General features: G+C 53.0%; 40 protein-coding genes, 1 tRNA gene and 1 pseudogene (2 of these 42 only partly in view). 20 read left to right on the top strand and 22 right to left on the bottom strand.

Annotated features, from left to right (window positions below; all coding sequences use genetic code 11):
- From JOD55_RS03095 to JOD55_RS03080, 4 genes are all read right to left on the bottom strand, one after another.
- Positions 1 to 821: the 5' portion of an MFS transporter gene (locus JOD55_RS03095; protein WP_204398565.1), read on the bottom strand. 496 nt of this gene lie to the left of the window's left edge; only the first 821 of its 1,317 coding nucleotides appear in the window; its start codon is at positions 819 to 821; its stop codon lies beyond the left edge, outside the window.
- 827 nt (positions 822 to 1,648) lie between these two features.
- Positions 1,649 to 2,629 carry a ribose-phosphate diphosphokinase gene (locus tag JOD55_RS03090; RefSeq protein ID WP_204398564.1) on the bottom strand — a complete coding sequence of 327 codons (981 nt, stop codon included), beginning with the start codon at positions 2,627 to 2,629 and terminating at the stop codon, positions 1,649 to 1,651.
- 87 nt (positions 2,630 to 2,716) lie between these two features.
- The gene (locus JOD55_RS03085; protein ID WP_338022185.1) at positions 2,717 to 3,787 is read right to left on the bottom strand and encodes an NTP transferase domain-containing protein; all 1,071 of its coding nucleotides are present in this window, start codon (positions 3,785 to 3,787) and stop codon (positions 2,717 to 2,719) included.
- Between the two features lie 84 nt (positions 3,788 to 3,871).
- A tRNA-Gln gene (locus tag JOD55_RS03080) sits at positions 3,872 to 3,942 on the bottom strand.
- A 183-nt stretch (positions 3,943 to 4,125) separates the two neighbouring features.
- Here JOD55_RS03080 and JOD55_RS03075 point away from each other — a divergent pair.
- Together JOD55_RS03075 and JOD55_RS03070 are read left to right on the top strand one after the other, a co-directional pair.
- Positions 4,126 to 5,097, top strand: a complete 972-nt coding sequence (locus JOD55_RS03075; RefSeq protein ID WP_239538949.1) for an ABC transporter ATP-binding protein — start codon at positions 4,126 to 4,128, stop codon at positions 5,095 to 5,097.
- Positions 5,094 to 6,317, top strand: coding sequence for an ABC transporter permease (locus JOD55_RS03070; RefSeq protein ID WP_204398560.1), 1,224 nt, complete (start codon positions 5,094 to 5,096; stop codon positions 6,315 to 6,317). Before JOD55_RS03075 ends, JOD55_RS03070 begins: the two co-directional genes overlap by 4 nt.
- A gap of 236 nt (positions 6,318 to 6,553) precedes the next feature.
- On the opposite strand, the gene JOD55_RS09055 is transcribed toward JOD55_RS03070, so the two are convergent.
- From JOD55_RS09055 to metG, 8 genes are all read right to left on the bottom strand, one after another.
- On the bottom strand, positions 6,554 to 7,078 hold the full coding sequence (locus JOD55_RS09055; RefSeq protein ID WP_204398559.1) for a MarR family transcriptional regulator: 525 nt from the start codon (positions 7,076 to 7,078) through the stop codon (positions 6,554 to 6,556).
- A 20-nt stretch (positions 7,079 to 7,098) separates the two neighbouring features.
- Complete coding sequence (locus JOD55_RS03060; protein WP_204398552.1) at positions 7,099 to 9,057, bottom strand: ATP-binding cassette domain-containing protein; 1,959 nt, start codon at positions 9,055 to 9,057, stop codon at positions 7,099 to 7,101.
- 14 nt (positions 9,058 to 9,071) lie between these two features.
- Entirely contained in the window at positions 9,072 to 9,986 is a 915-nt protein-coding gene (locus JOD55_RS03055) for a 4-(cytidine 5'-diphospho)-2-C-methyl-D-erythritol kinase (protein ID WP_204398550.1), read from the bottom strand.
- 11 nt (positions 9,987 to 9,997) lie between these two features.
- Entirely contained in the window at positions 9,998 to 10,972 is a 975-nt protein-coding gene (gene rsmA / locus JOD55_RS03050) for a 16S rRNA (adenine(1518)-N(6)/adenine(1519)-N(6))-dimethyltransferase RsmA (RefSeq protein WP_204398548.1), read from the bottom strand.
- Between the two features lie 71 nt (positions 10,973 to 11,043).
- Positions 11,044 to 12,225, bottom strand: coding sequence for an aggregation-promoting factor C-terminal-like domain-containing protein (locus JOD55_RS03045; protein ID WP_204398547.1), 1,182 nt, complete (start codon positions 12,223 to 12,225; stop codon positions 11,044 to 11,046).
- A gap of 263 nt (positions 12,226 to 12,488) precedes the next feature.
- Entirely contained in the window at positions 12,489 to 13,853 is a 1,365-nt protein-coding gene (locus JOD55_RS03040) for a hypothetical protein (RefSeq protein WP_204398543.1), read from the bottom strand.
- Between the two features lie 73 nt (positions 13,854 to 13,926).
- Positions 13,927 to 14,886 (bottom strand): TatD family hydrolase, encoded by a 960-nt coding sequence (locus JOD55_RS03035; protein WP_204398541.1) that lies wholly within the window; start codon positions 14,884 to 14,886, stop codon positions 13,927 to 13,929.
- A 7-nt stretch (positions 14,887 to 14,893) separates the two neighbouring features.
- Complete coding sequence (metG, locus tag JOD55_RS03030) at positions 14,894 to 16,699, bottom strand: methionine--tRNA ligase (protein ID WP_204398539.1); 1,806 nt, start codon at positions 16,697 to 16,699, stop codon at positions 14,894 to 14,896.
- Positions 16,700 to 16,966: 267 nt separating this feature from the next.
- On the opposite strand from metG, the pseudogene JOD55_RS09315 reads away from it, so the two are divergent.
- Positions 16,967 to 17,548 (top strand): annotated as a pseudogene (locus JOD55_RS09315) (isochorismatase family protein); the annotation flags it as partial.
- Positions 17,549 to 18,094: 546 nt separating this feature from the next.
- On the opposite strand, the gene JOD55_RS03020 reads toward JOD55_RS09315, so the two are convergent.
- The 8 genes from JOD55_RS03020 to JOD55_RS02985 all read right to left on the bottom strand — a co-directional run bounded on the left by JOD55_RS03020 (position 18,095) and on the right by JOD55_RS02985 (position 32,122).
- Complete coding sequence (locus tag JOD55_RS03020; protein ID WP_204398524.1) at positions 18,095 to 19,060, bottom strand: class C sortase; 966 nt, start codon at positions 19,058 to 19,060, stop codon at positions 18,095 to 18,097.
- Between the two features lie 77 nt (positions 19,061 to 19,137).
- On the bottom strand, positions 19,138 to 20,721 hold the full coding sequence (locus JOD55_RS03015) for a SpaH/EbpB family LPXTG-anchored major pilin (protein WP_204398523.1): 1,584 nt from the start codon (positions 20,719 to 20,721) through the stop codon (positions 19,138 to 19,140).
- A gap of 109 nt (positions 20,722 to 20,830) precedes the next feature.
- Positions 20,831 to 23,182 (bottom strand): LPXTG cell wall anchor domain-containing protein, encoded by a 2,352-nt coding sequence (locus tag JOD55_RS03010; protein WP_204398522.1) that lies wholly within the window; start codon positions 23,180 to 23,182, stop codon positions 20,831 to 20,833.
- Between the two features lie 166 nt (positions 23,183 to 23,348).
- Complete coding sequence (locus tag JOD55_RS03005) at positions 23,349 to 26,213, bottom strand: LPXTG cell wall anchor domain-containing protein (protein WP_204398521.1); 2,865 nt, start codon at positions 26,211 to 26,213, stop codon at positions 23,349 to 23,351.
- A gap of 265 nt (positions 26,214 to 26,478) precedes the next feature.
- The gene (locus tag JOD55_RS03000) at positions 26,479 to 28,710 is read right to left on the bottom strand and encodes an MMPL family transporter (RefSeq protein WP_204398520.1); all 2,232 of its coding nucleotides are present in this window, start codon (positions 28,708 to 28,710) and stop codon (positions 26,479 to 26,481) included.
- Complete coding sequence (rsmI, locus tag JOD55_RS02995) at positions 28,703 to 29,533, bottom strand: 16S rRNA (cytidine(1402)-2'-O)-methyltransferase (RefSeq protein WP_204398518.1); 831 nt, start codon at positions 29,531 to 29,533, stop codon at positions 28,703 to 28,705. The genes JOD55_RS03000 and rsmI overlap by 8 nt, the downstream gene beginning before the upstream one ends.
- A 119-nt stretch (positions 29,534 to 29,652) precedes the next feature.
- The gene (locus JOD55_RS02990; RefSeq protein ID WP_204398516.1) at positions 29,653 to 30,501 is read right to left on the bottom strand and encodes an SDR family oxidoreductase; all 849 of its coding nucleotides are present in this window, start codon (positions 30,499 to 30,501) and stop codon (positions 29,653 to 29,655) included.
- 10 nt (positions 30,502 to 30,511) lie between these two features.
- The gene (locus tag JOD55_RS02985; protein ID WP_204398514.1) at positions 30,512 to 32,122 is read right to left on the bottom strand and encodes a succinic semialdehyde dehydrogenase; all 1,611 of its coding nucleotides are present in this window, start codon (positions 32,120 to 32,122) and stop codon (positions 30,512 to 30,514) included.
- Positions 32,123 to 32,348: 226 nt separating this feature from the next.
- Between JOD55_RS02985 and JOD55_RS02980 the strand changes: the two genes are divergently transcribed.
- The 8 genes from JOD55_RS02980 (at position 32,349) to JOD55_RS02945 (ending at position 43,042) form a co-directional block, all read left to right on the top strand.
- Positions 32,349 to 32,693 (top strand): DsrE family protein, encoded by a 345-nt coding sequence (locus tag JOD55_RS02980; RefSeq protein ID WP_204398512.1) that lies wholly within the window; start codon positions 32,349 to 32,351, stop codon positions 32,691 to 32,693.
- Between the two features lie 70 nt (positions 32,694 to 32,763).
- Positions 32,764 to 35,433 carry a DEAD/DEAH box helicase gene (locus JOD55_RS02975; protein ID WP_204398510.1) on the top strand — a complete coding sequence of 890 codons (2,670 nt, stop codon included), beginning with the start codon at positions 32,764 to 32,766 and terminating at the stop codon, positions 35,431 to 35,433.
- 190 nt (positions 35,434 to 35,623) lie between these two features.
- Positions 35,624 to 37,033: a L,D-transpeptidase gene (locus JOD55_RS02970; RefSeq protein WP_204398508.1), complete on the top strand. Its 1,410-nt coding sequence runs from the start codon at positions 35,624 to 35,626 to the stop codon at positions 37,031 to 37,033.
- Between the two features lie 10 nt (positions 37,034 to 37,043).
- Positions 37,044 to 37,940, top strand: a complete 897-nt coding sequence (locus JOD55_RS02965; protein ID WP_204398506.1) for an alpha/beta fold hydrolase — start codon at positions 37,044 to 37,046, stop codon at positions 37,938 to 37,940.
- Positions 37,941 to 37,985: 45 nt separating this feature from the next.
- Positions 37,986 to 39,032, top strand: coding sequence for an EamA family transporter RarD (gene rarD, locus JOD55_RS02960; RefSeq protein ID WP_338022184.1), 1,047 nt, complete (start codon positions 37,986 to 37,988; stop codon positions 39,030 to 39,032).
- A gap of 98 nt (positions 39,033 to 39,130) precedes the next feature.
- Positions 39,131 to 40,048 carry a Gfo/Idh/MocA family protein gene (locus JOD55_RS02955; RefSeq protein ID WP_204398504.1) on the top strand — a complete coding sequence of 306 codons (918 nt, stop codon included), beginning with the start codon at positions 39,131 to 39,133 and terminating at the stop codon, positions 40,046 to 40,048.
- A 159-nt stretch (positions 40,049 to 40,207) separates the two neighbouring features.
- Positions 40,208 to 41,476: an AGE family epimerase/isomerase gene (locus tag JOD55_RS02950; protein WP_204398502.1), complete on the top strand. Its 1,269-nt coding sequence runs from the start codon at positions 40,208 to 40,210 to the stop codon at positions 41,474 to 41,476.
- Between the two features lie 75 nt (positions 41,477 to 41,551).
- Positions 41,552 to 43,042: a DUF1846 domain-containing protein gene (locus JOD55_RS02945; RefSeq protein WP_239539070.1), complete on the top strand. Its 1,491-nt coding sequence runs from the start codon at positions 41,552 to 41,554 to the stop codon at positions 43,040 to 43,042.
- 98 nt (positions 43,043 to 43,140) lie between these two features.
- Here the strand turns inward: JOD55_RS02945 and JOD55_RS02940 are convergent, their stop codons facing one another.
- The gene (locus JOD55_RS02940; RefSeq protein WP_204398498.1) at positions 43,141 to 44,331 is read right to left on the bottom strand and encodes a class I SAM-dependent methyltransferase; all 1,191 of its coding nucleotides are present in this window, start codon (positions 44,329 to 44,331) and stop codon (positions 43,141 to 43,143) included.
- A gap of 10 nt (positions 44,332 to 44,341) precedes the next feature.
- Positions 44,342 to 45,418, bottom strand: a complete 1,077-nt coding sequence (locus JOD55_RS02935) for an aldo/keto reductase (RefSeq protein WP_204398496.1) — start codon at positions 45,416 to 45,418, stop codon at positions 44,342 to 44,344.
- 74 nt (positions 45,419 to 45,492) lie between these two features.
- On the opposite strand from JOD55_RS02935, the gene JOD55_RS02930 reads away from it, so the two are divergent.
- From JOD55_RS02930 to JOD55_RS02890, 9 genes are all read left to right on the top strand, one after another.
- Positions 45,493 to 46,938: a Na+/H+ antiporter family protein gene (locus JOD55_RS02930; RefSeq protein ID WP_204398491.1), complete on the top strand. Its 1,446-nt coding sequence runs from the start codon at positions 45,493 to 45,495 to the stop codon at positions 46,936 to 46,938.
- A 235-nt stretch (positions 46,939 to 47,173) separates the two neighbouring features.
- Positions 47,174 to 49,186, top strand: coding sequence for an OPT family oligopeptide transporter (locus tag JOD55_RS02925; protein WP_204398490.1), 2,013 nt, complete (start codon positions 47,174 to 47,176; stop codon positions 49,184 to 49,186).
- Between the two features lie 269 nt (positions 49,187 to 49,455).
- A complete protein-coding gene (locus JOD55_RS02920) occupies positions 49,456 to 51,819 on the top strand; it encodes a carbon starvation CstA family protein (protein WP_204398489.1) in 2,364 nt (787 codons plus the stop codon).
- An 81-nt stretch (positions 51,820 to 51,900) separates the two neighbouring features.
- Positions 51,901 to 52,113: a YbdD/YjiX family protein gene (locus JOD55_RS02915; RefSeq protein ID WP_239538946.1), complete on the top strand. Its 213-nt coding sequence runs from the start codon at positions 51,901 to 51,903 to the stop codon at positions 52,111 to 52,113.
- A 93-nt stretch (positions 52,114 to 52,206) separates the two neighbouring features.
- Complete coding sequence (locus JOD55_RS02910; RefSeq protein ID WP_338022183.1) at positions 52,207 to 52,563, top strand: SemiSWEET family sugar transporter; 357 nt, start codon at positions 52,207 to 52,209, stop codon at positions 52,561 to 52,563.
- The gene (locus tag JOD55_RS02905; RefSeq protein ID WP_204398486.1) at positions 52,560 to 53,507 is read left to right on the top strand and encodes an ABC transporter ATP-binding protein; all 948 of its coding nucleotides are present in this window, start codon (positions 52,560 to 52,562) and stop codon (positions 53,505 to 53,507) included. The genes JOD55_RS02910 and JOD55_RS02905 overlap by 4 nt, the downstream gene beginning before the upstream one ends.
- Entirely contained in the window at positions 53,507 to 55,090 is a 1,584-nt protein-coding gene (locus JOD55_RS02900) for an ABC transporter permease (protein ID WP_204398484.1), read from the top strand. Before JOD55_RS02905 ends, JOD55_RS02900 begins: the two co-directional genes overlap by 1 nt.
- Positions 55,091 to 55,525: 435 nt before the next feature.
- Complete coding sequence (locus tag JOD55_RS02895; RefSeq protein WP_204398482.1) at positions 55,526 to 55,990, top strand: type III secretion system chaperone family protein; 465 nt, start codon at positions 55,526 to 55,528, stop codon at positions 55,988 to 55,990.
- Positions 55,987 to 57,671, top strand: the 5' portion of a protein-coding gene (locus tag JOD55_RS02890; RefSeq protein WP_204398480.1) for an HSP90 family protein. 250 nt of this gene lie beyond the right edge of the window; 1,685 of the gene's 1,935 nt are visible here — the first part of the coding sequence; its start codon is at positions 55,987 to 55,989; its stop codon lies beyond the right edge, outside the window. The genes JOD55_RS02895 and JOD55_RS02890 overlap by 4 nt, the downstream gene beginning before the upstream one ends.

Raw genomic sequence — 57,671 nt, 5'->3', positions numbered from 1 at the left:
TAGGTACGCAGCACGGATACGAAAGTTACCACGCCAAGAGATGCGCCCATAACGTCTGAGAGGTAAGGGGTGGTGTAGTTGACGCCGGTGTAGTAGAAGTAGACGAAGAACATGCAGCCTGCTGACAGCCAAACAACTGGGTTACGCAGGGCGAGCAGTGCCGATTTGAGGTTGAATGCCGATTCTCCCGTCGATATTTCTCCCTCGAACTTAGGAATGAAGAGGTAAGAAAGCACGCCGAGAATCAAAATCAAGGTGGCGAGCACGCCGATCATGAACTGAACGCCGAAGCCGATGTTATCTACCCAAATTTTTACGACGGCGATCTGAAGGAATCCGATTGCAAGGCCAGCTGCGCCGTAGATTCCGTAGGAAATGCCGATATTGCGCGAATAGGATTCCTCTTCCGAAATAAGACGAACGAGCTTAAAACGAATACCCCACCAGATCAGAATGGTTGTGATGCCCATGCCGACGAATACGAACATAAGCGTGGTAATGCTGGGGAGCATCGCATAAATGTAGGTCAAAATTGCGGTAGTAGTGAAACCAACCCATGCCAGTGTGCGCACTCGCACCTTGTCTGCCACGACGCCGGAAGGCAAGTAACAGATTGTTGCAGTGAGCGCATACGCAGAGAGCATCATGCCCAAATCAGCGTTGGTCGCATCGAGCGAACGCATGAGCGGATCATAAAACACATTCTTGAGGTATGCAGGAGAGTAGATGATTGAGCTTCCCATCGACACGAGGATCAAAAGGAAGATCCGGTGCCCATTGCTCAGATCGCTAGGTTTAACCTCACGACGCATAGAAATCATACTGGTGCCTTTCTCGGCAGGTGGAACAGATGCATGTGCGCCAATTTTGCAAAGGAAAGTACAGCTGCGCCTGCAGTCGTGCACCGAAAATCTTTGGAAAATAGACAGCACAAATAACCACTCAAATTTGATGTGGAGATTGCGAATAACATCGGACGGTTTCCGTCCGTTTTCAACTTCGGAGCCTGTGTTTCCCCGCTCAATCGGCGGTGAAAACCACCCGAAACATAATTCCGTCTTTGGACGTCGTTCGGTGGCATAAGAGTATGCCAGCTCACATCGCTACCGTAACATAGACAAAATAGTGCAGGTAGGACCTTTGGGACAGATTGGCTTAATATTCAATAAAACTGCACCTAATCTTCGCTAAGTTTTAAGATTTGAGCACTTGACAAGCACACCGCGAACACTTGACCAACACACCCAAACACTTCATGTGCGCACCGCGAGCACCTGATGTGCGCGGTGTGCATTTGATGAGCGCGCGGCGAACATTTGATGAGCGCGTTACATTTGGCGTGTGCTGATCCTTGATATACGCGCAGCATGCATACGTAAGGGGTTTGCTACCTTGCTGCAAAGCATCGTAGCAAACCCCCTTATGAGCAAGCCTTTAGGGAGCCGCATCGAGATTTTTAGCCGCGCTTAGTTTCCTCGCACTAGCGCAAATTCCTCACACTAGCGCAGATTCTCCACGTTAGCGCATTTCTTCGCACACGCAGATTCGCCGCGCAAACGTAAATTCTCCACGCCAGCCTGAATTTTCGTCTTAGCACGCATTTTCCACGCTCCCAAAAAAACTGCGAGAGCAGGAGAAAATCACGAAATCAGAATGCGCCGTCGAAAAGTGACGTCACCGAGCCGTCGTTAAACACTTCTTCGATAGCATTCGCCAGCACTGGCGCAATCGGCAGTACGGTAAGCTGCGGGAAGCGCTTTTCCGGACCAATCGGGAGCGTGTCGGTTACGATGAGTTCGCGCAAACCGCACTCAGCCAGACGCTGAGCAGCCGGATCTGAAAGCACGCCGTGAGTGGCCGCCACAATCACATCCTTGGCACCGGCGTCGAGAACCACACGCACCGCACCGGCAATAGTACCTGCGGTATCGATCAAGTCATCGACGATCACCGCCGTCTTACCTGCCACATCACCCACGACACGGTTGGCCACAGCCTTATTCGGCTGCGAGATATCGCGCGTCTTGTGAACGAACGCAAGTGGCACGCCACCGAGGCGCTCGCCCCACTGCTCAGCGACCTTAATACGCCCAGCATCAGGGGAAACAAGCACCGTATTATTCACATCAATACGAGTACGCACATATTCAACGAGAGTTGGCATCGCCCACAGGTGGTCAACCGGACCGTCAAAGAAACCCTGCGTCTGCGAAGCGTGCAAGTCAACCGACATGATTCGATCCGCACCCGCCGTCTTAAACAAATCAGACATCAAACGTGCGGAAATCGGCTCACGCCCCTTATGCTTCTTGTCCTGGCGCGCATATGGATAGGACGGCAACACAACCGTGATACGCTTTGCCGATGCACGCTTGGCAGCGTCACACATAATGAGAGCTTCCATGATCCACTTATTCACCGGGTGAGTGATGGACTGCATGATGAAAACGTCCGTGCCACGCACCGATTCGTCAAATCGCACGTAGGTTTCCGAATTGGCGAACTCATACGCCGTCACCGGCACAAGCTCAATTCCCAGTTCATCAGCAACCGCTTTCGCAAGTTCTGGATGTGCCCGCCCAGAGGCTAAAACAAGGTGCTTTTCACCGCTGGTGTGAATTCCCGTCATCGTGCGTCCCATTCCTTTTGCTTGGTGATTCAACGTGGTGGTTTAAAAGTTGCTCACTCGAATGCCGCACGAAGCGGCGTTTCAAGCCTACTCCGTTTTATTAACCGTGACTGTAAAAGCCGCCAGTTGTTTATCCGCTGGAACTGTTGTTCCAACAAGTACTGAGTGTGGAACAACTGCCCGCTGCCCCACCTGCACATCGCGCAGTTCCGTATTTGGTCCGACGACGGCGAATGCACCGATATGCGTATTGCCCCGCAGTATTGTGCCTGGTTGAATCACCGCATCCGGTTCAAGCGTCACGTCCACATCAATCACTGTGGTGAGCGGATCGATAATGGCGACGCCGCTGCGCATCCAAGCTTCTATCGTGCGCCTATTCTTTTCCGCGCGGAGCGTTGCGAGTTGGACGAGGTCATTTACGCCCTCCGCCTGGATCGAGTCAGCTAACACATACGAACCCACGCCCGCATCCAGCGCCGCTGCCCGAGCAATGACGTCGGTAAGATACATTTCGCCTTGGGCATTATCTGTGCCTAAGGTTTCGAGCGATTCGCGCAAGAACTGTGCGTCAAAAATGTAGGTAGATGTGCCGATTTCGTCGATTTGCCGCTCTAAATCGGAGGCGTCCTTTTCCTCAACGATGCCGATAATATTCCCCGTTGCACTGGGAGTTGCCGCAACTTCGGTAGAACCGGGAATTGCCGCACGCAAGATTCGACCATAGCCATGTGGATCAGCGACTTTCGTTGAAAGCACCGTTACCGCATTGCCATCGTGTGCGCTGAGCAGATCAGCGAGAGCTTGTGAGGTGAACATTGGCGAATCACCTGCAAGCACGAGCACCGGACCGTGCAGATCCGGTGGAAGCACCTGCATTCCACACCATGCAGCACGCCCAGTACCTTTAATATCGTCTTGGTCTGCGATCAAGGCCTGCGGGTTGATCTTTTCAAGATGGCGCACAACTTGATCTCGTTCGTGACGCACAACGAAAACGGTGTATTGAGGATCGAGTGAGCTAACGGCGTCGTTCGCATGTCCCACAAGGGAACGACCGCACATTTCGAGCAAAACTTTTGGGGTTTGTGACTTGATCCGGGTGCCTTTGCCAGCCGCGAGGATTATCACTGCAGCTAAACCATTACCCTGAGTCACAGTTCCTCCTGGTTTCCCTAGCTCAAATACCAGCAAATATTGGCGCTCGGCATTGGAATTCGATGCGCAGCAGCGGTATTTTCGCTCCGCCACTAGGATTCGAACCTAGACTAAGGGTTCCAAAGACCCGTGTGCTGCCTTTACACCATGGCGGATTACGTGATTAATTGTGCCAGCTTCCCCACATTAATTTCCAATCAGATTCTAAATTGTGGGATGCGAAACGTTCACGTGTTGTTAACCATTGAGACGTAATGTCCAATGTGTGCGTTCCATCATGACCATCTACGCTAAACTTAAAGATGGTACATATTATCACTACTGCTAGAGGAGCAACGTTGACCATACTTATCAACGATCTGCACAAAGCGTTCGGATCAACGAAAGCACTCAACGGCATGACGTTCTCAGTCAAACCTGGCGAATTATTCGGGTTTGTGGGTTCAAACGGTGCCGGAAAAACCACCACTATGCGCATCATTTTGGGCGTTCTACAAGCAGACTCAGGTGAAGTTCTTCTGGATGGCAAACCTCTCACCTTTGCCAACCGCCAACATTTTGGCTACATGCCCGAAGAACGCGGACTCTACCCGCGTATGAAAGTGGGCGAACAGCTCGAATACCTCGCGATATTACAAGGTCTGACCCCTGCTGATGCTCGCAAAGCGATGGAGTATTGGACGGAACGTCTCGGCGTCGCAGGGCGGCGTAAGGATCAAGTCCAGGCACTCTCCCTCGGCAACCAGCAGCGCGTACAGCTCGCAGCGGCCCTGATTCACAACCCGCAGGTCCTTGTGCTCGACGAACCATTCTCCGGCCTTGACCCTCTCGCAGTGAACGCGATGAGCGAGGTACTGAAAGAAAAAATCGCTGAGGGCGCCACCGTCGTCTTCTCCTCTCACCAGCTCGACCTCGTGGAACGTTTGTGCGACCGCGTGGGTATCTGCTCGCAGGGACGCATCGTTTCCGAAGGTTCGATCGACGAGTTACGCACCACTGATCAGCGTCTTTACACCATTTCTTCCGACGCCGGTGCAGCAGCTCTCGAGCAGGCTCTGCTTCCACTTGGAGTTGCTGCGCAGACCTTGGCGCACGACTCGGTGCGAGTCTCCTTACCTCAGGGCGTGGACGACCAGGCAGTTCTTCGGGCAGCTTTGGATCTTGCGCCTGTGCGTGAGTTCTCGGTATATCGCCCGCACTTGAACGAGCTGTTTTCAAACGTTGTGAGCATTCCAGCCAATAATGAGAACTCAACAGAAGAAATAACACCACCAAAACGTGGCCTTGCAGCGATCTTCGGGAGAAAATGACAGTGTTAAAGCATATTATTAAACGCGAATTCAGTGTGCTCGCTGGAGCAAAGGCTCAGCGTATCGGCACAATTGTTACGGTCATCATCATTTTGGCTGCAGGTATTGTGGGCGGAATCATCAAAGACCGGTCCCAAAATGACTCAGCAGCGGATCAACCCGCAGCCACTTTCTCTGTTGCAATAACTGAACAGATGGAACCGTACCAACCGACGCTTGAGGGCACCGGTGCGGTGCAAGTCGAATCCATTAAAGCAGCAGAGGCAGAAGACTGGCTGAAGAAGCAGGTAGCGTCCAAATCCGCTCCGGCCAGCGCAGTGCTCACCGGCACTCCTGCCGACCCTGAAATCATCCAAAGCAAAGACCAAGACAAGGCGAGCAACCAAGCAATTACCCAGCTCATCTCGCAAGTAGTGGTAATGACGACGACGGATCGCGTGGCCGGGCCGTTGAGCGTTGACGCTCAAAAGCAGATTGCTAAAGCATTTACTCCTAAGATCACCACCATTGCGGGTGAAAAGATGAATTTGATGGAAAGCAATCCAATCGGCTATTTCACTGGCGTGATCACCCAAATGTTGCTTTTCTTTGCAGTGATCACAGGGTTGTCGACCATCAGCATTGGCGTCGTTGAAGAAAAATCTTCTCGTGTAGTGGAGATATTGCTTTCTGCAGTACGTCCACGCACCTTGCTTCTGGGCAAGATTTTGGGAATTGGTTCTTTCGTGCTCGTGCAGATGGTGATCTATATTGCCGCAGGAATAGTCTCGCTTAACATCGCTGGGATGTGGGCGAATCTCAATGTTGGATCGACCATCGGGTGGCTGCTTGCATGGCTCTTGATTGGTTTCTTCACATTTACCACCATTGCCGGAGCACTGGCCGCTACCGTCTCTCGTCAAGAAGATTTGGGTGCAATTACTGGGCCATTCACATTCTTCATGCTAATACCGTTCTACCTGGGAATTTTCCTCGTTCCAGCACAGCCGACGTCGCTGCTCACGCAGGTGCTTTCCTTTATTCCTGGTTTTACGCCGTTCATTATGCCGATCCGGCAGGCCTATGGCGTCGTGGGTGTGGGAGAAGCGCTTGCTGCTATGGCGGTAGGAGTTGTGGCAATCTACCTGCTCTCGCTTCTAGCAGGGCGCATTTACTCAAATTCCGTTCTCCATATGGGCAAACGTCTCAAGCTCAGCGAAGCCTTGCGCGGTAAGAAGTAGGAATCGGGCAAAAGCTGGCTAGTGGGGGCTCTCAGATTTATGCAAATCTGAGAGCCCCCTCGCTTTGTTGGTTGTTAGTGATTGGTCAGAATGGTCCTTGTTTTTCGAGCTCTCCTAGTGCGATACCAATACAGCTACCCCTAAGACAACATCAACTAGCCACCGCCAAGTCCCGCAAATAACTCACTACAAACAACTCACCAGCAGCTCACCAAACAACCACTCAACCAGCTGTTTTATCGCTTTTCTCCTAAGCCCATCCGCTCCAAGATCGTGCGCAGCACGCCCACCGCTTCATCGCGCTGATCAGCAGCAATTCCCTCCAAAAGTTGATGCTCCGCAATGAGCAGCGCTTCCATGGCGCGATCTACCGCTTCAATGCCGGCAGCAGTGGCCACTACATAAACGACCCGCTTATCTGCAGGATCGGACGTCCTTTTCACAAAACCGTGATCAACCATCCGATCGATGCGGTTAGTAATTGTTCCCGATGAAACCAGAGTTTCTTGCATGAGCTGCCCTGCCGTGAGCTGGAACGGCACACCTTGCCGACGCAGCGCAGAAAGCATCTCAAATTCCCACGTCTCCAAACCAAAATCGGCAAAAGTAGCTCGCCGAATCCGGTCTAGATGCCGGCCAAGTCGCAGCAGTCTCGAGAATAATGCCAAGGGCTGCGCGTTGAAATCTGGCCGCTGATCTTGCCATGCGGCAACAATATGATCGACTTCGTCGGAAGTCGGTACGTCGTGTTCAAGGTTCACACCTCAAACTTTACTTGACGTCAAGATGTTACGTCTACGGACGTTTCCAACCACTCTTCTTCCAGCACTTCAACTTGCTCTTGAAGCGCAGAAATCTCTTTTCCTACCCGAGCTAGCTGCTCATAGTCTCCAGCCATCGCGTAATCCGTTTGCTGCACACCCAGCGCATCAATCTGTTTTTGCAGCTTAGCGATTTGCCGCTCCAAACGATCCATCGTCTTTTTCGCAAGCCTTTCGCGAGCCGCGGCGCTCACGCCGTCTGTATCAGCGCCGCCCGCGCTTACCACACCTGCCCCGGCACCAATACCGGCGTCGTGCTTCCCACCAGCGCTACCAGCGCTACCAGCACTACCGGCACTACCCCCAGCACCTGTACGCACTGCGCCAGCTCCAGAATACCCTGCACCGCCCGTTCGCTCCTGCGCCTGCGCCGATAGCTCGAGGTATTGATCCACCCCACCGGGCAAATCTCGCACGCCGCCATCCATCACCGCGACTTGATGATCGGTGGTGCGCTCCAGCAAGTAGCGATCGTGCGAAACCACTACCAAAGTTCCTGACCACGAATCGAGCAGGTCCTCAATAGCAGCGAGGGTGTCCGTGTCTAAGTCATTGGTTGGCTCATCGAGCAACAGCACGTTCGGTTCCCCAACCAAGAGTCGCAATAATTGCAGACGACGCCGCTCGCCGCCCGAAAGTTCCGAAACTACAGTCCACGCCCGCTCACGGGTAAATCCGAGCTTCTCTACCAGCTGCGAAGCACTCATCTCTTTCTTGCCGACCATCACATGGGCGGCAATATCGTGCACTGCTTCTACGACGCGACGGTGACCGACGTCGTCTAGCTCGCGAGTCTCTTGCGAAAGCGTTGCGAGCACAACGGTTTTTCCGTGCTTAACACGCCCCGCCGTCGGCTCTAAAGACTTGTTCATCAGTCCTAAAAGCGAGGACTTTCCCGCACCGTTTCGCCCCAAAATTCCGATACGTTCACCGGGCGCCAACCGCAAGGTCACATTGTTGAGTACCTTGCCTTGCGCACCCGAACCCGCATTTTCCCAGGCAAAATCGACGTCGATCAGGTCAACGACTTCTTTACCTAACCGCGTGGTGGCCATTTTTGCCAATTCCACCGAATCCCGCGGCGGCGGTTCGTCAGCGATAAGTTCATTAGCTGCTTCAATGCGGAAACGCGGCTTTGAGGTGCGCGCCGGAGCACCGCGTCGCAGCCACGCCAGTTCTTTACGTAGCACATTATTACGCTTTTGCGCAGCTTGCTGGGCAAGTCTGGCCCGCTCTGCCCGCTGTAAAACGTAGGCTGCATATCCACCCTCATAGACTTCAACATGCCCAGGCTTGGGGTTACGTCCCCCTGCCCCATCGTTTCCTGGCACGACTTCCCACATACGCTCACAGACGGCGTCGAGAAACCACCGGTCGTGAGTGACCACTACAAGTGCGCCGGCGCCACGTGCGAAACGCTTGTTCAAGTAACCAGCGAGAAAAGTTACGCCCTCGATATCGAGATGGTTCGTTGGCTCATCGAGAATGACGACGTCCGCGTCCTGGCACAGCACCGCAGCGAGCGCCACTCGCCGTCGTTGCCCACCTGAAAGCGCTACTACGCTACGATCAAGGTCCACATCGGGAATCAAACCTCGATGAATCTCGCGAATATGCGCATCCGAAGCCCACTCGAATTCTGAACTGCCGCTGTGGATCGCTTCGCGCACTGTGAGCTTTGGATCGAGCGAATCAACCTGGGTTAAGACGGCAAAACGTGTGCCACCAGCTGTGGTTACCCGCCCGCTATCTGGGTTGAGCTGGCGAATGATCAGCTTGAGGAGTGTGGATTTTCCGCCGCCATTTGGCCCAACGACGCCGATGCGCGAACCGTCTTCGAGTGAGAGGTTGACGTCGCCGAGAATCGGCCGTGAACCGAGCGAAATTGAAACGTTTTCAAGGTTGAGGATATGTGCCACTAGCTCAACTACCTTTAGTTTTGTTGCTTTATATGCGCGCCCGCAGCTGGCCCTACCGCGCTGACTACCGAAAGCTCGGGAAATGCGTTGGCAAGTTCCGATCCGAGGCTTTCTAACTGGGAAATCTCACATAAGACGGCAATGGTTGGCCCGGAGCCGGAAAGCACTACGCCATGCCCCACAGTTTGCAGTGCCACCACAATTTCGGCTAGGTCCGGACGCAGGGCAAATGCTGGTGCTTCTAAGTCGTTGATCAGAAGCTGCCCGATTTTGCACAAATCGTTTCCTTGCACTGCCTGGCATAATTCTTCGGTACTCGCCGGCTGCCCAGCCTCCAAGGAAAGATCATCAAATTTTCTGAAAACAGCTGGGGTCGATAAGCCCACCGGATTCGTTAGCAGCACCCAGCCATGCATTGCGCCGGGTTTGATCGATTCTAATTTTTCGCCACGTGAAGTGCCACGAGCAATTGAACCAAGGAGGGAAAATGGCACGTCAGAGCCGAGTTCAGCACCGACTTCCAAAAGCTGCTCGCCACTCAACCCCAACTCCCACAGGGTGTTTAAGGCGACGAGTGTGGCTGCGGCGTCGGCAGAACCTCCTGCCATACCGCCCGCAACTGGAATACGCTTGGTCACGCTCAAATGGGCGCCGCGCGTCGTCCCGGTTGCCTGCTGCAGCAACCGCGCTGCTCGCAGTACCAAATTGCTCTCATCGCAGGGCAAATCTGTACCTAATCCGGCGATGTCCATGCTGAGGTCATCAGCGTGCGTCGCGGTGACGTCATCGAACAGATCTAGAGCTTCAAAAACGGTATCGAGCGGGTGAAATCCGTCGTCCCGCACACTGCCCACGCGCAAGGCGAGATTCACTTTCGCTGGCGCTGAGGCTATCACGCGCTCCACAACTACCTCTTCCACAGATTCCACTGGTTACCTCATCACTTTCGTATGAGAAGAGTGCCAAGTTCGTCCGGACTCAGCACCGACTGAAAAGCTTGGGCAATACGGATAAAATCGTCGACCGTTAGCCGCTCGCCGCGCAGTTGGAAGTCAATTCCAGCGTGCGCAAGAATTTCTTCGGCGCGAGCCGGAGAGCCAATCCACGCCCCAAGAGCTGCACGAAGAGTTTTTCTCCGCTGCGCGAAAGCAGCATCGACGACGCCGAAAACCAATTCGCGTTCGACGTCACTTTGCACAGGACGCGCTTTCATGTGCACAAGCGCTGAATCGACGTTAGGCACTGGCCAAAACACATTTCGAGAAATTTTCGCACCGCGCCACACGTTGGCATACCACGCTGCTTTTACTGAGGGCACACCGTACGTGCGAGAGCCAGGTTCGGCAGCCAGCCTATCGGCAACTTCGGATTGAACCATCACTGTAACCGTTTCGAGGCTCGGCAGGTTTTCTAACAACACAATAAGGATTGGTACTGCAACGTTATAGGGAAGATTAGCAACGAGGTGTTTGGGAGCAAAAGGCTGGTTCGGGTGCTTTGCTTGCCACGCCAGCGGTACAGCTAAATCCTCAGGTGCACCTATTTTCATTGCATCTTGATTGAGTACGGCAAAGTTTGGTGCGGCGGCTGGCAAAAATTCCGCCACGGTTTGCGGTAATTGCCCAGCTAACGGAGGATCAATTTCCACAGCGGATACGAGTGCGCCCGTTTCTAAAATCGCCAAGGTGAGCGAGCCGAGGCCTGGCCCTACCTCTACAACAGCATCTCCTGGCTGCACATTGGCATCTCGCACGATCCGGCGCACGGTACCAGCGTCGTGCACGAAATTTTGCCCAAGCGTCTTTGTGGGTCTAATACCCAACATAGCCGCCAGTTCACGGACTTGCACTGGCCCCAATAAACTGCCGGGAAGCGGCGAATGCTCGCCGCTTCCCGGAAAAGCTTCACTCATCATAAGTGTTAATTCTACCTAGTTCGCCACCGTATTAGTATCTCGCCGGCACAATCGTGACCGGCGTAATCGGATTAGTACCAACCGGTGCTCTTGGAGTGAGCCCAGGCAGCTTGTGGAGAGCCGTAGCGACCCTTAATGTAACCAAGACCCCAACGAATTTGGGTGGCAGGGTTCGTTTGCCAATCAGCTCCCGCCGAAGCCATCTTTCGACCAGGCAGAGCTTGTGGAATGCCGTAAGCTCCCGAGCTTCTATTGGCCGCATTCTGATTCCAGCCAGATTCCTTTTGCCACAGCGCATCGAGGTACGGGAATTGATCTGCTCCCCAACCGAACGAAGCGAGCATCGACTGTGCAATCTCGCGGTTTGAGCCAGGGCTTACTGGCCCTGATACAGGAGCGCCGGCACTCGCCGGTTGCGCCTGTGCGGCTTCCGCAGCCGCAGCAGCTTCACCTGTACCAACCTTGACGACTTCGTCAACGCGGTTTTGAGTAATCGCTTCTGCAATAACCTCACGTTTTACTTCTTGACCATCGCGATAAGTCACCAAGAACGAGCGCGTGCCCTGGCCGTCAACGCCTTGGGTCACAACCTGCCGTTGGCCTTTCGGCAGGTTAGGATCTTGCTGTTCACTCGTGGCGTGCTGATCTGTGAACTGCTCAGATATGGTGTCGCGCTTGACGCGAATGATCGTGATGGAATCGCCGTCATCTACCAAAGAATCGAGCGCTTTGGAAACTTCGTCGAGGGAGTTGAGCGTGATTCCGGCGTCTTCGAGAACGCGAGCTACGTTTGCGCCGGTGAGGGCATCCACGTCGCGCTTCTTTCCATCAGCCACCACCGAGAGGTTCATTTTTTTGACGACGGGCGCCGAAGCTTCCGAAAGCGAAGCGGTGGCCTGCGTGTTAAGCACTGAGCTGGACGAGGAGTACGACGACGCTCCTGCCGCAACGCTCAAGCTTGAGCTAACGGCTACGAGAGCGACCACCGCTGCACGCGATTTTGAAAAAATCCGTGGCACACGACGTTCGGTACGCACAAAAATTTCGGACGAAACGAGATTTTTGTTCATATGCTCGGCATAGATTTCTTGCGCATATTCTTCACATGGCAAGACGCCGTTATGCTCAGCATTCTGCTCCGCAAGTTTCTGCGCCCGCATTGCCTGACGCATAGCGCGGCGTGAACCAGGCTTTGCTGGCTGGTGCGCATCAATAGTGTGCGATACGCCGTCGGTGGCAGTGTGTCTACCCAAAGTCTCTCCAAAGTCGAACTTACAGCAGGGAACCTAGCAAAGAGCTCGCTGCTCGTGTATCCCCCACGAAAGCCCGTTGTTAGCATCTTCCCTACAAGACGCTCATTTGGCTCATATCAAGCAATTCCTTCGCGTGCGCTATGCCTTGCTCGTCACCTTGCACAATGCACTTTGCTTGCCATTAACCAAATGTTCGTAACATTTTCTATATTGATTGTAACCAAAATGTTATTTCATGCAAGCTTTAGTGATTAGCTCAACCTTTAGTGAGCTTCACGTCCCGAATCACCATGCGGGTGCCCAGCTTCAACTCCCACACTCATTTCAGTGCCATGAGCAGCAGAAATACCAAGATTCTTGTGCGGATCGTGGCGGTAAATATGCATAATCGCACGCAGATACAGCGCCACAAACTGTACCACGTACACCAAGAAAGTCACGCCCAGATAGAGCGACGAGCCACCGGCTGGATCAATTCCCTCTTCAGCAGCCAATTGGTTCCAAAATCCGGCCACGTAGCGCCAGTCTTTATTGAACAAATCCAAGGTCTGCTTATCAGTCATTGAATCAGCATGGGCGAATACGCTCATGAAATCTTCTGTTCTACCTGCTTTAACAATCTCATGAATGAAAGTGTGCGGATTGATGCCAAAGCCATAGCTAAGAAACACCATCATCACAAAACAAATCACCGGCAGCGAGAGCCAAACATAGAGGGGAGCTTCTCCACGGAAAGCATAAAGCGGGCAGCTTAACACGGCAATGATCGCGCCAAACAAAGCTCCAGCGGCAGTGAACTCAATCACCGCATTAGGAGAAACTAACACGTGAATCTCTTGCGAAACACCCGGAATCTGCAATATCAAGAAAGCCGGCGAAAGGCATGCCACCAAAAATCCAATGGCAACTCCCACACTCGCCCATTCAGCAATAAACCTCATCAGGCGCTTCGTATCGAAAGTAACGTCGTGATCCGAGAAGCATTTACCCACTACAACAGCAAAAATCCCGAACGACACTATAACGCCCGCTATCCACGAATAGGCGAAACTATTGGTATATGTAGCAACCAAAAAACGCAAAAGAGCAGAAAGAGCACTGTCTTTATCACCAAGCACGTTATAGGCCTTGCCGCTGACGATCACTATGCTGAGAATTGCGATGACGAAAAACGTCACCACAAAGAATTTTTTCTGAGACGACGCAACCCGCCGCGTCGAGAATTGAAACGGCATGTCAATATCTTCAATCACCACTGGGTCTTTAATGTGCCCAGCGGCGTATCTCAATGCCGGCTTAAACGCACTTCGCAGAGTGTGAATCCTGTGCTTAAACGTCTGGTGCAAGTGGCGAAATAGTTTCGTATCGCTCTCATCAACCCGGCTCAAATAGCGGTTGAGCTGCCCACGGAAAAGGAGCTCGAAGAGCACGAGCACATACGTTGCCACCTTAAAGCTGGTAGCAATCGGTTGATGATTCCAGGCAGCTACCAAAATTGTGATGAAACATCCGGCCAGAATTGAATCAAAAACGATCAGGAATCTATGCCCAAAACGCGTTCTTGATGCCGGGAGAGTCTTCCACTGTTTTGCCTGCAATACCAGGAATATCAGAAAACATAAGCTCACAACTAGGCTCAATATTAACGAAGTCACGACTTCTCCCCTCGATGTGCGCTATCAGAGCACACCGTATCAAGAATTAAATTCCGTACACATTGAGGGTATTGTAATTGAGCTGTTCACACCAAGAAACTAAAGGAATCTCACGCAATTGTGCCTGGAAACGTGCCGTGTAGGCAGCTCCCCACGCCACATTCGGATGCCCCCGGAAGGGAACCGGAGTCAGATATGGTGCATCTGTTTCTACCAGCACTAACTCTGGTGGCATTGCCAGGAAGGCCTCGCGCAAGTACTCATTCGCCGGATAAGTAATAGGCCCGGCAAACGACGCATACCATCCGTTTTGCGCACAAATCTCTGCAAGTTCCCGATCACCCGAGAAGCAGTGAAAGACGGTCGCTTCCGGAGCGCCGTCGCGCAACAAAATATCGACGACGTCGGCATGCGCGTCGCGATCGTGGATCTGTAGCGGTTTTCCCAGCTCTTTCGCCAAAACAATATGCGCACGGAACGCTTCCTTTTGTGCACCTTTCCCTGCTTGCCCTGTGCGGAAATAGTCGAGACCCGTCTCGCCAACTGCCACCACGGCGTCGTCGGCACACAACCTTGCTACCTGCGCAATTGCTTCGTCAAGCGAAAACTGTTGATGGTGTGCAAGCGACTGGTGCGCGAGCCCGTCAGGCGACTCTTCTCGCACCCCAGCGTGCATAGCGGCTTCATTTGGGTGAATAGCAAGAGCAGCCCAAATCTGTGCATGCTCACGCGCAATACGCACCGAAAACTCAAGTTCAGGCAGCTCGCAGCCAGAGGTGATCGCTGCACGAATGCCGCCGCGTTCCATTCCAGTTAAGAGCGTATCGAGGAGAATCGGCGGTTTGAGGGCGCCGTCGTCCGTCCGCGCTTGCACCAACGGGAGAGCGACGCCGTTCTCACCCGTTTCGACCTGCGGATCAGGCGAAATATGGGTGTGATTGTCAACGATAGAAACGGGCAGAAAATCTGGAATGTCTGGAACGTTACGTTTCTTGTTCTTTGCCATAGTTTCCTCAGGAAAGATTCAGACGCGCAAGTTCCTCGTCAACCACAGACTCGTCCAACTTCTGGAAAGCCGGCTTCGGCTTGGAAATCGGCGTTCCAGGCACCACATCACGCGGCCCCCAAGCGCGCACAGCGCTGTAGTCGCCGGTAATAATCGGGAATGGGTGCCCGTTATCGAGATCTACCGTCTCCACCAGCTGTGGCATCGGCGCAATCGTGCCATCGCCGCCGAGGATTTCATCAATCACGTTCGAAGAATGTGGCAAGAACACGCTCATCATAGTGTTCAGATCAGAAACGGCCTGGATCAACGTGTTGAGCACTGTGCCAAGACGCCCGCGCAAGGCCTCATCTTTCATCTTGAAAGGTTCGGTGCGCGAAACGTAGCCATTAGCTTCACCAACAAGCCGCATAATCTCACCTAAAGCCGCACGCTGCTGGTGATTAGCGATCAAATCGCCTACTGTACCAAAGCCCGCACGGATCGAATCAAGCAGCTCGTTATCAATCGCTTCACGTTCGCCAACTGGCGGAATCTCGCCAAAATTCTTGGCAATCATTGCGGCGGTTCGGTTCACCAAGTTACCCCAGCCAGCGACCAACTCTGAGTTGTTACGCCGCACGAACTCTTCCCACGTGAAATCAGAATCCGACGTTTCTGGCCCAGCAATGGAGATGAAATAACGCAAAGCGTCTGGCTGATAGCGCGAGAGCACGTCACGTACATAAATCACCACAGATTTCGAGGAAGAGAACTTCTTACCCTCCATCGTCAAGAACTCCGAAGCGACCACCTGGGTTGGGAGATTGAGCTTGCCCAGCTCGTGTTCAGCTCCACCACGTGCACCTTCGCCGTTATACGCAAGCAATTCCGCTGGCCAAATCTGTGAGTGGAACACGATATTGTCTTTGCCCATAAAGTAGTACGACAGCGCCTCAGGATTCGTCCACCACTCGCGCCAGTCCTCAGCACTTCCCTCACCTGCGGCAGCGCGGCGTCGTGCCCACTCGATCGACGCCGAAAGGTAACCGATCACGGCGTCGAACCACACATAAAGGCGCTTGTTAGGCTGATCCTCCCAGCCTGGGATCGGAATACCCCAAGAAATATCGCGGCTCATCGCGCGCGGACGCACGTCGTCAAGCAGATGCTTGGAGAAAGAAATGACGTTCGGACGCCACTTGCCCGACTCCTCAACCTGGTCAAGCCAGTCCCCTAGCGCACCCGCCAACGCAGGCAGATCGAGGAAGTAGTGCTCCGTCGTCTTAAATTCGGGGGTGAGGCCGGAAATCTTCGATACTGGGTTGATCAAATCTTGCGGATCGAGCTGGTTTCCGCAGTTGTCGCACTGATCGCCGCGCGCGCCCTCAGCCCCGCACAGCGGACAAGTGCCCTCAATATAGCGATCTGGCAGCGTATTGCCTGTTTTAGGATCGATAGCTACCGCGGATTCTTGCACGATCATATAACCGTTATCGCGGCACCCCTTGAACAGCTGCTGCACCACGCGCTCGTGATTTCCAGTGGTGGTGCGGGTGAAGAGGTCGTAAGAAAGACCAAGATTTACTAGATCCTCGGCGATGATCCGGTTGTTTTTATCGGCCAATTCCTGCGGCGTCATACCCTCTTGATCTGCAGCCACCATAATCGGAGTGCCGTGTTCGTCGGTACCCGAAACCATGAGTACATCGTGACCCGCCATTCGCATATAGCGAGAAAACACATCAGAAGGCACGCCGAAACCAGCCACGTGACCGATGTGGCGCGGGCCGTTCGCATACGGCCAAGCAACTGCAGAAAGGATTTTTGACATACCTTAAGATTACGGCTAAATACCAGTGCGCGTAAAACGTGAGAGCGGACTTGTGGATAACTCACGCCAAGTTCACATATTGCTTTTGGTAGGTGTGCGTCTCATTGGGCAGGTGGGTGCAATGCGCGTTCGGTTAGCCGTGATCCTGTGCGCGTTCGGCAAGGTGCGGTTCTGTGCGCGTTCAGCGAGACGCGGTTCTAGTAGTATACTGCGCACCATTGCCCGTACACTTGATTAATAGGAACGCTCATTTTGCAGGGAGGAATCATGGAGGCAGAAAACCGCGCACTGCTCATCGTTGATGTTCAGCCAACTTTCACAGAAGGCGGCGCGCTCGGAGTGGTTGGCGGCGACGCCGTAGCCACGCGAATCGCTGATTTTGTAACCGAAAATGCCGATGAATACTCCCTGATCATCACCACCCAAGACTGGCATATCGATCCGGGCGAACACTTTTCAGATACCCCTGATTTCATCGATTCCTGGCCGCCCCACGGCGTGGCAGGTACGGCAGATGCCGAGTTACACGACGAGATCGCCAGCCTACCTTTCCATTTTTCGGTAAAAAAGGGGCAATACGCTGCGGCATATTCCGGGTTCGAGGGCAAGACCGACGACGGCGAAACGCTCGAAGACGTTTTGCGTGCTCACGGCATCGAGTGCGTAGATATTGCGGGAATTGCGGAGTCGCACTGCGTGAAGTGGACTGCTCTTGATTCGCTGCGTCTGGGGTGGCCAACCCGTGTTTTCTCAGACTTGACCGTGCCTGTTTCCCCTGATCAGGGAGAGGATGCTCGCCGCGAAATGGACGAGGCCGGCGTCGAACAGCTCGCTTCCACCGAGGCGTTCGGTTTCTACGTCGAGCAAGCCGACGCCCCTATCCCAGGCGATAACGCTGGTGCACGAGATACGGTGGCGAACGACGTCGCCGCTGCCGCTGTTGCGCCGACAAGCTTTGGACGTGCAGATTCGTGGGGCGACGCCGATTCTTGGGCTGATGATGACGCCTGGGGCGGGACTGGCGCAGACGATTTTGGCGATTCGGATGATTTTTCCGACGACGAATGGTCCGATACCGATTGGGATAAAGACGAAGCGGGAGCCGCTGATTTCCTTGCCGACGAATTCCTAGCGGCGCACGAACCCGGCACGGAAGCCGTGAATAATTCTGATAATTATGACGACGACGCCGATCCTGAGCTGACGTCCGACGGCGAAGATGAAGAGTTGGATACGATCAAGAACCTTGCCGAGGTGGAAGATCTCTCCGATCTGGATCTTTCCGAGTTTGGTATCGACGAGGGCGCCTTTGATCTAGACGATGAGGGTTTCGATTTTTCGGGCGATGCCGACGACGAAGACTTCGACTTTTCGGATATTGACTTCAAGCCGTGATTAATCAGGTTTGATCGAGATCTGTCGCGTACCGCTGGTCCACACATACCATGTGATAATCGACAAAGCCACGGAGAGATAGACAATCCACCACGGGAAACCAGGTATATCCGGCTTCTTACCTTGGTCTTCGATAACCGCCGGCGGCGTGGGCGTAACGCGCTCCGCCGTCACCAGAATTCGCTGCGTGTTAATACCCAACGGTGTGCAGGTAATAAGCGAAATAAGATCACGGTTCGGATCGGCTTTGATGTTCTGCGTGGCATCAGGGTCAATGATCTGAATATCCACCACGCGATAATCGAGTACTTCTCCGAATACTTCAATCACGATCTCGTCGTTTTTCTTGACTTTATCTAAGTTCGTGAAAAGGGTGGCTTCGGCCAAGCCTCGGTGAGCAGTAAGAACAGCTCGCGTACCGATTCCACCAACTGGTAACGACGTTCCTTTGAGATGCCCGACGCCGACGCGTAGCGTTTCGTCGGAAGTTCCGTGATATATCGGCAGGTCAACGCCGATGGAGTCAATTTTTACACGTGCCATTACTGCGCTCTGTGGCGTATGGAGCATATCCTCATACTTGAGACTTGCTGTTGAGTCAGCGCCTGCATTTGAGCCAGTGCCAACAGCCTTGTTTGCACCACTTTCGATGATCGCGCCTGAGCGCAGCGCTTCGTTGTATTTGTGTGCGAGCTGAATTTGTTGGTCTTTGCTTGGCTGAGCGTTATCAAGCGCGCGGGAGTAGTCGTGCACGAGGGCAGATTGGTTCACTTGGCTCACCCATGAGGCCGCCATTGGATACAGCAAAATCACCACACCAATCAGCGCGATAAATGCGGGAATTAACGAAAATTTGTTGAGCTTCCAGCGAGTTCTTCGGATTTTTCTCAAGGCAACCTCAGATTCAAGCAAAGCGGCTGAGCTGAATGATAAGTGGCTGAGCAGCAGTGTTGGCTGCTCAGCCACTTGGCCATTGCTAACTATCTCTTAAGCAAAAGCGAAGAACCGTAGCCGTATGTGCAGCTAACGGCTCCGCACATCACTCAGTTCTTAGTTTGAGCATTAGCTGCTGCCTTGCGACGCTTGCCATACATTGCGAATCCAACGCCAGAAGCCACAAGCAAGGTTCCCACAACGATCATCAGCACGGTTCCTTGGCTACCAGTCAGTGGAAGCCCTGGAATGAATTCCTGCTCGTTAGTAATGTTCAAAACGAAAGGCGCAGTTTCGGTGTTGGTTGGGCTCAGGGCAACGGTACGCACCGTTGCATCTAGCACGTATCCAGCAGGTGCAGCGAGCTCTTTTACGTAGAATGTGCGTGACTGTGGCGTTGTGCCATTGATATCGGATTGACCGATGTACAGCGAAGCCACCGCTTCTCCTTGAGCATTCGTCGTGTAGGTGCCGACGGCGTTCGTTCCGCTAGCAGCATCAGCTGCGGTGTTGTAGATACCGAATTGTGCACCAGCGAGTTTTAGCGCATTATTTCCCGCATCAACTTTGAGGAGCTTCAATGTGCCCCAATACACCGTAGGAACGCTCGGGTTTGGATTGTCTGGATTATTTGGATCGGTTGGAAGAAGCTGGAATACCGAGTCATTCACGTAGGAGTTAACAGTATTTGGAATGATTCCACTGCCTTTGACGATAGTTGCAAAATCGACTTGGAGGCGTCCACCGGAAACCATCTTACCGAGACCAGACGATACGAGAGTAACGGTAATTCGCTGCCCTGCAACGTCCACGGTGAAGTCATTTGGTGCAAGTGTATTGCGTGCGCCAGTAGTATCAACGATCGTTACTTGAACGGTGTTGGCAACGTAGGTCAGGCGCGAATCGAGATCATCCACTACTTGAGCTTTGGTGTAGGAGGTCGAAGCTGGAATTGGCGAATCGATCGTCCATGTGACCTGTGGTCCGTCAGCAGTGTTTACCGGATCTGAAACCACTTTCGTGATCTCTTTACCCAGGGTGTTCTTCGGGTAAACGTGCACGTCATAGTTCCAAGAACTACCATTACCGAGTGGCAGAGTGGCCAAGAATGGTTGTACCGGAGCAGTAATATTGTTGTTTCCCGGAGCAATTTCTTCAACAAGGTAAAGACCAAAATTTTGGTTGGCGAGTGAAGCAACACCTTGAGCATCGGTGGTTATTACCGTCTGTGTACCCAACACATACGGTGCAGTTTTAACGGTGGAAACTGCCGTTGCTACCGGCATACCGTTGAGTTCGCGGATCGCATCCCAACCCGCGTTGGTGGCGAGATCGATTTGGGTGCCGCTCTTGCTGTCAACTCGGGTTACCCGGAATTGTACGCCCTGTAACGGGGTTCCTAGCGTAGTGGGATCACTAATCTGCGCACCAGTGCCTGGTTGACCTTGAGCCGGATTTGCAGAATCGGCCGCGTATTTGTGGATAGTTAACGACGACGTTCCATTTCGGTTGTTTTCGATAGCCGCAGTGGTCGCTGTGTTTGATGTCGTGTCAGTGCCTTGAGTAAAAATATTGTGTTTTGCCTGAATGTTAGCTACGTTCGCTTCGGCCGTACTCACGCCAGCCAGCGATGCCGCACCAACGGCAACTATGCCGAGCACAGCAGCAAGCCGCGCTTTGAAGTTCATTTTCATGAGCTGTCTTTCTATTGAAGTTAATTGAATTGATAATTTTTGAAAGTTATGGGTTTATTTGCTGCGTAAGGTCATTCGCGAATGCGCGAAAAGGGGCAGCCAACGTTCGTTAACTGATTACTTTTCGGCGCCTCCAAACAATAAATAAGAGGCTAAGTCCGAGCAGAGATAGACCTGTGATTGTGAATGATACCGCTGAGCGACCGCCCGTGAACGGTAGTTGCGGAATGAAGGGAACGGCATCTGAAACTAGGCTCGTGGCGAAGTCAAAATGCTGAGCACCCACAATATTGGTACGCGTAAAGCTCGGACCTGCAGTCCAATCGCCCCACGAATAGCCTGCAGGAGGATCAGGCCGAGTCAACGTAGCAGTGCAGGTGTCGTGTTCCCACAAGGCCGCAACCACAGACGTCACCTGCGATGCACCATTAACCACATCCAAAGTAAACGGAAAAGACCCTTGAGTTTGGCACACCAAGGTGCCATCCATCGAACCAGACCAACCACCAGCCGGACCACCAGAAACAGTCACCTTCGCCGTCACCGCAGACTGCACATTCGAATAAGCAAACGTAGCATTCGACTCATTCAACGTACCAACAGTAGGAATTGTGTCGTTGGCCGCAGGAGCGGTGCTCGTGATTTTATACGAGGCAGTAGTAGGTGGAATAACTCCCGCGGTTCCGAGCAGGCTCAACACTACGTTTCCACCAGCAGGAATAGAACCTACAGTTCCAAGAATCGAATTCGTTGCCGCATCAAACCGCAGATCGGCTGGGCAGGTAGCACCACCCGAAGCCGTGCAGGTAGGCGTAGCAGGCTGCGGGGCTAAAAATCCATTCTCTGGCAACTTGACCGTAACCGGAACATTTGTAGCCGTATGGCAGGAATTAGAAATAGTCGACGTAGCCGTCAAAGCACCGAGAGGCTGCGGATTCGGATTCGACACTGACGTGGTAGTAGAAACGTCCACAACCGATGAAACATCAATCGTTCCGTTTACTTGGGTGATGACATACGAAACAGGATTCCCATTCACATCCTTAACCGTGATCCCCGCAGGAAAACTTTGCATTTGAGCTTGATTACGATCACCAATAGTGGACTGCGTCGAACACGACGTAATCGTTGTCCGCACCGTATAAACAAAAGTCAACGACGAATTAGCAGGCAAATCAGCCACCAACACCGAAGAACTCGTATAAATATTGTTCGGAAAAATAGTCAGATAACTTGAAGCCGACTGATAAGGCAAAGACTGCACCTGAACAGGACACACCGCACCACCAGTAGCCGAGCACGAAGCAGCCTCAACTGCCACAACACCACCACCACTGGCAGTGTACTGATCGTCAAGCCTCACACCACGCAAATCCGCAGGACCATCATTACGATACGTCACCGTATACGTACGCGCCTCACCATTAGCAACACTCGCCTTATCCTGAACCTTAGTCACAGCAACCGTAGCTGAAGGACAAACCGAAATACCTGTAATCGTTCCGTTTACTTGGGTGATGACATACGAAACAGGATTCCCATTCACATCCTTAACCGTGATCCCCGCAGGAAAACTTTGCATTTGAGCTTGATTACGATCACCAATAGTGGACTGCGTCGAACACGACGTAATCGTTGTCCGCACCGTATAAACAAAAGTCAACGACGAATTAGCAGGCAAATCAGCCACCAACACCGAAGAACTCGTATAAATATTGTTCGGAAAAATAGTCAGATAACTTGAAGCCGACTGATAAGGCAAAGACTGCACCTGAACAGGACACACCGCACCACCAGTAGCCGAGCACGAAGCAGCCTCAACTGCCACAACACCACCACCACTGGCAGTGTACTGATCGTCAAGCCTCACACCACGCAAATCCGCAGGACCATCATTACGATACGTCACCGTATACGTACGCGCCTCACCATTAGCAACACTCGCCTTATCCTGCGTCTTCGTCACCGACACAATCGCTTCGCCGGAGAGTGCCGTCTGCTGCGAAACGGTATTAGACGCCGGGTTAGTATCAGTCGAACCAGAAGGAGGATTCACAGAGAGTGTTGCAGTAGAACTCGTACCGAACCCAAAGAAACCCGTCACAGTGAGATGAACAACCCCACCTACAGGAAACGTACCGACAGTACCGGTGGCATTCAAACCCGACAGCGCAAGATTCGTAGGGCACGCAGCTCCACCACTGGCACTAGCACACACAATCTTTAACCCAGTCGAACCACTACCCGCGGTAAAAGTAAAGGTAGAGCCACCAGCATCGCCAGTACCCACATTAGAAACCGTTACATCATAGGTAAAGGGCTTACCTTTTAATTCGCTCGTCGGACCCGACAACTGCGCAGCAATATCAACGGTTGGATCAGCAGCATAAGCGCGCGGAACAACCGTTAAAGCATTAAACCCAACCGCACAAAACACGATCACCACAGCACATAGAGCCACGAGGGCATTGCGAGATTTAAGCATATAAAAGCAACCGTAACGCTAGGAAGGGGCAATAAGCAGATATAAATAATCTATTATTCAATAATAGCGAAACTTGGGGTAATTGTAAAAATATTTTCCACCGTATTAACATACGGTATTTTAGGCGTTTCCAAAATACTTCCTATGCAGAACGCCGACGTTTCCACGCTACAAACAGGAGGCTAATACCCAGAAAGGATATACCGACGACTGTGAAAGACACTGCCGATCGACCGCCAGTGTCAGGCAATAAAGGAACCATCGGCGTAATATCAGGAATCAGATTGGCAGAAAAATCAAACTGCTGAATACCTACCATGTCCGTTTTGGTAACGCTTGGCCCACTTGACCACTTATCCCATTTATAGCCTTGTGGCGGAGCTGGAGAATCTAACGTAGCAGTGCAGGTGTCGTGTTCCCACAAGGCCGCAACTACCGACGTCACAGCAGACACACCATTAACCACACTCAACGTAAACGGAAAAGACCCCTGATTCTGACACACCAAGGTACCATCCATCGAACCAGACCAACCACCAGCAGGACCACCAGACACAGTCACCTTCGCCGTCACCGGAGACTGCACATTCGAATAAGCAAAAGTAGCATTCGACTCATTCAAAGTCTGAAAAGTTGGAAAATTATCCCCTTGCACCGGAGCTGAAGTAGTGACCTTATACGAAGCAGTAGTTGGCGGAATAACACCCGCAGTACCAATCAGATTAAGAGTAATTTTCCCATTAGCAGGAATAGATGATGCAGTTCCTACTACCGCATTACTTGCAGAATCATAGTGAAGATCAGCCGGACACGCCGCCCCACCGGTGGCCGTACACGCAGGAAGAGTAGACGCATCTATCAAAAATCCATCGCGAGGAAGCTTAACCATCACCGGTACATTTATAGCTGTATGGCACGAATTGGAAATAGTAGACGTAGCCGTCAAAGACCCCAAAGGCTGCGGCGTTGAGGTGGAGAGCGACGTCGTCGTCGACACATCGACACTGGAAGTCCCATCGAGAGTACCATCGACCGATGCGGCAACTTCATTAACGATTTTACCTGAGGTATCCTTGGCAACAATACCAACTGGCACAGTGTCGAAACGCCCCATATTGCTGACTGAAGCCACTATCGAATCGTTGCAATTCAAAATATCAGTGATAGTTGATTTGAACTCAAGCGTTGACCCAGCGGGCATATTCACTGAAAGCCAGTTATTACCATAAATGCTGAATGGTTCTAATTGGGTTGAATTCATAACCACATAAGGAAAAGATCGTGTAATAGCCGGACACACAGCACCACCCGTAGCAGCACACGATGCCGAAATAAGCGATATAGACGACGACCTTACCGCATGCGAATATAGATCAAAAATATGAATTCCCACTAGATCCGCCGGGCCATCATTGCGATAGGTCAACGTGTAAGTCCTTGGCTCTCCTGAAATTACGCCGACTTTGTCCTGCGTCTTGGTTACCGACAATACCGCCTCAGGACAAGCAGGAATACTGTCAATCGTGCCATTCACGTTAGCTACAACTTCATCGACCACCGTACCTTTCGTATCGGTAGCGGTCACTCCCACTGGAATGGTGTCAATTCTGCCCATATTGTTTACAGTTGTACTCGATTGCGCCGAACACTGGAACGTATCCACTACAACCATCGTAAATTCCATGGTAGATCCGGCAGGCATGTCTACCGTGAGAAAATTTTTTCCATAGATCACAAAAGGCTCAATATTAGTAGTATTCGTTACCGTGTACGGAACAGCCCGAGTTTGCGTCGGACAAACCGTCCCACCAGTCACCGCACACGAAATAGAAGTGATCGTAATTGACTGGGATCTATTCGTATGATCGTAGTAATCATAAATATGCACACCTACTAAATCAGCAGGGCCATCATTACGGTAAGTGAGAGTATAAGTTCTTGCCTGTCCAGAAGAGACAGTAGCTTTATCCTGGACTTTAGAAACAGACAATACCGCCGTCGGACACGCAGGAATACTACTAATATTTCCCTTAACCGTGGTGCTGATTGACGTAACCACAGTCCCCGAAACATCTTTTACTACTGCACCAGGCAGGAATGCATCCATGTCAGTCGGACTGTCTACCGGTAAGCTCGACTGCGTATTACAGGGTATGACGTCAGTAATCGTAAATGTGAAAGTTAACGACGAACCCGCCGGCAAACTCACAGTTAGATACGCATTCCCATACGCATTGAAAGGAGTCATTTCGCTATAGTTGGTCACCACGTAAGGAAGTGTTTTAGTCGCCGCCGGGCACACGGCACCGCCAGACGCAACGCAAGACGTCGAATCCAAAGATATTGAGGACGAACGCGCTGAGTAATGTGCATACCTATCGTAGATATGAAATCCCAATAGATCTGCTGGCCCGTCATTGCGATACGTCACCGTATACGTACGCGCCTCACCAGAAACAACACTCGCCTTATCCTGAGTCTTAGTCACAGACACAACCGCATCACCAGAAAGTGACGTCTGCTGCGAAACAGTATTCGATACAGGATTAATATCCGTTGAACCAGCCGAAGGATTAACGCTCAACGTAGCAGTAGCACTCGAATCATAGCCAAAATAGCCCGTCACGGTCAGATGAACTACCCCGCCTGCAGGAAAAGTAGCAATCGTACCGGTGGCATTTAAACCAGAAACCGCAAGATTTGTGGGGCACACAGCTCCACCAGTGGCACTGGCACAGACGATCTTTAACCCAGTCGAACCGCTACCAGCAGTAAACGTGAGCGTAGAGCCACCAGCATCAGTCGCACCCACATTAGACACCGTAAGGTCATACGTAAAAGGCTTACCCTTATACTCACTCAATGGCCCAGTCAACTGCGCCGCTATATCAACATTCGGATCAGCAGCATAAGCCTGAGGTGCAGTCAATACGCCACGAAAACCAACAACCGCCATAATCAACACGATTACCGCCATTACTAGTCCAGCATCACGCGTTTTCCGCATAACCAGCACCCCACTTAAAAATAAAACAGTAGCTATCGTTATTAAACTAATAAAATCTTCTTGAATCCTAATGAAGAATCGAGAAAAATAGCAAATATTGCCCGAAAATACGGGGTAAAAAGGTCATACGGGCGCAAAAATTCAAACATCTTCAAACGCCGAAACGGATACAAAAAAGACAAAACGAACGTAACAACCAACAAACGGGGGGGGCGGCTCGCCTCGAGCCGCCCCCGTCCAAGTCAGCCACAGCGTGGCCTAGCGTTTACTGCATATTACCTTTCGCCCGCTCGTTGAGCTTCGACGGCCACCACACCCGATCGCCAAATTCCAACACCACACCAGGCACAAGCAGCGATCGCACAATAAACGTGTCAATCACAATTCCCAAAGCCACGATCACAGCCAGCTGCACCATAAAGAGCAAAGACACCACCGCGAGCGCCGCAAAAGTAGCAGCCAACACCACACCAGCCGAGGTGATCACGCCACCCGTCACAGCCACGCCATGACGTACTCCCACCTCAGTGCCATAACGCCGCGATTCTTCACGCACGCGCGACATCAAAAAGATCGTATAGTCGATCCCCAATGCCACCAGGAATACGAACGCATAAATCGGCACCGAAGCATCAGCGCCCGGGAATCCAAACACATGGTTAAACAGCAGCGCACACAGCCCCATCGCACTTGCAAACGACACAATATTCGCCACCAAAATCAGCACTGGCGCAACCACAGCCCGCAAGAGCAAAATCAACATAATGAGAATAACCACGAGCACCACTGGCACGATTTTCGCAAAATCACCCCGCGCCGTCGTCTGCGTATCGAGCGTCTGAGCAGCAGGTCCACCCACAAGCGCCCCCGCATCAATACCGCGCACCTCAGTACGTATCTTTTCGACGACGACGGAAGCACCGGCGTCTTCCGCAGGCATCAACGTAGTGACGTTGAGCAATACTCGCCCATCAACCACTTTCGGAACCAAGTTTGGCGGCGCTGGTCTGCCCGGTTGTGTTGGGGTATCTGACTGCGGAACAACGGCAGACACACCCTCAATCGCCGAAATGCGCTCAATCGCTTCCTTGTATTGGTCTTCCTTAACCACCACAGTCGTAGGCTGGCTCGAACCCAATTCGAACTTCTTTTCGAGCAGCTTAAAGCCCTCAGCCGATTCAGTTTTGTGCATGAACGTGTCAAAAGCCGATACGCCGCTCGCTTTGAACGACGGTGCAAAAGCCGCAAATACCAGCAAGAATACCAAAGAGCCAATCCAGACAGCCCTACCGTGTCGGCTCACAAACACTGAGATCTTGTGCCAGAACGGATGATTCGCAGCCACAACACTGTCAGCATCCGCAACTGTTCGCTCGGCAATCACCGTTGAGCTGGCTGAATGTTTGATTTTTGCCGGCCAGAACATTATCCGCGCGCGCTTACCGGGAAGTAACAAAACGCCAGGCAGCAAAGTAAGCGCAGCGAGCATGGCAAATACGATCCCAATTGAGGCAATTGGCCCGAGCGAGGACGTAGACGACAAATCCGAAAGTAGCAGCGTGAGCAAACCGGCGATCACCGTGCCGCCAGAAGCTACGATCGGCTCCCACGTGCCTCGAATCGCCGCGCCAATCGCCTCCCGCGGCAACTCACGTGCACCCAGCTCTTCGCGGTAACGCGCAATCAGCAGTAGACAGTAATCGGTGGTTGCACCCACCACAAGGATCGCCAAAATCCCCTGAGTCTGGCCATTGAGCGTCAACACATCAGCCTTCGCCAACTGGTAAACCACCAGCACAGCACCACACAAGGCCGTGATCGCCGTAAGCAGCACCGCCAGCGGCAACAAAACCGAACGATACACCACGAGCAGAATCACGAACACCAAAATCAACGCCACCAGCAGCAACGTTAGATCGATTCCCGCGAATGCACTACCGATATCGGAAGCAATTCCCGCCGGACCAGTCACATAGAAATCAAGGCTGAGATCGTTCCCAGTGATCTCAAAATGCTTGCGCAGATTATTGACCACTTCGCCGAGCTTCATCTTTCCAGCATCGTTGAGCTGGCTAACCTTCGTTTTATCCAAAAGAACCGGCAGGAGCACGGCGTCCTGCTTTGGGTTCGGGATCGTTACGATCGCGCCCTCGCTCAGGTCCGCTAAAGTCTGGGATCCAGTAACCTTCAAGTCGCCCAATTTGTGAGCTTCGGTGCGCACCTGCGCGAAGCTCTCGGGTGAAATTTTCTCGTCAGACTTGTTCACAGCCACAATGAGCAGCGGCACCGACTCCTCTTTAAGAAAATCTTTCGCCGCTTTCGCCGCCAATGTGGACTCTGCTGAGAGCGGAAGGAACGTAGCTTGATCGTTGGTGGTTACAGTTGAAATCTTGCCCTGCGCCATGCCACCAAATGCGAAAATCATCAGCCAAAATACGAGGAAAGCGGCCCTTAATGGCCATGCTTTCTTCGATCCAAAAATATCTAATTTACTCATGCTTCCCTAATCTAATTGCCAATCGGTAGAGCTCATTCTTACGCAATTTCTCACGCTCTGCCACATGAGCCGCTGCGTCTTTCAAGCGCAAGCCACGCTCAGCCAAGGCAAGCACCTCATCGACGTGCTGCGCCGCCACATCACTGCCATCATTCGCGATACCCTCAATCACCAGGCAAATCTCTCCGAGTACTTCACCCTTCGCCCATTCCGCAAGCTCACCCAAAGTCCCGCGCCGCACTTCTTCATACACCTTCGTGAGTTCTCGGCAAACAGCAGCTTTTCGATCCGCACCGAATACCTCACACATCGCATTGAGAGTGTCATACAAACGCCGCGGCGACTCAAAGAAGATCATCGTGCGCTGTTCACGAGCTAAATCTTGCAAAAACGCCTTTCGCTCGCCGTCCTTGCGCGGCACAAACCCCTCAAAAGTAAAACGATCCGACGCAAGCCCAGATACGGCCAAGGCGGTGAGCACGGCAGAAGGCCCTGGCACCACGGTAACCGGCACACCGGCGTCGGCCGCCATCGAAACGAGACGATAACCCGGATCGGACACAGACGGCATACCTGCATCCGAAACCATCACCACAGTTTTCCCAGCTTGAGCTGCCGCAATCAGATCAGGAGCTTTTTGCGCTTCATTATGGTCGTGATAAGGCACAACGGGCGCGTGGATCGCCACACCGAGTCGCCCCACTAGGTTTAACAGACGCCGCGTGTCCTCAGCAGCAATAAGATCAGCGCTTTCGAGGCTCTCACGCAAACGCGGCGAAGCGTCGCCGTCGTTACCAAGAGGAGTACCAGCCAAAATAATCATCAATGCCGCCTTAGAACCTTGAATCAAAAGGAAAGTGCTTGGATTTCAGCATACGCGAAATCCAAGCACCCCAATAAAGCACTCCCGATAAACTCGGGAAAACTAGCGAAAAACGCTCGTCAGGCTGGCCGCGGCTTCTTGCCTTTGAACTCGTCCATCGTGGAGTTAATGCCGAAGAATTGGAGAACTTCGTCCACAAACGGAACCGGGAAAGGCTGCATGAGCTGTACGAGGCGCACGATAGGTGGAGCAACTTTCATCTGCGTTCCAGCTTCGATTGCATCAAGCACTTGCTTTGCCACTTTCTCCGGCTTAAGGATCGGCAGCAGCAGTGGGAACTTCGTTTTTACCCCATCAAACATTCCGGTAGAAATGTAATATGGGCAGTACAGAAGCGTATGCACGTGCGAACCCTTATAGCGCAGCTCTGCACGTAGCGACTGCGCAAAACCCACCGCACCAAATTTCGATGCGTTGTAATCGGCCTGTTTAGCCACGCCAACTAATCCTGCCGCCGATGCGACAGTCACAATTGAACCGCGATCGCGCTCAAGCATTCCTGGCAAGAACTCCCGCACTGTCTTGAAGTGCGAAATCGTGTTCACTTCGAGAGTACGCTGCACTTCGTCGTCGGTGATGTCGAGGAATTCCTTGCCTGTAACGATACCAGCATTGTTGACGAGGATATCTACGCGCCCTTGCTCGGCGAGCGTGGCCGCCGCAGCATCTTTCACCCGCTGCGAATCGGTCACGTCCACCGCAAATGCGCTCACCGCAACCAACGGATACAACGTTCTTATCTCCTGAGCTACCGACTGTGCGTCGCGCTCTTTGTGAGCCCACACCACGACGCCTTTAGCTCCTCGTTCGGCAGCTCCAAGTGCCATCAAACGCCCAATTCCGGATCCTGCACCAGTAATGAGCACCACGGCACCTTTGATCGGTACTTTAGTTGGCCGGCTAAACATTTTATTCTCCTTAGAGATCAAACCTTCGCTGCACCTTGAGGTAGCTGTGAAGGATGCGCGCCCACACCTTTTCCCCAAGTATCTTGGGTGCCCCGATGTGCATGAGGCGCTGTGTGGCAACGGTCTGTACATCCGTGTACTTGACTATGCCTTCTTCTCCGTGGCGATGGCTCAGACCGGAATCTTTGAAACCACCGCTTGGCGCATGGATCGATCCCCATGCTGCGGCGTACCCATCATTAATATTAACGGTACCGGCTTCTACACGTAATGCCATTGACTGAGCAATCTTCACATTTCCCGACCAAATTGCAGAATTCAGCCCATAATTTGTGGCATTTACAAGACTTAAGGCCTGTTCGTCAGTCTCAAACGGGTATAGCGACACCAAAGGACCGAACGTCTCCTCACCAAAAACGTGCATATCCGGCGTCACACCCTCCAGCACTGTTGGCAAGAATGCCCGCTTCGAAACTTCCGGTACCAAATGCCCACCCGCCAGCACTTTCGCACCTTTTGCAACGGCGTCGTTAATGTGCTCGGTAACTTTCTCCACCTGCGAATCGTTGATGAGAGGCCCAATGTCAGCTTTCCAATCCATCGAGGCTTCGAGGTTCATCGCCTTAACCCGAGCCACAAATTTAGGCACGAAGTCATCCCAAATATCACGATGCACATAGAGTCGCTCTATCGAAATGCACAGCTGCCCCGACGACGAAAAACACGCTTTCACCGCAGCAGCAGCCGCACGATCCACCGGAGCGTCCGCGCGAATAATCATGGCATTCTTGCCGCCCAATTCCGCCGAGCAACCTATGAGATTCTCGCCCGCACGCTGCGCGATTGAACGTCCAGTTGCCGTTGAACCGGTGAACATCATGTAATTTGACTGCTCAATCATGGGCGTGCCAAGCTCGCGCCCCGAACCGATGACTACCTGGAACAGGTCTCGAGGAAGACCTGCCCGCTCCATCAGCGATTTCACCACGAGCGCTGAAAAAGGCGTTTGCGAATCAGGCTTCAGCACCACCGAATTACCAGCCATAATGGCTGCAATCGCATCAGACGCGGCAAGGTTAAAAGGATAATTCCACGGCGAGATAATGCCGACCACACCTTTAGGAATGTAGTTGATTTGCGTGTGCGTCAACCCCGGCACCGCTCCCGGCACTCGTTTCGAGCGCAGTATTTTTTCGGCGTGCTTTGCGTAGAAGCGAGAGTTCAGCGCGACGTCGTACACCTCTTCATATGCCGAACCGCGGCTTTTCCCGTTCTCCCATTGGATCACGTCAAGGATTGCGTCCCGATTGGCTAAGACGGCGTCCACAAAGGCCAACACCAGACGCTTGCGTTCACGCACATCGGTTGCGGCCCATACTTTGGCCACTTCGCGAGCGCGCGCAAAGACGGCGTCGAGATCGCCAGCTCTAACGACGGGCAATTCAGCGATCACCGAATCAGTCAAAGCGGAAGTTTTCGCTTCCATAACTGGCGTGGACTGCGGATCGGTTGAGCAAAGCTCCTGTACACGCGGGGCAAGACTCTCCAACGCTTGACGACCGCGCTCGTCAAGCTTCGAAAATTCCTTGGAGGATTTTTTAGAACTTAAAGTTTCAGTCATAAGTCCTATTTTGCACTCTTTTTCAATCATGTGGGAAAGAAATGAAAAAATTCCTCTGATCGCGTGAAATTCTTTCCCACATAGTGACCAAAGTCCCGAAAAGGGAGTATTCTGGTTGTAGACGCATTCGCGCCGAGGTTTTCATTAGCTTGAACATGCATGTTCTAGCAGCTCAGCAATGACGTTTGAGCTAAGCAAAACCCAGCTACCACTAAGGAGTGTTCCGATGTCCGATCTTAAAATAGTCTTTCACGTCAACGAAAATGACCGTTGGCCATTCACAATCCGCTCTGTTCGCAATCTGGTGCGATCCTCTCAAGGAGGAAAAGCAGTGGTAGTGGCCAATGGTGGAGCAATCCGATCCTTCTCTCAGCTCGACTCAGATCCGATGCGCTTCGCCAAAATCAAAGAGCTACACGACGAGGGCGTCCGGTTCGTGATCTGCGAAATCGCAATGAACGAGCGCCAGGTCAAACCAGAGTTGATCCCCGATTACGTAGAGGTAGTCCCAGCAGGGATTGTGGAAATCGCACGCTTGCAGCAAGAGGGATACGGCTATATCAAGGCTTAAGCTGCAATAAGACCGCTACCACAGGTTCTCGGTTCCACCTCCCACTCGATTTACTATTAAACTAGTAAAGATGGCTAGTTTCGATTTTGCACAATTCCAACGCTGCCGATCCGCAGTGGGAACCTGGATTAGTACGCTGCAACAGCAGCGCAATTTGCTTGCCCAAATCCTGCGCGAACATCGAATAGCAGGCAGAAAACTCTTGGGGAGCGCAATCAATATTCCGTATGCCGAGCCACGATGGACTCTCCTGCCTCTCCCAGATTCGGTAAACCCCCTGCTTGGCGTGCGTGACCGCTACACCAGCACCGAGTTTCCCAGTATGGAGCATCAACAATTTGGCCGACTCGTACTAGATTCAGGCGTGCGCGCTCACCACGATTCGGCACCGCTGGACGCTAGCAAACCCGGTATTCTCAATCCGCGCATGCGTGCCCAAGCCGAAAAAGCGGCACAGTTTTTAATCGATCTTCATGCTAAAGGCCTCGAAATCGGTTTTGATAAATCTCTCGAGCACGCCCAAGAGCTGCGCAAAACCACTCCAGACGCCTCTTTAGCCGACGCTCTCGACCCCAAGTATGCGCTTCGCGAATTGCTCACCCTCGAAGAGGAAAAGGCAGCCGATCTTGACGTAATCAACCTTGACCAGGCCGAATTTGCCGATCTATCCGCAATAGTTAACAAGCTCGACGTCCTAGCTCGCGATCTCAATCAGCTGCGTACAGCGAGCCTAAAAATCTCCCATGAGCTGCGCGAAAAGGCCGCTTCCGAGCGAGTGCGCAGCCTCGATATCGACTATCTCAAAGACGTTAGCCGCGAACGCCTCAAACTCTCGGTGCTCAAAGAAAACTCCCTGCTCACAGTCGGGCAGCTCATGGACTTGCGCTGGAAAGTTGGCGAGGTTTCAGGAATTGGTGAGGCTACGGCGTCGAACATCGTTAGCGCAACGCGCGCCTTGAATACCGCGATTTTAGAAGAAACTCCCGTGCGTATCGACGTCGCAAACCGCACCAGCGAACAAACGCAGTTGCTACGCGCGATTTACACCTGGCAAGCTGCCCACGAATCAATCGGCCACAAACAGGCGTTGAGCTTTGCCGCTGCAATCAAGGCGCGCGCCTACCATGTGTCTGGAAACGCCGCTCGACTCATTGTGGTGGGTCGTGGCCGCCCGGCAACTGATTTCGTGGCGCTCGTGCGCGAGTGTCGCGAACTTGCCGCCCAATACAACGGTTTAGGCGATTTGCCAGCATTTTCAGACGACGACGTGTGGTCACGTTTCGCCCGCCAACCTGCCCAAACCTATGCCCTCATGGCTGAAATTGGAATCCTCACCTCTGATTCCAAGAAAATTCGTGGCGAATTGCCCGAAGAAATCGCCACTAAAGTGCAAGAAACCCAGATCGACACCGATCTTCTTACCGCTAACCTGCGTGGATACCAAAAATTTGGAGCACGTTTCGTGCTCTCCCAAGGGAAAGTAGTCCTGGGAGACGAAATGGGGTTGGGCAAAACATTGGAAGCACTGGCTGTGCTTGCGCATCTGTATGCACAGGGAAAACGGTACTCGATCGTCGTCTGCCCGGCCGCCGTCGTGACGAACTGGTTACGCGAAATAGCCGCCAAAACAGAACTTTCCGGATACCGAATTCACGGCGCGAATAAGCATAGCGAAGCGCTGCTGTGGCAGAAAAACGGAGGAATCGCCGTTACCACATTCGAAACACTCGCTTGGTTCGAGGGCTTCTTGCGTGATGCTAAATCCGATGTGGTCTGCACGGTCGTTGACGAAGCGCATTACATCAAGAATCCGGATGCAAAGCGTTCACTGCGCACGGCTCGGCTGATTGCCCAGGCTCGCTACGCCGTCCTTTTGACGGGTACGCCGATGGAAAACCGGATCGACGAATTCCGGCACCTCATTCGCTATATCCGCCCTGACCTCGCGATCCATTCTTCTGTTTTGCCTAAACGCTTCCGCAAACAAGTTGCGCCTGCATATTTGCGCAGAAATCAAGAAGATGTGCTCAACGAGTTGCCTGAGCTGGTCGAGATCGAAGATTGGTTGCCGATGAGTAAAGGCGATCGTGAAATCTACGAAAACGCAGTTCGTGACGGCAATTTCATGGCGATGCGCCAGGCGGCGATGCTCAGCTCTGACTCCACAAAGATCGAACGCTTACGGCAAATTGTGGACGAAGCCAAAGAAAACGGACATCGCGTAATCATCTACTCGTATTTCTTAACTGCGATGAATCGGTTGCGCGAGGAGTTCCCGCAGGCTTTTGGGCCACTTACTGGCTCGGTGTCGTCGGTGAAGCGCCAAGAGATCGTTGACGATTTTTCGAATGCCGACGCCGGTGCGGTTCTGTTGGCGCAGATCGTGGCAGGTGGCGTTGGGCTCAATATTCAAAGCGCTTCGGTAGTGATTATCTGCGAACCGCAGCTCAAACCGACGACCGAATGGCAGGCTATTGCTCGTGCACACCGCATGGGACAGCTCGAATCGGTGCAGGTGCACAGGTTGATCACTGAAGAGGGTGTAGATGAACGCCTTTTCGCTGTGCTCCACCGCAAATCAGAGCTTTTTGAGAGCTTTGCGAAAGTGTCTTTGCTGGCACAGACTTCGAGTGAAGCAACTGAATCCGATGCTCTTGACGCTACCGCTCTTCCAGCAAGCGAGGCGCAACTTGCCCATTCAATCGTCGAACGCGAACAAGAGCGTCTCTTTGGTTCCTGAGACTTGGTTCCTCACACTTGGTTTCTGACACTCCGACGCCGCCGGAAACCTTAAGTTTTGTGCGATAATTGTGCAGTGCACCCCATTACAGAAAATGTGAATTTTTAATACGCTAATTTCCGTATTTGGGTCTAAGATTCAACTCGATAGTTATTTATTGTTATTCGGTCAGACATAGGATCCGTTGTAGATGTCAAAGAAGCGTTTAATCACTTGGAGTGTAGTTGGTGTTTTTGCTGCATTAGCACTCGCCATCGGCACTTATATCGCATATTTCGCTATTGGGCATAAGGCTTTGCCTGGCACCAAAGTGGGCGAAGTGTCCGTTACAGGCATGACGACGGAACAGATCGCCGCGCAGCTTGAGGACGTGGCAAAGAAAGAATCGCTGAGCCTGACTGGCAATGACATCAACCCTCGCAAAGCAAATCTGCACGACCTTGGGGTAACTATCGCGGCGCAAGAAACTGCCGCTGCTGCTTTATCAGCAAATTCGTCGTGGACGAGCTACTTCACTGCGCCTTTCACGACTCGCACAATCGAACCAAAAGTTTCGACCAACGAATCCACGTTGGCTACCTTCGCTCACTCCCTCACTGAGGGAAAGTCGAGCGCGAAAACACCAGTTGAGCCAAGCGTCGTCGCCGCTGGTAACCGCTTCGAAATAAAACCAGGCACCAAAGGTACGGGAGTCAACCCTGCGGATCTCAAAAAAGGCGCATTGGAGATGATTCGCACCCAAAAAGGCCTCCAGCTCCCTTTGAAACTTACTGACGTTTCGCCGTCGGTCTCTGAAGAATCGTTGAAACCGCTCGTTGATGCCGCAACCGCATTGACGAAAGCCGACGTTACGATCAATACCGGCAAAGAAACTATTTCCGCACCAATCGAAGCCAAAGTTACCTGGGTAGACGTCACTTCTGGTCAGGCCAAGATCAACCCGGATGCGGTTAAGGCATGGGTAACGCAAACCGCAGCTCCCCTGCTCAAAGAGGGCGTCACTGGTCTGCGCTACCTCAACACGCGCGGCGAAGTGACTATCGTGCGCCGGCAAGCAGTTGCAGCGACGAACGTCTCCAATATTGACGCTATTACCAGCACCATTGCTGCCAATATGGGCAAGAATGCCTCCACGAATGAAACTTTCCAGGTTGCAGCTGCCGAGTTGAAATGGGAAGACAAAATCATTGACGCCACAGGTAATCCACTCGCCTACACTCCAAATGGCAATGAAAAATGGATTGATGTGAACCTGTCCAATCACACCATGACCGCCTATGAGGGCACCGTGGCCGTGCGCGGACCAATCCCAATCGTCAATGGAGCCACCGAGACTCCTACCGTGGTTGGCACATTCGCTATCGACCGCAAATACCCAAGCAAAACCATGAAAGGCGAAAACGCTGACGGCACGCCGTATGAAACCCCAGACGTAGAATGGGTGATGTTCTTCAAAGGGCCATACGCAATTCACGCAGCGTATTGGCGTTCACGCTTCGGTTACGCCGATTCCCACGGCTGCGTGAACACGCCGACTAGCCACGCAAAATGGCTCTATGAGTGGGCGCCGCTCGGCACCACGGTAGTAACGCACCGCTAGAGGAGCCAGCATGCATCAACCGCTCATCATTAACGCCACAACTCTCGCTTTTTACCATTGGCCGGTAGATCAAGCGCGCGCCGTTGTGCAGATTTCGCACGGCATGGCCGAATACCTGCAGCGATACGATACCTTGGCAAAATTCCTCAACTCCCACGGCATCGCAGTGCTAGGTGCGGATCACCGCGGGCACGGATATTCACGATCCGAACAGGATCCCCTCGGGTATTTTGGCGACGGCGCTACCTGGGATACGGTCGTCGACGATCTTCACAGCGTGCGTCAATACGCCCAAACAATCTACCCTGAACTGCCTTATTTCTTCGTTGGGCATTCGATGGGATCGCTCTTGCTACGCTCTTACCTGCACAAATACGCTTCTGGACTGGCAGGAGCAGCTATCATCGGCACCGGTTTATGGCCAAAAGGCATTGGCGACGCCGGCTACGGACTGGCGTTGGCATTGGGCAAAATCCTTCCCATGCGCGAGGCCAAGCTGCTGAGCGTGCTATCATTTGGCCCTTATAATCGCGGGTTTGGGCATCGTACACCCTTTGAATGGCTCTCGCGCGATTCGAAAGAAGTCGATGCTTACGTGGCCGATCCACTGTGTGGTTACACGCCTCCGAATGTGTTTTTCACGCAGATTTTGGGAGCACTCAAGGCGGTGAATACCGACGCCGCCTTCGAGCTACCCGCGCAAGTTCCTTTGTATCTTGCCTCCGGTGAGGTGGATCCTTTCGGTGGCGAGCAGGCGGTACGCCGTTTGACGCGCATTTATAAAAGGCACGGCCAGCGCGACGTCGAAGCCTATATTTACCCTGGGGCAAGGCATGAGATCTTCAACGAAATCAACCGCGCGGAAGTCTTTTCTGACTTAGAAAACTGGCTATCTCACCACATTTAACATGCGGATTGCCGCTCAATTGCAGTGCGTCGATACGATTGAATTGTGGCGAATTTTAGGGAAAAGTCGGTAGGGAACTTAGCAGCAAACTCGTTAGCGCGCTCTGTAAGTGACGCAGCGGGTAGTTCAACAGATAACTCAGCAGGTAGCAGCGCAGGGCACGCCCACGAAACTGGCACAGCTCAGGCGTGGGCGAGCGGTATCGGAGCATATTTCCTGTGGGGGCTCTTCCCGCTCTATTTCAGTTTATTAGAACCGGCCAATTCGCTCGAAGTGATCGTGCATCGCGCAGTATGGGGAATGTGCACTTGCCTCGTTGCCATCATTATTGCTGGCCAGTGGCGCAATTTGCGAGCCGCCATTGCAGATCGCGCAGTTTTTGGCCGTTTGTGCGTATCGGGCGTGCTTATCGTAGTGAACTGGACCAGCTATATTTTCGCAGTTCAAACTGGACGCACCGTAGACGCAGCTCTCGGATACTTTATTAATCCGCTGCTCACAGTGGCACTTGGCGTCGTCGTACTGAAAGAGACTTTGAGCCGCATGCAGAAAATTGCCGTTGCGCTCGGCGCTCTTGCGGTGATGTATATGCTCATTTCAATGCAGACGTTCCCCTGGCTTGCACTGGCGATGGCAGGTAGTTTCGGCGCCTACTCGCTCGTGAAGAAACGGGTAGCTAATCAGGTAAAACCACTGGTTGGCATGGCAATTGAGACGTCAACGGTGGTGCCGTTACTGCTCATCTATTACGGTGTGCTCGTTTTCCGATCGGATACCTCTTTTCACACTTTGGCGCGCCACAATGAGCCGTGGCTTGGGCATCTGTTGCTTTTGATAGGCGCGGGAATTCTCACTGTGATTCCGCTGCTCTTGTTTGCGCAGGCCTCGCGTGGACTCTCGCTCGGCATCCTTGGCCTGCTTCAATACTTGAGTCCAATCGGGCAGCTACTCATTGCCGTTTTTGTTTTTCACGAAACGATGCCCGCCGAGCGTTGGATCGGCACCGGTATCGTGTGGCTTGCGTTGATTTTCCTTTCTGTCGACGGCGTTCGAGCCGTTTCGCGCTATCGCGGCAAGCCTGTGGGCGGGTAAATTTTCGTGTAGTTAAGTGTGTAGTTAAGTTTGCCCACAGCACACCATATGCTCTGCGCTCAGGTAGAATTTAGTTGTTCTTTGACTGGAGGAAATCGATGACGATTAAAGTTGGGCTTGTTGGTGCAGGTTGGTGGGCACATGACGTGCATGCACCTTTGCATATGAGCGGCGAGGGCACCGAACTTGTGGGCGTGTGGGCACGCGATTCACGCAAAGCTGCGGATTTTGCGGCCGAATTTGGAATCAGAGCATTTGAGAGCTTTGCCGAGCTCTTGAGCTGCTGTGATGCAGTAGATTTTGCGGTTCCACCGCATGTGCAGGCACTTATGGCAGTGGAAGCTGCACGCGCCGGCAAAGCCTTGATTTTGGAAAAACCAATCGCAGGCGATCTCGAGACCGCGCTGCAATTGGTGGAAGCCATCGAAGCGCACAACACCCCACATATCGTGTGTTTTACTCGCCGTTACAATCACGAAACAGTCGATTTCTTAGACGACGTCGCAGCTCTCGCCGTCAATGGCAATATTTTGGGCATGCAAGGGCACTACGTGCACGGCGGTTTGCTCGAAGGAGGCATTTTGCCACCCTCTGGCACGTGGCGGCATGACTTCCACGGTATTTTGATGGATCTAGGGCCGCATGCCATGAATCTTGCAGCGGCAGCCCTTGGGAAAGTCACGAAAGTTCGCGCCCAGTCTGGACGATTTATAACCATTACTGCAGAGCACGAATCTGGCGTATGCAGTCAAATCGCTCTCTCTGGTTCGGTTGATGTGGATTCGGATCATTTCCAAGAGACGGTGTTTGCTGATTCAGGCATCGCTCATTTCGATGTAAATGGCCAAAACCACGCCGAATGCTGGGAAAATATTCGATCCGAATTTATCGGCGCAGTCAATGACGGCACACCAGTTACTGTGGATGCTCGTGAAGCTCTCCATTTGCAAGCGATTCTCGAAGCTGCCCGCGACTCACACGATTCGGGTGTTACGGAAATAGTTGCCCAATATTGAGCGTGCGCAAGATTGAAATCGCGTGAGCACAGCACAGTGGCGCGTTCAACCGAACCTAACGCAACGGCGTCGTTCTCAAGGAAATCAGCGCAGCGGCGTCGCCCATAAAACCACACTTCAAGTACATAAATCACAACACAACAGAATTGAGAAACAGCAATGTACGTAACAAATGAAACGCGTCAATGGCTCATCGCCGAGACTTCTGCCCTAGTCGATTTCGCTCGTAAATCGCGAGTGGAGGTCGGTTTTGGAACGCTCGATGCCGAGGGAGATATCGACACGGCTGCTGGCGCCCAGCTATGGATCAACTGCCGCATGACGCACGTATTTTGCCTGGCTTATCTGCGCGGCGACGAATCGGCTCGTGAGTATGCTGAGCACGGCATTCGCTGCCTGCTGAGCAATTTCCGCGATCCGCAATACGACGGTTTCTTCTCCACAATTTCGCTGGAGTCAGGCGAGCCGCTCGGCGAACGCGGCGACCGAAAAGAAGCCTACGCTCATGCATTCGTACTGCTGGCGGCGTCGTCTGGAATTCAGGCGAGGATCGACGGCGCTGCGGAACTCTTCGCAACTGCTAAGGACGTTCACGAAAAGTACTTCTGGGAAAGCGTGGGGCTGGCGTGCGAATCGTGGGATCGCGCTTTCACCGAGAACGAGCCGTACCGCGGCGTAAACGCCAATATGCACACTGTGGAGGGTTCTCTTGCAGCTTGGGAAGCCACCGGCGATCTGATTTGGCTCGGTAAGGCATACTCGATCCTGAAATTCGTCTTAGGGGCAGCTCAAGGGCTTGGCTGGAGAATCCCGGAGCATTTCGATACGCAGTGGAATTTGCTGCCCGATTTCAATATTGATCAACCGGCTGATCCATTCCGCCCATATGGCGTAACCCCGGGTCATGGGATTGAATGGTCGCGGTTGGCGCTGCAATTTTGGGTTACTGCACAAAGCATTAGCGCAGATCAGTTGCTCGAAATTGGCGTCGACGACGCTTGGCTCGCCGACGTTCCGCAGGTAGCGGTGGCCTTGTACGATCAGGCGTTCGCCGATGGCTGGAGCGTGGACGGCGAACCGGGAATCGTGTACACGACGTCGTATACGGGCGAACCGGTTGTTCACGAGCGCATGCATTGGACGGTCTGTGAGGGCATTGCCGCAGCTGCCGCCTTTGCAACCTACGGTGAGAGCACCGGGGATTCCGAACTGGTTCGCCGTATGAACGAGCGGTTCGAAGAATTGCTCGATTTCGCTCTGTCCAAGATTATCGAAGCTCCTGGCCGCTGGACTCATGAGCTTGATCGAAACAATATGCCATCGGGAATTACCTGGCCAGGAAAGCCTGACGTTTACCACGCCTACCAGTGCTTGTTGATGCCAATTATCCCATTGACGGCAAGTTTTGCATACGCAGTGAAGCTCTGAGGACTATAGTCGAATACGGCTACTGCCTGCGCGCTCTCGCATTAACAACACTCATATTTGACGGAAGGACTCGTGTTGGTTGCTATCGGTTTTGATAGAGAAAAGTATATTGCCTTACAGTCGGAACACATCGCGCAGCGGCGTGAGCAGATTGGCGGCAAACTCTATCTGGAAATGGGCGGCAAGCTTTTCGATGATATGCATGCTTCGCGCGTGCTGCCCGGTTTCACACCCGACAACAAGATTGTGATGCTTGAGCAGCTCAAAGACGAGCTTGAGATTATTATCGTTGTGAATGCGATGGACTTAGAGCGGCAAAAGATTCGTGCCGATCTGGGCATTTCCTATGAAGACGACGTGCTGCGTCTCGTTGACGTGTTCCGCGAACGTGGTTTCTTGGTGAATAACATCGTCCTTACCAGGGCTGATGAAGAGGGCAAGATTGCACAGGATTTCACTCGCAAACTTGAACGGCTTGGACTCACGGTCTCGCAACACTACACAATCGCAGGTTATCCAACCGAATCGACGCGAGTGGTATCTGATGAGGGTTTCGGAAAGAACGACTACGTGCAGACCAGCCGCGATCTTATTGTGGTGACGGCGCCAGGTCCTGGTTCGGGTAAGCTCGCTACGTGTCTTTCACAGGTCTATCACGACTATAAGCGGGGTATTAAAGCAGGTTATGCCAAGTTCGAGACGTTCCCGATTTGGAATATTCCTCTCGATCACCCGGTGAATGTTGCTTATGAAGCGGCAACTGCTGATTTGGACGATGTGAATCTTATCGACCCATTCCACCTCGCAGCATATGGTAAGCAAGTGGTGAGTTACAACCGCGATGTGGAAGTATTTCCGCTGTTAGCGACGCTGCTTATTGAGATGTCTGGATCGTCGCCGTATCGCTCCCCCACCGATATGGGAGTAAATATGGCCGGATTGTGCATTTGCGATGATGAAGTTACCCGCGAGGCTTCACGCCAAGAGATTATCCGCCGGTATTACAAGGCACTCGTTGATGAGAAGATCGAGAATGCGAAGCCAGTGATGTCGCAGCGTATTAGCCTCATTATGAGCAAGCTTGGACTGAGCAGTGCAGATCGGCGCGTTGTGAAAGCGGCAGTGGACGTAGCCGAAGAATCGGGTGCGCCGGCTTCGGCAATTGAGCTGGGTGATGGCCAGATAATCACTGGAAAAACTTCGGCTCTGCTGGGTTGCTCTGCGGCAATGTTGCTCAATGCTTTGAAAGTTCTTGCTGGTATTGACGACTCCGTGAAACTGCTATCGCCGGAGTCGATCAAGCCGATTCAGACGCTCAAAACCGAGCATCTTGGTTCGCGAAATCCTCGGCTTCACACAGACGAAGTGCTTATTGCCTTATCCGTTTCTGCTGGTACGTCCGAAGATGCGCGACGCGCACTTGCGCAATTGCCAAATTTGCGTGGCTGTGACGTGCACACGAGCACAATCTTGGGATCGGTGGACGAAGGGATCTTCCGCAATCTTGGAGTTTTGGTAACTTCCGAGCCAAAGTTCTTGCGAAAAGGACTCTACTGGAAACGCTGATCTAATACTGATGCTCTAATCTAGAGCGGTGACTGGGGTATTGCGTTATATTACCCCAGCCACCGCCTAAATTACGTCCAAAAAATCAAGAACTTCGGTTATTTACGCGCTTGCAGCACCGTAAACTTTGCATTTCGATCAAGTTCACGCACCCGGTCAAAGCGCTTCTCAACCTCGGGGCGGTAACGCAAATACGAGTTGTGCACCAAGTACAAATCTCCACCTGACCGTAGTACTCGCCAACTCGCATCAAGTAGGCTCTGAATCATGGTGGCATCAATGCGCGTACCTGCATGGAATGGCGGATTGAGCAGCACAAAATCAGCCCAGCCGGAAGGAATCCCACTTCCAGCATCGTCCCACGTAACCTGCACATTTCCTGATTCGATCTGCTTGTGCAAGGTGAGCTGCGCTGATGCGCAAGCATCAGCGCTGATATCAGTGGCATAGATTAATGCAGTGGGCAGCTGATTCAACACTTGTAAAGAAACCGAAGCATTACCACAGCCCAAATCCACAATTTGCGGCGGCGTATCAAAACCACGGCGCGGATCAGCAACTATTCGCTGCATATCCTCAGCTGCACGGCTGGCAAGGAACTCTCCACCAAAGTCGATCTTTGGCCCACCAAAAGCGCCGCCAACTCCGAAAATTTCGCCGTAATCGCTCACGCTACTGGGCACTTGATAAGCCGTATCAGCCCGATTCCCCACAGCGGCACTCACCAAGCACCGAAATTTGCCCACACCCAGCGTAGCTCGGCATTCACCAAGCACCTTTTCCAGCACCTGGTTTTGGCTCTTGCTCATATGCTTTGTGTTCGCACCCGCAACGAACTGCACCCGCCCGCCAAAAAGCGCGAGCGCCGTCGCCATATATTCAAGTTCCGCCAGGGCTTTCGGCAAATGAGACATCGCCAGCACGCTCACCCCAGCGCCAAGCTCTTCAGCTTCGCAATTACTCTCGCTATCACCCTCGCCGTCACCCACACTCGAGCGCAGCACCGATGCCAGCCCAGCAAAGAACTCATCAAGCCGCATAGAACCGTCAATGCCGCTGATATGCACGCGCTGGCGCACCAAAAGCTCATCGGCTAACTCAGCGCATGCCTTAGCCTGCGTGATCGTGCGCGATCCAACCACCACGTGCCGGTGGCGGTCTTGCGCTATCTCGCCCAGTGCCGTAGCGAAAAGATCACCATAGGGATCATCGAACACCACGATACAATCAGCCGAAGATAAACCCGCCTCGCGCGCATTATCAACGATCAGTTCATCAATTTTATTCATTAACCTGCTTTCAGGCCCGAGACTGCGTGGCATCCCACCAGAGGTTGATTCCTGAATCAACCGCATGCACGTCAATAGCCTGCAGTTCTTCGGCAGAAAAGTCAAGATTGCCCAAGGCTCCAGCTGAATCTTCCAGCTGAGCTACAGACGACGCTCCCACCAGCGCCGTTGTGACAGTACGCTCTCCTTGATCGCGCAAAATCCACGCAATTGCCATCTGCGCGAGCGTCTGGCCACGCTGTTGTGCAATCTTATTGAGTTCGCGCACGTGCCCGAGGATATTTTCGCTGAAGAACTCCTTGTTCATCTTTCCGGCACCGATGCGCGAATCGGCTGGAATTCCATCAAGATAGCGGTTCGTGAGCAAGCCCTGAGCTAAAGGAGTAAAAGCAATCGTGCCCATGTTCTGCTCGGCCGTGACGTCGAGCAGCGATGGCTCACCCTCTTCGATCCACCTATTGAGCATCGAATACGAGGGCTGGTGAATCACCAAAGGCGTACCCAACTCACGCATAATCTGCGCCGCTTCCTGCGTGGCAGCTGCCGAATAGCTCGAAATACCAGCGTAAAGTGCCTTACCGGACTTCACTGCATCATGCAGCGCCATCATCGATTCTTCAATCGACGTATTCGGATCCGGGCGGTGGTGATAGAAAATATCCACGTAATCCAAACCCATGCGCTGCAAGGACTCATCGAGCGAATTGAGCAAGTACTTGCGCGAGCCACCAAAACCATTTGGCCCTTCCCACATATCCCAGCCTGCCTTGCTGGAAATGATCAGCTCATGGCGATGCTTGGCCAAGTCTTTGGCCAGAATCCTGCCAAAATTTTCTTCTGCCGAGCCGAAAGGCGGACCGTAGTTATTTGCCAAGTCGAAGTGGAAAATACCCAGATCAAACGCCCTGCGAATAATCTCACGTTGCGTCTGGAATGGGCGATCATCGCCAAAATTATGCCACAAGCCCAAAGCGATGCGCGGCAGCTGCAAACCGGTATTTCCGCAGCGTGCGACTACTGTGCGACTGTAGCGATCGGCGTCGGCAACATACGGTTCACCGGTGGGAAGAAAGTTCAATGTACTCATAGAACCATTGTGCCAAGTGTTCACTATGTATACCACTGGAACGCGATGCTGCCCTGATAGCTTAATATGCGAGTATGAATTCCGTTTTGATCTCCGTAATAGTCATGCTCGTCCTCGCTCTCATGCGCGTTCATGTGGTGCTCTCATTGTTCATCGGTGCGCTGGTGGGTGGCCTGTTGGGCGGCCTCGGTTTCGACGGCACGATGCTCGCTTTTCAAGACGGACTCTCTGGCGGTGCAAAGATCGCGCTCAGTTACGCGCTGCTGGGCGCATTTGCGATGGCAGTGGCAAGCTCAGGCCTGCCTGAAGCCCTCGCCCAGTGGCTCATTGGCAAGATCAAAAACGAAACTCACGCGGATTCGACGCAGGCACGCGAGCAGCACGCACACGCTCTCAACCGCGCTACTCTTTTCGCAAAATGGGGCATGATCGCTGGTATTTTGGCTATGGCGATCATGAGTCAAAACCTGATTCCCGTGCACATCGCGTTCATTCCGCTGCTCATCCCGCCGCTCTTGCCAGTTTTTAACCAGCTGCGCATCGACCGCCGGCTCATAGCCTGCGTAATCACGTTCGGCCTAGTCACCACCTACATGTTCTTACCGGTGGGTTTTGGCGCAATCTTCCTCAATGGCATTTTGCTCAAAAACATCAATGCTGCCGGCCTCAACACCGACGGCGTCAACGTGATGCACGCAATGGGTATCCCGGCCATTGGCATGATAGTTGGGCTGCTCATCGCCGTCTTTTTTACGTATCGCAAACCTCGCGATTACGCCCAAAACGCTACGGGCGCGAATAGCCCCGCGGCGTCGTCTACCGTATCTCCACAGCACGACGACGCTACCAGCAGTAACGCACGCAACCTCGCCTCTCCAGTCTCACGCTACCGAATCGTCGTTGCGCTGGTGGCAATCGTCGCCACATTCGCAATTCAACTCATTATGATGAGCGCCGGTTTCAAATCAGATTCACTACTGGTGGGAGCGCTGGTGGGGCTGTCCGTGTTCATGGTAACGGGTGCCGTGAAATGGAACGAGGCCGACGACGTCTTCACTCAGGGCATGAAAATGATGGCGATGATCGGGTTTATTATGATCTCCGCGCAGGGGTTCGCTGCCGTTATGAACGCAACGGGAGATGTGACGTCGCTGGTGGAGACGGCGTCGGCGCTCTTTTCGGGCAATAAGGCAGCAGCCGCTTTCGCGATGCTCCTGGTAGGACTCATCGTAACGATGGGTATCGGCTCCTCTTTCTCAACCCTACCGATTATCACCACGATTTACGTGCCGCTTTGCCTGAGTCTCGGGTTTTCGCCGCTCGCTACCGTGTCGATTATCGGCACCGCGGGAGCATTGGGCGACGCCGGTTCGCCCGCCTCGGATTCGACGCTTGGACCGACGTCGGGCCTGAATATTGACGGGCAACATGACCACATCCGCGATTCGGTGATACCCACATTTTTGCATTACAACATTCCGCTGCTCATCGCGGGGTGGATTGGTGCTATGGTGCTATAAACTGCACTATTGCGCCTGCGAGACTGCCCGCGATAGCCACGAACCGAGTTTGAATATTTATGCCAAAATTCGATTATTATTTCGGTGGTGCATGCTACTTTTTCCGCAGAAATTAAATGTTCCACTTCAATTAGTACTAATCTAAGTTTGTATATATCTATCATAGATACGTGCATAGAATAATTTTGCACTTACATTGCCGTGCAATGTATTGCACACCGAGAAAGGATTTGCTGTGTCATCCAGTAATAGACCAGCTTCAAATAAAGGAGCTGCTTCCAGCTCAACAAATATTCGCGAGCTTACTCTTCGAGCCATCATTATCGGTGGACTCATCACGCTCGTATTTACCGCCGCCAACGTCTACCTCGGCCTCAAGGTCGGTTTGACGTTCGCAACATCAATTCCAGCAGCAGTTATTTCAATGGCTATTCTTCGCAAGTTTGCTGGTCACACCATCCAAGAAAACAACATCGTGCAGACTATCGCTTCCGCGGCGGGAACGCTCTCTGCAATCATCTTCGTACTTCCTGGTCTCGTGATGGTCGGCTGGTGGAGCGGCTTCCCATACTGGACCACAGCCGCCGTCTGCGCATTTGGTGGAATTTTGGGCGTTATGTACTCCATCCCATTGCGTCGCGCCCTCGTCACCGGTTCTGACCTACCTTACCCAGAGGGCGTTGCCGCAGCTGAGGTACTTAAAGTCGGATCCGACACTGAAAACGTCGAAAATACCGAAGAAAACAAGAAGGGCCTCGCCGTTATTATTTGGGGTTCGATCGCTTCGGCTGGTTACGCTTTGCTCGCTGCTATGAAAGGCGTGGCAGGTTCAATCTCTGCCGCATTCCGGATCGGCTCCGGCGCCACGATGGTCGGCTCGAGCTTGTCGCTCGCTCTCATCGGCGTTGGCCACCTCGTGGGCGTTTCGGTTGGTATTGCAATGATCGTGGGTCTGTTGATTTCCTACGGTGCACTATTGCCATATTTCTCGGCGCAGGTTCTATCCAAAGGTGGAGAGCTGTCCGACGTCGTTTCCTCCACTTTCTCCCACGACGTACGTTTCGTTGGTGCAGGTGCAATGGCAGTTGCCGCCGTCTGGACTCTCATCAAGATCATCGGCCCGATTGTGCGCGGAATCAAGGATTCGCTTGCCTCCTCGCGCAGCCGCAAGAGCGGTGAAGAGCTTCCAATCACCGAACGCGATATTCCATTCAACATCGTACTCGGCGTAATTTTGGCCTCGATGCTGCCAATTGGTGCGCTGCTTTACCTGTTCATTCACGTTTCGGAAATTTCGAATCACACCGTGACGCTGGTGATTTTGTCGATCCTATTCGTGCTGCTCATTGGCCTTATTGTGGCTTCGGTCTGTGGTTACATGGCCGGTTTGATTGGCGCATCAAATTCACCAATTTCGGGCGTAGGTATTATCGTGGTGCTCACGTCTGCACTGCTCATCAAGGTAGTGACTGGCAATGAATCCGCATCTAATGCGCCAGCTCTCGTGGCATACACACTGTTTACCTCGGCGGTAGTTTTCGGAATTGCAACGATTTCAAACGACAACCTCCAAGATCTCAAGACTGGCCAGCTCGTTTCCGCAACTCCGTGGAAGCAGCAGGTGGCCCTCGTGATCGGCGTGGTATTCGGATCACTGATTATTCCACCAGTTCTCCAGCTCATGCTCGACGGCTTTGGTTTTGCCGGCGCTCCTGGTGCCGGTGAAAATGCACTGGCTGCTCCACAAGCTGCGCTTCTTTCCTCAGTTGCCAATGGTATTTTCGGCAACTCCCTCGACTGGAGCCGCATCGGACTCGGTGCCGCAATCGGCGTCGTGATCATCATTGTGGACGAAATCCTCAAGCGCACCAAGAAAGGCTTGAGCCTTCCACCACTCGCAGTAGGCATGGGCATGTACCTGCCAATTTCGCTCACTTTGATGATTCCACTGGGCGCATTCATTGGCCGCGCTTACGACCGTTGGGCAGAGCGCCGCTCCAACCCAGAGCCAATCAAGCGACTGGGCATCTTGCTCGCTACCGGCCTGATTGTTGGCGAATCGCTCTTTGGCGTGGTGCTGGCCGGAATCATCGGTGCAACCTCGAACGAAGAGGCGCTGGCGGTGTTTAACTACGGTGAAATCCCAACTCAAATTGTGGGCGTCATCGTATTCGCCGCAGTGGTTTATGTGCTCTACCGTTGGGTGCAGAAAATTTCATCTACCCCAACCAAAACTGAGATTAAATAATTGAGTATTTTCCGAGCTTAGGCTAGGAATCGACTCAGATACGAGTTGCTCCCTGGGCACGCTGCACACATTGTAGCACGCCCAGGGAGCAACTCGTTTTGCGAATGTGACTGATCTGTGTTCAAATCTTACGCGAATGGTTTTACACTATTTACACGAAACCTAGTTAATCTAGTTGCTTAACGTCTAGTGAGCGGCAATAGCTTCACGCCAAAGTGCCACCCGCCAGCGCTGAGCAGGTATTCAATATTCGAGCAATGGAGATCGACATGGCAAAACACACTGCCGCCGACCTACCGACTTACACTCCCGAAGAAGAGAAGTGGGTCATTAGAAATAAAGACGGTATTCCAATCGGCACCAAACCACACACGAAATGGACGTGGTGGCGCATCGCTATCTGGGTAGGAATCGCCCTGCTTGGAGCAATTGGCTGGACGATGCTCGCCATTATCCGCGGCGAAAACGTCAACGCTATCTGGTTCGTCATTTCAGCCGTATGTACCTACGCAATCGGCTACCGCTTCTACGCACTCTACATTCAAAAGAAGATCATGCGCCCCGATGATCGCAACGCAACCCCAGCTGAGCGCATCAACAACGGCAAAGACTTCGATCCAACCAACCGTGTGGTGCTCTATGGTCACCATTTTGCTGCTATCGCAGGTGCAGGCCCGCTCGTCGGCCCAGTTCTCGCAGCTCAGATGGGCTATCTACCAAGCACGCTGTGGATCATTTTCGGCGTGCTCGTCGCTGGCGCTGTGCAAGATATGCTCGTGCTCTTCTTCTCCATGCGCCGCGGCGGCCGTTCTCTTGGCCAGATGGCTCGCGATGAAATCGGCAAATTCGGCGGTACGCTGGCCACGATCATTGTGTTTATCATGCTCATGATCGTATTGGCTGTGCTCGCCATGGTCTGCGTTAACGCACTTGCCGAAAGCGCATGGGGCGTTTTCGCAGTTGGTTGCACACTTCCAATCGCTATCGGCATGGGACTGTGGCTGCGCTACGTACAGCCAGGCAAGGTAACGCAGGTCTCGCTCGTAGGTTTTGCTCTGCTCGTATTGGCAATTATTGGCGGACGCTGGGTTGCTGAAAGCTCCTTTGGCGCATACCTCCACCTTTCCCCAACCACGCTGGTATGGGCAATGGTCATCTACGGTTTCTTCGCAGCGGTCCTCCCGGTATGGCTCCTGCTCACCCCGCGTGACTATCTCTCAACCTTTATGAAAGTTGGCACGATTGTGCTGCTCGCTCTCGGTATTGTGGTGGTACGCCCGGTTCTCGAAATGCCAGCAGTTACGGAATTCGCAACCAATACCGCTGGTCCAGTATTTGCTGGCACGCTGTTCCCATTCTTGTTTATCACCGTGGCCTGTGGCGCACTCTCGGGCATGCACGCGATGGTTTCCTCTGGCACTACCCCGAAGATGGTGCAAAAAGAAAGCCAGGTGCGCATGATCGGTTACGGCGGCATGCTCATGGAGTCTTTCGTGGCAATTATGGCACTAGCTGCAGCAACCAGCCTTTCACAGGGCATCTACTTCTCGATGAACACCTCGGCCGCATCGCTTCAGAAGATCGCTGGCCCCGACGTCGTCGCCACCTCGAAATCTGCTGAGGAACTTGCCGCAAGCGCCATTAAGAAGATGGGCGTCACCGATGTGACAGGCAAAGAAATCGAAGCACACTGGACGTCGCAGGACGACGCCGGTAACACCGTCACCTACTACGGTGCAGATGCGCTGAAGAAAGTTGCCGAAGACGTAGGCGAGAAGTCGATCGTTTCGCGTACCGGCGGTGCACCGACGCTAGCTGTGTCGATGTCGAATATTATGCGCCAATGGATTGGCGGAAATTCGATGGCTGGATTCTGGTACCACTTCGCGATTATGTTCGAAGCGCTGTTCATTCTTTCGGCTGTGGACGCCGTTACCCGTGTGGCGCGCTTCCAGCTCTCCGACGCGCTCGGCAACTGGATTCCAAAGTTCAAAGATCCATCCTGGAAGGTCGGGGCGTGGATTGCCACCGGCGTCGTTGTGGCATCGTGGGGATCGCTGCTGCTCATGGGCGTAACCGATCCGCGTGGTGGCATCCAGACGCTCTACCCGCTCTTCGGTATTGCAAACCAGCTGATCGCAGCAGTTGCGCTGATGGTTGTAACGGTGATGGTGGCACGCAAGGGCTACAAGAAGTACATCTGGATACCGGCGTTGCCGCTGGTATTCGACACAGCGACGACCTTCACCGCTTCCTACCAGAAGATCTTCTCCCCCGATCCTGCCCTCGGTTACTGGACGCAGCACGCCAAGGCAAAAGAACTGCTCGCTTCGGGCAAGCTCGATGCCGCTAATACCGAGATTCAGCAGGCTGTGGCACGTAATACCTTCATCCAAGGCACGCTGTCGATCCTCTTTGTGGTGGTAGTGGCGCTCGTGTTCATTGCTGCGATTGTTGAAATCATTAAGGCATTCAAGCGCACTGAGCCTATTACCTCGGAAGAGCCTTTCGTGGAGTCGAAGTATTACGCTCCGAGCCAGATGTTCCCAACGTCGCTTGAGCGTAAGCTCGAGAAAGAGTACGAGCTGGTGGGCGATCCAGCGCTCGTCCCTTCGAAGCATTCTGGGCACTGAGTCTCGATCAAATAACAAGGCGTCGTGATCAGCACAGTTCTCATGTGCGGCGCTGATCACGACACAACAACGGTGGTAACGATGACTAAAATTGGCAAGCTTGGCAAAATGTTGCGGCACGTAGCTGGGGAAATTCGCTGGTATACGCGCGAATTTTTTGGCGACACCGCCTATGAGCGATACGTGGCACGCCACAAAATCGACCATCCAGATCACCCACCAATGTGTGAACGCGATTTTTGGCGCATGCGTGATCGCGACGCCGAAGATCAAGTTCAAACCGGCTGTTGCTGAGCACCACGCTGCGTTTATTGCCCTTACTTAGGCGATTTTGTAGCCATCTCGTTTCTATCGAGGCGATGGCTACAAAATCGCCTAAGTTGCATCATGATGATGTATAGTCAAGTTGAATTATCAACTATTGGGGGTCTAATGCTCACAACGCTATCTATTATCACCACCGTCTGGGGCGTGATTATGTCTATTGCACCTATTTTCCAGATTCGCGTGATCCTCAAAACCAAAGACTCCTCTGGCATCTCCGCAGCATGGGTAACCGTGCTGTTCATTGGATATATTTTGTGGTTCAGTCTCGGCGCTGCCACCGGTTCCTTACCGCTGATGATCGCCAACGGCGTCGCACTCGCAACCGGATCGGTGCTGCTCTGGGCCGTATTCACGTATCGCGTACCGAGCACATCTAAAGTCTCCGACGCAGCCACAGCGGCGAAGGCTTCCCAATGACCACCGATATTGCAATCAGTATCGAAGCTTTAGTGAAGAAGTTTGGAAAGTTCACCGCGCTCAACGAGCTCAATCTCCAAATCAACACTGGCGAAGTCCACGGCTTCCTCGGCCCCAATGGCTCAGGTAAGTCAACTACCATTCGCGTTTTGCTTGGTCTACTTAAGGCCGACGCCGGTAAGGTTTCGGTATTTGGAAAAGACCCGTGGCGCGATGTGGTTGATCTGCACAAACGCTTAGCTTACGTTCCCGGCGATGTTTCGCTGTGGCCAAATTTATCCGGCGGTGAAGCAATCGATCTGCTCGGCAACCTGCGCGGCGGACTAGATTCCCGGCGTCGTGAGGAATTAATCGAACGCTTCGAATTGGATCCAAGCAAACGCGGGCGGCAATACTCTAAAGGAAACCGCCAGAAAGTCGCTATTATTGCAGCTCTTGCAGCCAATGCTGACCTGCTTATTCTCGATGAACCGACCTCTGGTCTTGACCCTTTGATGGAAGCAATTTTCCAAGATGAGATAGCTAAAGAGAAAAACGCGGGAAAAACAGTCCTGCTCTCTAGCCATATTCTCAGTGAAGTTGAAGCTCTTGCCGATCGCGTGAGCATTATCCGCTGTGGTGAGATCATACAAAGTGGAACGCTAGACGAAATGCGTGGACAGGCGCGCGTGAATATAGCCGGCACGCTCAGTGTTTTACCTGCTGCCCTTAGCGAATCGCCACTTTTCCATAGCGTCCACATCGCTTCACGCCAGCATTTCAGTGCACAAGTCGAAGCCCATAACGTCAATACGGCACTGGCCGAGCTACTCCATTTTGGAGTAGCGAATCTGACCGTCACGCCAGCCTCACTCGAGGAGCTTTTCCTCACCCAATACGATGAACAGCCCCAACAGCAACCAGCGGAATATTCCTCACGTACGGCGAATGAGCAGGCAAAATAATGCATGTATTTACCGGCACGTGGCAACTTTACCGGGCAGGAATGAGGTACGACCTCAAGAAGATTTTGCCGTGGGTGCTGCTCATTTCTTTACTCTCGATCTCCTCGGTGCTCGCCTACGACGTGGCCTTTCCTGATCTTGCCGAACGGCAGAAAATGGCACTCGCCATGCAGTCGAACCCCTCGTTATCGATTATCTTCGGCCCGGCAAAAGACTTGCTTACGAGCGACGGCTTTAATGCCTGGCGAGCTGGTCAGCTCGGTTCTTTCTTCGCAGCGCTCATGGCAATCTTGCTCGTCACGCGAAATACCCGCGCCCAGGAAGACTCGGGGCAAGGCGAACTGATTGCATCCGCCGTCGTCACCCGCACAGCGCGCCTCATCGCGCCGGTACTGATGGGTGTTACCGCAGCCTGTATGCTCGGAATTGTATGCTTCTTGGGAACGTGGGCGTCCGGTGGCACTCCCCTGGCGACGGCGGTGATCACGGGAGGTTACACCGCTGCAGCACTGATGTTTACTGCCGTCAGCGCTCTCACCAGCCAACTTGGATCAAACGCACGCATTGCCAATATGCTCGCGATTGGCTCTGCAGCATTTTTCTACGTGCTACGCGGCTATTTCGATTCAAGTGCGGCAGCAGAATGGACGCTATGGCTCACGCCGTTCGGATGGATTGAAAAGACAAATCCTGCCATCAGCAACGAGCTTCTTCCCTTCGTAGCTTGTGGAGTATTTTTCGTCATTGTGCTGGCAATAGCGCTAATACTTGATGCGAACCGCGATTTCGGATTTGGGTTCATTGCACAACGACCAGGACGGGTGCGCGCTCCCCGCCTTGGAATTTTCGGCTTTGCCTGGAAAATTAACCGCGGCACGCTCCTGAGCTGGTGGTTCGCTTTTGCTTTCTTGGGCACGATGTTTGGCACGCTCTCGACCTCCATCGTTTCCGTGTTCAAAGACAATCCAGAGCTGCTTAAAATGGTGGCGGGCAAGGCCGCTGAATCGAACCTTATTTATGCTTTCATCAGCTCAATTTTGCAAACTATTGCGATCATGGCGGCCGTTCTCGGCGTGCAGCTCATGATGCGTTTCTACGCTGAGGAAACAGGGCTGCGTGCCGAAACGCTGCTAGCGAGCCCGCTTTCGCGGTGGCGCTATTTGCTGAGCAGCGTAGTTTGCGCGTACTTCGGCACGGCAGTGGCGATGGCGATTTCAGGGCTCGCGATCGGGCTTGCCGCCGCACACGGCTCCGACACAGTTTCGGTGATGCACGTGCTCAAGCAGGCTCTGGCCACAATCGCTCCAGTTTGGCTGCTCAATGCCATCGCGATTGCAGCGGTTGGCGCGATTCCAAAGCTGCGTGCCGTGAGTTGGGTTGCGATCTTGGCGACGTTCAGTATCACTATGCTCGGCCCTTCATTCAAGGCTTCCGACGACGTTTTGCGCCTGAGTCCGCTCTATCATGTGCCGAATCTCGACGCCGCCTCCGTGCAATGGGGTGGCATATATGCGCTCCTTGCAGCTGCAATACTGCTCAGTGCCGCCGCTTTTCTTGGGTACCGACGTCGCGACATCGCCTAAAGTCTGGTAGATGCCCGAGGCTTGTGTGTGGAGTGCCCGGTAGCTGCCCGATGCTTGTGTGCGAAGCGTCCCGAAGATGCCGATGCCGCAATACCGCCTCGCGTCTGGTCGTCCCCTAATATCTATGCGCGGCGAACGACTGAAACTACATGTTAACCGCGTACTTATTTAACCGCGTACTTACCACCACATATAGCCGCGCACCGACCGTATGTAATCGCGCATTTACCGTCGATAGCCGCGCACTTTCCCACAACGGTTCAAAATGTGCATAGTTTCCACAGCGCAGAAGTTAATTTTTCTTCATTCTTGTATGTAGAATAGTATTGTAATTAAATATAGCAATGCAGACGGCGCCGGCCGTGCAGCTACACAAGAATTGGCTATATAGGCACAATTTTCAGCATTCCAACGATACACAGACAGGAACTCAGTATGGGATTTTTTGACAACACCACTCCGACCGGCGGTCTGCAGCCCATCAACCGCGAGCGCATTAAGCAGGCGCTTGATACCATCGGCTGGAATTATCAGGTAGACGACGACGGCGACATCATGGGTGGCTGGGAGCATGGCTACTTCCTTTTCGGCATCACCGGCAATAATGCAGAAGTGCTCATTGTTCGTGGCACCTGGTACGGCACGCTGCCAGGCGAAAAATTGGCTGACGTCAACCAACTCATTATGGATTGGAATCGTGAGACGATCTGGCCTAAGACCTACTCGGTATACAACGAAGAAGAAGATGTAGTTCGCGTAAATTGCGAGCACTCGATGGATTATGAGTTTGGCCTGACCAACGATCAGTTGCGCCAGCATCTCCTTTGCTCCGTTACTACCGGCGCATCTTTCTTTGAGAAGCTCACAGAAGTTTTCCCTGAAGGAATGCCAGCCGAGTGAGTTCCGAAAGATTTAAAGTTGACCTTGGCGGACTCGTTGAGCTGCTCTCAAAAAACCTCTACTCTGGTCCCCAAGTATATATCCGCGAGCTGCTCCAAAACGCCGTCGATGCAATAACCGCACGCCGGGAAATCGAACCGGATGCACCGGCGTCGGTAAAAATCGAACCTTGGGAAGATGGCACAGGCGTAACCGTAACCGACACCGGCATCGGCTTAACCAAAGAGCAAACTGCGGAATTCCTTGCCACTATCGGACGCACCTCAAAGCGCGACGAACTACTCGGAAGCGGCCGAGCAGAATTTCTCGGACAATTCGGTATTGGGATGCTCGCCGCTTTCCTCATCGCCGACGAAATCGAGGTCATCTCACGTTCTGCTTTGCCTGGTAGTTCGCCTGTGCGCTGGCTCGGAAAAGCAGATGGAACGTTCCAAGTTTTCGAAGTCGATAGCGATATTCCCGTAGGTAGCCAAGTGAGACTGCGTGCGCGCCCAGATACTCGCAACTGGGTTGCGGAAGAGACTGTGGTGTCGCTCAGCCGTGAGTACGGCTCCTTGTTGCCGTTTAACGTGCAAGTGCGCTTGCACGTGGGCGACGACCTCAAGTGGCAACGCATTAGCGCCGGAGTGCTCCCCTGGCAAGAAACCTATTCTCACGAGGGAAAACGCACCCAAGCGCTGCGCGCCTATGCAGAGTCGCTATTTGGGTTCACTCCATTGGCGATGATTGATCTTAATGTGCCGTTGGCCGGTGTTAGTGGCGTGGCGTTCATTCTTCCGCAGGCGGTTGCCCCTGGTTCTGGCAAACATCGCGTATACGTGAAGAATATGCTGGTAGGTTCGCGGATCGACTCCATCTTGCCCGAGTGGTCTTTCTTCGTGCGTGCCGTCATTAATGCTGATGCACTTGCGCCTACTGCCTCCCGCGAGCAATTGCGCGACGACGAAATCCTGCTTCTCGTACGCGAAGCACTCGGCGAGCAGATCATCAACTGGATCACTGCCACTATAGATGGCGACTCGGCGCAAAAAGCACAGTTCATTGCCACACATCATCTCGCTCTACGTGCAATGGCTCTGCAAAGCGATGCGATGCTCAATGTGGTGACTAAAGCGGTTCCTTTTGAAACCACACAAGGAATGCTCACCCTTGAACAGGTACGGCAGCTCTCGAGCAGCCCAGAGTCTGCACAGTCGGCTGCTCATTCGCGCCATCATGGGACTGACGCAGACGCCGTGCTCTTTGCAGCCACCGTTGAATCTTTCAAGCGCATTGCGCCGGTAGCACGGGCCGAGGGACTGCTGGTAGTCAATGCCGGATATGTGTACGATCTCGATTTGATTTCTAGGTTGCAACAAAAGCCATCCTGGCGGGTCAAAGAGCTCAGCCCGCGCGATGTGACGGCGGTGCTTGAGTCGATTTCACCAGATCGAATTGCACCTTTGGCAGCGGCGCGCGAGCGCGCCCAAGAGATTCTATCGAGCCATGATTGCAGTGTTGACGTGCGCTTTTTCCAACCCGACGACGTTCCCGCAATTCTCTTGCACGATGTAGACGCCGAGCGCCAACGCAGTTTTGATGAGGAAGTGGAGGCCGCAGGCGATCTGTGGGATGGTCTGCTTACCTCGTTCACTTTGGACGATATCGACGATCTGACCAGCTCCGATAGCGTCGGCGATGG

Origin of the sequence: Arcanobacterium pluranimalium, from assembly GCF_016907845.1 — a bacterium.
Lineage (GTDB): Bacteria > Actinomycetota > Actinomycetes > Actinomycetales > Actinomycetaceae > Arcanobacterium_A > Arcanobacterium_A pluranimalium.
The sequence above is the reverse complement of the archived record's forward strand: the minus strand, read 5'-3'. Positions and strand labels throughout refer to the sequence as shown.

What these genes read in the sequence shown, in the direction of transcription:
- JOD55_RS03090 (WP_204398564.1), bottom strand. Translation starts at nt 2,629, where the DNA reads ATGACGGGAATTCACACCAGCGGTGAAAAGCACCTTGTTTTAGCCTCT.
- JOD55_RS03070 (WP_204398560.1), top strand. Translation starts at nt 5,094, where the DNA reads ATGACAGTGTTAAAGCATATTATTAAACGCGAATTCAGTGTGCTCGCT.
- rsmA (WP_204398548.1), bottom strand. Translation starts at nt 10,972, where the DNA reads ATGATGAGTGAAGCTTTTCCGGGAAGCGGCGAGCATTCGCCGCTTCCC.
- JOD55_RS03035 (WP_204398541.1), bottom strand. Translation starts at nt 14,886, where the DNA reads ATGGCAAAGAACAAGAAACGTAACGTTCCAGACATTCCAGATTTTCTG.
- metG (WP_204398539.1), bottom strand. Translation starts at nt 16,699, where the DNA reads ATGTCAAAAATCCTTTCTGCAGTTGCTTGGCCGTATGCGAACGGCCCG.
- JOD55_RS03015 (WP_204398523.1), bottom strand. Translation starts at nt 20,721, where the DNA reads ATGAAAATGAACTTCAAAGCGCGGCTTGCTGCTGTGCTCGGCATAGTT.
- JOD55_RS03005 (WP_204398521.1), bottom strand. Translation starts at nt 26,213, where the DNA reads ATGCGGAAAACGCGTGATGCTGGACTAGTAATGGCGGTAATCGTGTTG.
- JOD55_RS03000 (WP_204398520.1), bottom strand. Translation starts at nt 28,710, where the DNA reads ATGAGTAAATTAGATATTTTTGGATCGAAGAAAGCATGGCCATTAAGG.
- rsmI (WP_204398518.1), bottom strand. Translation starts at nt 29,533, where the DNA reads ATGATTATTTTGGCTGGTACTCCTCTTGGTAACGACGGCGACGCTTCG.
- JOD55_RS02990 (WP_204398516.1), bottom strand. Translation starts at nt 30,501, where the DNA reads ATGTTTAGCCGGCCAACTAAAGTACCGATCAAAGGTGCCGTGGTGCTC.
- JOD55_RS02985 (WP_204398514.1), bottom strand. Translation starts at nt 32,122, where the DNA reads ATGACTGAAACTTTAAGTTCTAAAAAATCCTCCAAGGAATTTTCGAAG.
- JOD55_RS02980 (WP_204398512.1), top strand. Translation starts at nt 32,349, where the DNA reads ATGTCCGATCTTAAAATAGTCTTTCACGTCAACGAAAATGACCGTTGG.
- JOD55_RS02975 (WP_204398510.1), top strand. Translation starts at nt 32,764, where the DNA reads ATGGCTAGTTTCGATTTTGCACAATTCCAACGCTGCCGATCCGCAGTG.
- JOD55_RS02970 (WP_204398508.1), top strand. Translation starts at nt 35,624, where the DNA reads ATGTCAAAGAAGCGTTTAATCACTTGGAGTGTAGTTGGTGTTTTTGCT.
- JOD55_RS02965 (WP_204398506.1), top strand. Translation starts at nt 37,044, where the DNA reads ATGCATCAACCGCTCATCATTAACGCCACAACTCTCGCTTTTTACCAT.
- JOD55_RS02955 (WP_204398504.1), top strand. Translation starts at nt 39,131, where the DNA reads ATGACGATTAAAGTTGGGCTTGTTGGTGCAGGTTGGTGGGCACATGAC.
- JOD55_RS02950 (WP_204398502.1), top strand. Translation starts at nt 40,208, where the DNA reads ATGTACGTAACAAATGAAACGCGTCAATGGCTCATCGCCGAGACTTCT.
- JOD55_RS02940 (WP_204398498.1), bottom strand. Translation starts at nt 44,331, where the DNA reads ATGAATAAAATTGATGAACTGATCGTTGATAATGCGCGCGAGGCGGGT.
- JOD55_RS02935 (WP_204398496.1), bottom strand. Translation starts at nt 45,418, where the DNA reads ATGAGTACATTGAACTTTCTTCCCACCGGTGAACCGTATGTTGCCGAC.
- JOD55_RS02930 (WP_204398491.1), top strand. Translation starts at nt 45,493, where the DNA reads ATGAATTCCGTTTTGATCTCCGTAATAGTCATGCTCGTCCTCGCTCTC.
- JOD55_RS02920 (WP_204398489.1), top strand. Translation starts at nt 49,456, where the DNA reads ATGGCAAAACACACTGCCGCCGACCTACCGACTTACACTCCCGAAGAA.
- JOD55_RS02915 (WP_239538946.1), top strand. Translation starts at nt 51,901, where the DNA reads ATGACTAAAATTGGCAAGCTTGGCAAAATGTTGCGGCACGTAGCTGGG.
- JOD55_RS02910 (WP_338022183.1), top strand. Translation starts at nt 52,207, where the DNA reads ATGATGATGTATAGTCAAGTTGAATTATCAACTATTGGGGGTCTAATG.
- JOD55_RS02905 (WP_204398486.1), top strand. Translation starts at nt 52,560, where the DNA reads ATGACCACCGATATTGCAATCAGTATCGAAGCTTTAGTGAAGAAGTTT.
- JOD55_RS02900 (WP_204398484.1), top strand. Translation starts at nt 53,507, where the DNA reads ATGCATGTATTTACCGGCACGTGGCAACTTTACCGGGCAGGAATGAGG.
- JOD55_RS02895 (WP_204398482.1), top strand. Translation starts at nt 55,526, where the DNA reads ATGGGATTTTTTGACAACACCACTCCGACCGGCGGTCTGCAGCCCATC.